This is a genomic window from Streptomyces sp. NPDC002623 (genome assembly GCF_053592635.1).
Genome location: NZ_JBSFWB010000030.1, coordinates 1 through 57671, shown reverse-complemented (window position 1 = coordinate 57671; position 57671 = coordinate 1). Strand labels below are relative to the sequence as shown.

The following is a 57671-nucleotide window of genomic DNA, read 5'->3' as shown; positions in this document are numbered from 1 at the left end:
CAGCACCGCGAGAGAGCCGCCGCCCAGTACCGCGAGCAGCAGCGCCGCCCCGGTCAGCTGAAGGGTCCCCGGCAGCGCATCCGCCAGGCTCGAGGTCACCGGCCGGCCGGTGGAGATCGAGTCGCCGAAGTCCCCGCGCACCGCCCGGCCCAGGTAGTCGGCGTACTGCGCGAGCACCGGCTTGTCGAAGCCGTACTGATGCCGGAGCGCGGCCAGTTGGGCCGGATCGACCTGCCCGGTGTCCGCTCCGGCGCCGGCCATCGCCGACACCGGGTCACCGGGCAGGAAGTCCAGCACGAGGAACGCCACCGTGTAGGCCGCCCACAGCACGCCGATCGCCTGCGCGACGCGTTTGACGACATAGAGACGCATGGCGGCCGTCAGCCGATCCAGGTGTCGTGCAGCTGGATCCGGCTGGAGGCGTCGAAGTCGAGACGGTGCACCTTCTTCGACACCCCGAGCTGGGTCTGCAGCTCCACCACGGGGACGACATAGGCGTTCCGCACGAGCAACTCCTGGGCCTGGACCACCAGTTGCTTCCGCTCGGCGGTGTCGGCCGTCGCCGCCTGCTCGCTCAGCGCGGTGTCCAGGGGGCCGGCGGACAGCTGGTAGAAGTTGGCCAGACGGGTGGAGAACGAGCTGCGCAGGATGTCCGGGTCGGCGCGGGTCACATTGCCCCACACCACATCGAAGTCACCGGACTGCAGCGTCGGCGCGAACTGGGTGACCGGCAGCTGCTTGAGCACCACACCGATGCCGACGGCCTTGAGCTGCTGCTGGATCAGCTCCAGCGAGGGCTGATTCGTGGCCGCGTTGGGGAACCACGAGACGGTCAGGCTGAGCTTCTTGCCGTCCTTCACCCGGATGCCGTCGCCGCCGGTCTTCCAACCCGCCGAGTCCAGCAGGGACTTGGCCTTCGCCGCGTCCAGGGTCAGCTCCGCGCCGAGGTCGGAGTAGTCGGGGGTGGTGTGCGCCAGGATGCTGGTCGCGGGCTCGGTACCGGTCGGGAACACGGTGTCCACGACCTGCTGCCGGTCGACGGCGTACGAGATCGCCTGCCGTACCCTGACGTCCTTCAGCGCCGGCCGGGAGTTGTTCAGCCCCAGGTTGAACACCACCCCGGGATTGGCCCGTTGCTGAAGGTCCACCTGGCCGCCGCTCTTCAGCGCCGACTCGTTGGACCTGCCGACGCCGCTGATCGCGTCCACCTGCCCGGACTGGAGGCTCCCGGTGCGCACACCCGCCTCCGGCACCACCTTGAACACCAGCTTGTCCAGGTACGCCTCGCCCTTCTTGGTCCACAGCGCGGAACCCCACGCGTACCCGGCGCGCCTGGCCAGGGCGATCGACTGGTTCTGCACGTAGTCCTTCAACACGAACGACCCGGAACCGACCACGCCCTGACTGCACTTGTCCTGCGGGCTCTTCCGCACGCTCGCCGACGACTCGATGCCCAGCGAATGCGTCGCCGTCGCCTGGAGGAACTGCGCGTTGGGCTGCTTGAACGTGACCCGGACCGTGAGCGGATCGACCACGGTCGTGCTGTCCACGCCGCTCAGATACCCCTGTGCCAGCGTGCCCAGGGCGCCGAGCTTCGGCACCGCGTCGAAGTTGTCCTTGACCACCTGGGCGGTCAGCGCCGACCCGTCGCTGAAGGTGACGCCCGATCTCAGATGGAAGGTGAAGGTCGTGGCGTCCGCGCTGATGTCCCAGCTCTTCGCGAGCCAGGGCACGATCTTGCCGGTCTTGGGGTCCTGGTCGGTCAGGGAGTCCACGATCTGGCGCAGCGAGTAGATCGTGTCGTTGCTGCCCACCTGCTGGGGGTCGACGCAGCCGGCGTCCGACCCGACGGCGAAGGTCAGCGTGCCGCCGGAGCGGGCCTGGCCGCCGCCGCTGCTCGAACTGCCGTCGCCGCCCGCCGAGCAGGCGCTCAGCAGCACGCCGCTCGTCACGAGCACCGCGAGGGCCGCCCACCGGGTGGGCCGGGAATCCGTACGCGCTATCACGGAATGGTTCTCCTACTCCGAAGCCGTCGCGCACGTGCCCGTTCAGAACGTCCGGGCAGGGCGACGCAGGGGAAGTCGACTGCGAGGGGAAAGAGGAAGGAAAGGGGAGGAAGGGAGGGAGGCGTGGGATCGCCGGAGCCGCCGACGGCGGACGTCGGCCGCGGAGGTGACGTCCGGTCAGCCGCTGCACACGGGCGTGCGGAGACGAGCCGTCGGGAGGCGCTGGGGAGGGGCTACAGGGAGGTGCTACACAGACAGCCGGCGAAGCGCTGGAGATCGATGTGGCGCCGGCGCGAGAGTCCGGAGAACGCCGCCGCGGCGGCGAGAGAGGCACTCAGACTGCAGTCGATCCGCACGGTGGTCCTCCCCTCTCAGGCCCCGGTGCCGGGGCCGCGCGCTTGCAGGGTCGTCGACCCCGCCGGGCTTTCACCTGGAGCACCCCACCGCGGAGGAGGGTTGCCGGTCAGCAAGCCAGGGCTTGACGCTGACACTCAATGCCACTCGCGATCGTACGGATCACTTCCTTGACCCGTCAATATCGCAATATCGTCGTCCAAATGCCGGACGTCGGCATCGGACGGCATGGACAGGCCGCTGACCTGCGGCGACGCCGGACACCGGGCGGCCACCCGGCGTGGACGCGGCCTGTGATCCATCGTGAACGGGAGTGCCGGTGCGGCGTCCCGATGAGTTTGCCGACGCCCACAGGTCTACCTACCGACCGGGACGACCAACTCATCAGGAGTAGCCATGGGCCTCATCGACATCGAGCTGTTCGCGACCCTCGACCTCGTCGGGCAGTCGCCCGGCGGCCCCGACGAGGACCCCGCGGGGTTCCCGTTCGGCGGCTGGCAGGCGCCCCTGCTGGACGAGGTCGCCGGGGCGCAGATCGGCGCCGCTTACGAAGGCACGGACGCCCTCCTGCTCGGCCGGCGGACGTACGACATCTTCGCCGCCTACTGGCCGCACCAGAAGGGCGGCGAGGACAACGAGATCGCCACGCTCTTCAACAGCGTCCCGAAGTACGTGGCCTCCCGCGGCAGGCCCGACCTCTCATGGGCCGGGTCCACGCAACTCGGCCCGGACCTGGCCGGCGCGGTGCGCGAGATCCGTGACCGGCACAAGCACATCAAGGTCGTCGGGAGCCTGAACCTGGTACAGACCCTCCTGCGCGAGAAGCTCTTCGACCGTCTCGACCTCTGGGTGCACCCGATCGTGCTCGGCGTCGGGAAGAAGGTGTTCGACGGTGGCGCGGTGCCCACGAACATCACGCTCCTCGAACCGCCGGCGGCAAGTCCGAAGGGCACCGTGTACCTGCGCTACGGGCTCTCCGAAGGCACGCCCCGCACAGGGGACATGAGCGCACCCGATCGCGGACTCGGGCAGGACGACTGAAGCCGCCCCGCGCCGGGCGGGTCCGGGGCCCGCACACCGCATGCGTCGTTCACAACTCCGTCCCATAACCTCGTCCATGGAGACGTCGGATGCCACGTGCATCCACTCCTGGGAGGCGATGGTGCTCGGAAAGGACATGCGGCTGCTCGTGGGCGCCGCGATCGTGGCCTGCGTGGTGCTCGTCGGCTCCAGGGCGCCGAGCGGCGCGCCCCGAGCCGGGGCGCCGCCCGTCGACGCCGTCCGGGACGTCGTGCCGAACCGGGTCATGACGTGGAACATCTGCAACCCCTGCGAGGAGAGCAACGCCGACCGGGCGGCGGACATCGCCACGTACGCGCCCCAGGTGATCGGCCTGCAAGAAGCGTGCGTGCGTGACGTCGAGCGGATCCGGGACTACCTGAAGGACCGCTACGGGCTGGTCTACCACGTCGAGTACGGGACGGTTCTGCAGAACTGGGGCCGCTGTGGGGGAGCGCCGTGGAGTCCGGGGGGCTACGGCCAGGCGCTCCTCTCGGCGGCGCCGATGACGGACCCGGTCACGGTCGAATACCCCGACGGCGGATCCGAGGACCGTGGGTACATGGCAGTCACCACCCGTGTGGACGGCCGCTCCGTCCGGGTCTTCAACACGCACCTCGCCGAACGGCGTCAGGAGTCGGTCCGAGCGGGCCAGGTCGGCGTACTCGCCGCGGCCGTCGCCCGGCACGACCGCGCGATCGTTCTCGGCGACTTCAACGCCGTGCCGGACGCTTCCGAGCTCACCGGGATGTGGGAGCTGGCCGCGGACACGGACCCGAAGTGTCATCCCCCGACCACCGGAACCTGCGAGCCGACCACCGACTGGCAGAGCAAGTTCGACTACGTCTTCCTGCGAGGCGTCGTCGCGCTCGAGCACGGTGTGCACCCGACCGAGCACTCGGACCACAACCTGCTGCACACCGACCTGGACCTCGCCCAGAGCGTGGGCAAGGGCGTCGAACCGCGAGCGGCGGAGTAATGACCGGTCGGTAACCTGCTGGGCATGACTACTGCTGCCCTCGAGCCGCGCGCCGGTCGACGTTGTAACCACCCCCTCAACTCCCTGCACGCGACGCACTACTTCGCGCCCGAACTGGGACGGGAGCTGGGTGCTCTCGGGATCACCCATCCCCAGGCCGTGAACTTCGCCGCGCGGGCGGCCGCGCTGGGGGCGGTCGGGGCCGGCGCGGTGACGGCGACTTTCTACAACTACCAGCACGACCTCGTGGCCCGGCACGTGCCCGCGGTGTGGTCGATCGCCACCCCCGCGGACGTGCTCGCGGCACGCGCGCGTGCCGTCGACGCGACGCTGCGGCGGCTGCTGGGCGAGGAGGTCCTGGCGTCCGCGGAGATGGCGGAGGCCGCACGGCTGGCGTTGCGCGCCGTCGAGGCCTGCGGGCGCAGCGCCCGGCCGCTGTACTCGGCGCACGCCGACCTTCCCGTCCCCGACGAGCCGCACCTCGCGTTCTGGCACGGGGCGACCCTGCTGCGCGAGCACCGGGGCGACGGGCACCTGGCCGTGCTGATGTCCGCGGGCCTCGACGGGCTGGAGGCGCTGGTGACCCACACCGCCACGGGCAGGGGCATGACGCCGAAGTGGGTGGTGACCACCCGTGGTTGGACCCTGGACGACTGGAACGCGGCGACGGCCCGCCTGCGGGACCGCGGGCTGCTGGACGGCGCCGGCGAGCTCACCGAGCGAGGCGTGGCGCTCCGCGAGGACATCGAGCAGGAGACCGACCGCCTGGACCGGGCTCCGTACGAGCACCTCGGCGCGGAGGGCGTGGCCCGCCTGACGGCTCTGGGGGCGACGTTCGCCAAGGCCGCGGTGGCGGCGGGAGCGTTTCCGGCGGATCTGCTCGGCAAGGCCTGAGGCGGCCGGGTGGGGCTGACGCGGCCGGCCGGGGTCGGCCGGGCTGGCCGGGGTCGGTCGGGCCGGCAGGCGTCGCCCCGTCTTGCGAAACGGACAGCTGTCCGCTAATTTTCCCCGTAGCGGACAGCTGTCCGTTTCAGTGTGTCGTCGTGAACCGATCACGGTCGGCCGGCGCCACGGCCCCTCCGCACGGAAGACCTCTGCTGCCATGAAACTGCTCATCCTCGGCGCGACCGGTCCCACCGGCCGCCACCTCGTCGACCTGGCCCTGCGATCCGGCGACACGGTCACGGCCCTGGTGCGCAACCCCGCGGCCCTGGACGATCTCGCCGGGCGGATCACGCCGATCACCGGCGACGCCACCGCACAACGCGACATGGCCGCCGCCATGGCCGGGCAGGACGCCGTCGTGTCCGCCCTCGGCGTGGGCACGTCCGTGCGTGCGGGCAGCCTCTTCACGCGCTCCGCGGCAGCCGTGATCGATGCGGCCGAGGGGGCCGGCGTCTCCCGCCTGGTGTGGCTGTCGTCGTTCGGCGTCGGCCACACCTTCGCCTGGTCGAGCACCACGCAGAAGGCGATCTACCGCACGTTGCTGCGGTCGATCTACGCGGACAAGGCGATCGCCGACGAGCACATCCGCTCCACCGAGCTGGACTGGACCGTGGTCCTCCCGACCAGGCTGACCCACGCCCCGGCCAGAGGCGCGTTCAGCGCGGGCGACCGGCTGCCGATGAAGGGCAACCCGACGATCAGCCGGGCGGACGTCGCCGCTTTCCTGCACGGGGCGGCACACGGCGGCGAGTGGATCCGCCGCAGCCCTGTGATCAGCGACTGACCGGCCGCCGCCGCCCCTTGCCGCCCACGACGGGCGGCAGCGCCGCATCGACGACCTGACGGCGGAGGGCTTCCGGGCCGGTGTTCGCCACCCGTTAAGGTGGCCCCAAATGGACATCTGTCCGCTATGGGGTCCAGGAGGAGAACCAGTGGAGTCGAGGAGTGAGGCCCCGCAGCGCTCGGACGCGCAGCGCAATCGCGAGCGCATCCTGGAGGCGGCCCTCGAAGAGCTGACCCGCTCCGCGGACGTCCCGCTGAGCGCGATCGCCAAGAAGGCGGGCGTCGGGCAGGGCACGCTCTACCGGCACTTCCCCGATCGCGAGGCGCTGGTCCTGGAGGTGCACCGCCAGGAGGTGCAACAACTCGTCGACGGCGCGGCCGAGTTGCTGAAGGTTCGCGAGCCCGACCGGGCTCTCCGCGAATGGATGGACCGCCTTGCCCGCTACGCCACGGCCAAGGCGGGCCTGGGGGAGGCGCTGCGCCAGGCCACGAGCGCGACGGGAGGTCCGCAGAAGCCGGGCTACTCGCTCGTGGTCGGCGCGATCGAACTCCTCCTCCGTGCCAACGACGAAGCCGGGACCATCCGCCCGGAAGTGACCGCCGACGACTTCGTCCTCGCGATCGCCGGCATCTGGCAGATCGACCGCCAGGGGGACTGGCAGTCCCGCACCGCACGACTCCTGGACATCGTCATGGACGGCCTGCGCACGGGAGCCCCCGGACCGGGGAAGGCGAGATAGCAGGACGCCTTCGAGATCCGGCCCGGTCGTCTCCGGAAGAGATGGCTGTCATCTCAGGTCATCGTCCTGGCCCGGCGATCCGGTCCGGGCTATTGATCCGGGCCCGGCTCATCGGCGAGCAGCCGTGCGATCCCTGCCGGGCTGAACACGTCCTGCGTGGCGAGGGCGATGCCGCCGTGCAGTACGGAGCCACCCTTGAGCTGGGTCGCGGTGATGGTCGGTTTGCGGGTGGCCGGCGGCAGTGCGCGCTGGTACACGGCGGCGCGCACCGCCGAGACCAGGTCGTCGCGGAGCTCGCTGAGCGGTCCGGCCGGCACCACGGTGCGCGGATCGAACATGTGGACCGGCATGGCCACCACCTCGCCGATCTCCGTGGCGGCCTGGCGCACGGCGTGCAGGGCGGTCGGGTCGCTGTCGGCGATGCGCCGGGCGAGTTCGCGGGTGCCGTGGAGCGGGTCGTCGGCGGCCGACTCGGACCGCCTCCGAGGCCGCCGCGGCACTGCGCGAACTCGACGACCTGGGCCTGACCCTGGCCGAGGACCTGTGCCCCGCCGACGATGTGCTCGGCCGCCGCCGGAGTTCTCCGCGTTCCGTGGCTTCAGGTGCCGGAAGTTGAATGTTGAATGGACAACACGGATCAGACGGTCCGGTCCCGACGGCTTATGTCCAGACCAGAGACTTGCCTCGGTGAAAGGTTGGGGCGCACATGGCGTCATCGTTACGAGCGCGGCCGACGCCGCAGTGGGAGTCCGGTTGTGGCCAAGGGCCCCGACCGGTCAGGGCCAATACCGGTATGGACGGCTTCCGGTTTCCTCTTTCCCCGGGTAGGGAAGGCTGTTGGGCAGTGAGTCCGGGCCGAAGAATCGAGCTATGCGATCCTCGAGAGGTGGTTGACGCTCCTGATCAAGTCAACCTAAGCTCTCGAAGCGAATTGGGGGAGCGAGACGGGGAAGCCGCACACCGCATGGGTTGGGGCTGTATCCCCGTGATTGTGCCCGCCGCAGTCGGCGTTCTCCCTGGATGGCAGGTTGACCGGACGCCGTAAGCCGTCCGGACTGCCTCGCCTTCATCGAGGAGAACTTGACCGATATGGGACAGCGCAGCCTCCGCCCGGCCAGGGTGCCGCTTGTGTGAGTCCATTTCGCAACCGAAAAGCGCAATCGAAACCGGGGGGAATACGCATGCGCTCGCACATACTCGGCTGTACCGAACTCGACTTAGGCAACGGGTTCTGTAAGAACATCCCGCTGTACCACGCGAGCGGCGGCAGCGGCGACAGCGGCGGCAGCGGCGGCAGACCGTACCGCGACCTTCACGCCGGACCGGCGCGACCCACCAGGCGCATCGAGCACGTTCCGTACCTCAATGAGACCGCCAGCACGGTCTACGACGTTGAGCGGCTCCAGATGGCCCGCGCCAGGAACCCGAAGAACGCCGCCGTCGTCCCGCATCACGACTCTGTGGAACTCGACCGCGAACTCGACCGGTATTTCCGCACCCATGTGATGTCGGCGCACGGGAAATCGGTGAGCGTTTCTCGCTGACCGCCTGACAAGCAGCTGGAAAACCGGGTTCGGGGGAACCGTGATCGAGTACGTGCTTACCGCTGACGTGATGTCCGCAGAGACATTCGACGACGACGCGGACATTCAACTTTTCGCCGAGGAGTGCGCGGCCGTTGCTGACGCACTGCCCCGGATACCGTGCGGCCGCGGTGGCACGGGACTGCCGACTGCATTTCCGTGGGCATCGACGCCCGGAGAAGCGCACGCCTCCCGGAGCCCTGCGAGACCTGGCCGCCCTGCCGGCTGAACGAGATCTCGTGGGACGGCTCGGCGCGCAAAGCGACGCGTCGTTCTGACAGCCGTCGCCCTCCCCTGCCCGTAAACGAATCCCCGGTTCGCGCCATGCACACTCGGGCATCTTCGCGCGCCTTCTTTGGGACGGAAAACCGATGACCGCATTGCCCACGTTCACCGAGACCTTTACCGTCACCGCCGACAACCCCCTGTTGAGCGGGCACGTCGTGTACGGCCGCAGCCTGCTGCCCGGTGTCGGCTACGTGGACCTGGTGCTCCAGGTGCTCACCCGGCACGGACACCCCATGACCGAGGTGGAGCTGCGCAACCTCACCATCCTCGCGCCGCTCGTCGCCGGGCCCGGTGAGGCCGTCCTGACCACCGTCGAGGGGCGCCCCGCAGCCGGCGGGGGATGGCGCATCGAGGTGCGCAGCCGCCGCGCCCAGGACACCACCGACGTCGTGCACGCCGTCGTCACCGCACACCACCGCGGCCCCGTCGCCTTCACGGAGCGGCTCCCGCTGCCCGTCCAGGGGACGACCCGGCGCACCACCATGGACGAGATCTACACCTGGTGCCGGGAGTACGACCTCCTCCACTCGGGCCTGATGAAGCTCGGCGGCGCGGTCCACCACCGTCCCGGCGACTGGATCGCCGAGCTGGAACTCGCCCCCGAACACCAGGCCACCACCGGCGCGTTCCTCTTCCACCCCGCCCTCTTCGAAGCCGGGCTCCTCGGCGGCGGTGTCGCCCTGGGCATGCTGCACGGGGACAACGACGGCCCCGGCCTCTACCTCCCGCTGATGTTCGACCGGTTCCGCGCGGCCGGGCCGCTCGGCGGGCGCTGCTACGTCCGCGTGCCCGCCGACTCCGTCCGCCGCGACGACGAACTCATCCGTCTGGTCGTGGAGTTCTACGACGAGGCAGGCCAGAAGGTCGCCGAGGTGGGGCAGTTCGTCGCCAAGCGCATCCGGGCGGCCGGCGCGCTCGACGTCCGTGGCGACGCTCCCACCGCGCCGGCGGCCGTGCCCACTCCCGTCGCCGCGCCGGTGCTGGGTTCCCTGCCCGTCTCCGCTGTGCTGCGGGAGCTGGTGGGTGCTCGGCTCGGTGTGTCTGCGGATGCGGTGGATGTGGGCCTGGGGTATTACGAGTTGGGGCTGGGGTCGGCCGATCTGTTGGCGTTGGTGGGGGAGTTGGAGGGGCGGCTGTCGGTGGAGTTGTCGCCGACGGTGATGTTCGAGCACGGGTCGATCGCGGAGCTCGCGGCATGGCTGGAGCCTCAGCTGCCCACCGGTGCCGGTGCCGGTACCGGTGCTGGTACCAGTGCTGATGCCGTCGCGGCACCGCCGGCCGCGCCCGCGTCCGCCGTTCCCGCCGCGCCGGTCACGCCCGCGTCCGCCGTTCCCGCCGCGCCGGTCACGCCCGCGCCCGCCGCGCCGAGCGTCCCCGCCACGCCGCCCGCTTCCGCCGCGCCGACCGTCCCCGCGCAGGCTCCAGCCGCCGGGGCTCCCGCCGCCGAGGCTCCGGCCGGAGAGGCCCCCGCTTCGCCCGCCCTGGGTATCCCCGACGCCGACGCCCTCTCTCTCGTGTGCACCGCCCTCGTCGAAGAGGTGGCGGCTCTTCTCGGCGCGCACCCCGCCGATGTGCACCCCGATGCGGAACTCAGCGAGTTCGGGCTGGACCTGGGCGGGCGCGCGCGGCTCTCCGAGCGGGTGAACGAGCGGTACGGGCTGGCGCTGAACCCGGGCGTCTTCGGCGAGCACCGCACGCTGCAGGCCATGGCGTCCCACCTCGTCGACGCCCACGGTGTCCGGAACACGCCCGCGGCCCAGGGCGACTCGCCGAGCACCTCCGCCCCGCAGACCCACCCGCTGCTCCAGCGGACCGTGCCCGGCGGTCCGGCGGACGAGGTGACGTACGAGACCCGCTTCGACGGCTCGGAACCGTATCTGCGTGACCATCAGGTCCGCGGCGGCCGGGTACTGCCGGGGGTCGCGCAGCTGGAGATGGCGCGTGTCGCGGTCGCCCGGGCACTGGGCCGGGAGGATGCCGCCGCCGTCCGGCTGACCGATGTCGTATGGCTCCGGGCCGCCCTGTACGGCCCCGACGGGCTGACGCTGCGCGTGCGCGTGGGCACCGGCGGCGAAGGCTGCACATACGAGGTCCTCGCCGTCGGCCCCGACGGTGCCACCACCCTGTGCGGCCAGGGCCGGGCGAGCCTCGCCGAGGAGGCCACCCGGCGCACCCGGCGGACGCTGCCCCTCACCGAGCTGCGGGCCGCCTGCACCGAGGAGACGTACTCCGGCGAGCACGTCTACGGCCTCTACGGCGGCCTCGGCCTGGAGTACGGCCCCTCGCAGCGGTCCCTGACCGAACTGCGCACCGGCACGGACGCGGAGGGCCGCCGTCAGGTCCTCGCCGAACTGCGCCTGCCGGAGGCGGCCGAACCGCTGCACGGCGGCCTGCTGCACCCGAGCATCCTCGACGGCGCTCTCCAGGCCACCATCGGCCTGTGGCTGGGCGACGGCGGCTCGGCCGCGCTCGCCCTGCCGTTCGCCCTCACCCGCGCCGAGGCCCTCGCCGCCACCCCTGCCACCGCGCACGCGTGGATCCGCCACCGGCCCGGCAGCAGCGCCGACCGGGACTCCGCCCGACTGGACGTCACCGTCGTCGACGAACAGGGCCGCGTGTGCGTGGAGCTGACCGGGCTCTCCAGCCGCCCGCTGCCCGCCGCCGAGCAGCCGGCCGAGCCCGAGGCCGTGCGTCCCGGCGACATCGCGATCATCGGCGTGAGCGGCCGCTATCCCGAGGCCGCCGACCTGGACGAGTTCTGGCAGAACCTGCGCGCGGGCCGCGACTGCGTCCGCGAGGTCCCGGCCGGCCGCTGGGACCACGGCCGGTACGCCGGGGCCGGGGCGGGCGGCTGGGGCGGCTTCCTGGACGACATCGACCGGTTCGACCCGCTGTTCTTCCAGATATCCCTGCTGGAGGCCGACTATCTCGACCCGCAGGAACGCCTGTTCCTGCAGTGCGCCCACCACACCCTGGAGGACGCCGGATACACCCCCGACCGGCTCTCGCGCGACGCCCGGGTCGGCGTGTTCGTCGGTGTGATGTACCAGGAGTACCAGCTCCTCGGCGCCCAGGCGCAGGAGCGCGGCAGACCCGACGCCCTGTGGGGCAGCGCCTCCACGGTCGCCAACCGCGTGTCGTACTTCTACGACTTCCACGGCCCGAGCATGGCCGTGGACACCATGTGCTCCTCCTCCCTGACCGCCGTCCACCTGGCCTGCGAGGCCATCCGCAGCGGTCAGTGCGACACCGCGCTCGCCGGCGGCGTCAACCTCACCCCGCACCCCAACAAGCACCTGGTGCTCGGACAGCGCAAGTTCCTCTCCAGCGACGGCCGGTGCCGCAGCTTCGGCGAGGGCGGCGACGGCTATGTGCCCGGCGAAGGCGTCGGCGCCGTCCTGCTCAAGCCGCTGGAGCGGGCCCTCGCCGACGGCGACCAGATCCACGCCGTGATCAAAGGCACCGCCGTCAACCACGGCGGACGCACCAGCGGTTACTCGGTGCCCACCCCGGTCGCGCAGGGCGAGGTCATCGCCCACGCGCTCACCGCCGCCGGCGTCGACCCGCGCAGCCTGAGCTGTCTCGAAGCGCACGGCACGGGCACCGCCCTGGGCGACCCGATCGAGGTCTCCGGCCTGCAGCAGGCCTTCCGTCGTGCGGGCGGCGCGCCGGAGCGGCTCGCCATCGGCTCCGTGAAGTCCAACATCGGGCACCTGGAGTCCGCGGCCGGCATCGCGGCCATCACCAAGGTGCTGCTCCAGATGCGCCACGGCGAGCTCGTCCCGAGCCTGCACTCCACGACCCTCAACCCCCACATCGACTTCGACCGCACCCCGCTGCACGTCCAGCGCACCCTGGAGCCCTGGCGGCGGCCCGTGCTGGAGGGCCGCACGCTGCCACGCGTCGCCGGAATCTCCAGCTTCGGCGGCGGCGGCTCCAACGCCCACGTCGTCATCGCCGAGCACCAGCCGCCCGCCCGGCCCGCAGCCGCCCCGGCCGACGGCCGCCCCGCGCTGCTCGTGCTCTCCGCCAAGAGCGAGGGCCAGCTCGCCGAACAGGCCCGCCGCCTGCACGCCCGGCTCAGCGAGGCGACCGACGCCGACCTCCCCGCGGTCGCCTGGACCCTGCAGACCGGACGCATCGCGCTGGAAGAACGCCTCGCCTTCGCCGCGAACAGCCTCGCCGACGCCCGCGAACGGCTCGCCGCCTTCGCCGCCGCCCCTGCCGCGAGCGGCCGCTGGCACCGCGGCGCCGTCCGCCCGGACCGCACCGCCGACGCCCCGGCGGTGCGCACCGCCCTGGACGCCTGGACACGGCAGGGAGCGCACGAGGACCTGCTCGCGCAGTGGGCCGACGGCGCCGAAGTGCGCTGGGAGGACGCCTGGCCGACCGGCAGCACCGTGCGCCGCATCAGTCTGCCCGGCTACCCCTTCGCCCGTGAACGCTGCTGGTACGACCTCGACACCGAGGGCGCGCCGCACCGGCCCGCACCGGCCGCCGGCTCCCCGGACGGCGACAGCCCCGACGTCGTGCTGCTGCGACCCGAGTGGACCGAGCGACCCGAGTGGACCGAGCGACCCGAGCGACCCGAGTGGACCGAGCGGGCCGAGCGGGCCGAGCGGGCCGGCGCACCGGCCGTGCCCGGCGAGCCGTTCACCGAACGGCACGTCGTCCTGCTCGGTCGGCTCACCGACGGCGACCGCGACACCCTGCGAGCCGCCCTGCCCGCCGGGACCGGGTGCACCTTCCTCGAACCGGCGGACGCACCGCTGGACCGCCAGTACGTCGACGCCGTGCACGAGGTGTTCACGCTGACCCGGCGGCTGCTGGAGCAGGGCGTGCGACGGCCCACGCTGCTCCAGGTGGCGGCCGTCGGCGACGGCGACCGGCTGGCCTGCTTCAGCGGCCTGGGCGCGCTGCTGCGCACGGCCCACCTGGAGAACCCCAAGCTGCACACCCAGTACCTGGAGTGCCTGGACGGCGCCTCGCCCGCCACCGTCGCCGCCCGCCTCGCGACCGAGGCCACCGCCGACCCCGAGCCCGAGGTACGCCACCACGCCGGCCGCCGTCAGGTCCGCCGCCTCACCGAGGTCACCGGCGCCCGGCCCGCCGCCGCGCCCTGGCGGGAGGGCGGCGTCTACCTCATCACCGGCGGCCTGGGCGGGCTCGGCCTGCACGTCGCGCGCGACATCGCCGCCTCGGTCGCGCACGCCACGGTGGTCCTCGCCGGGCGCTCGCCGCTGACCGACGAGCGGCGCGCGACGCTGAAGGACCTGCGCACCACCGGCCTGACCGTCCAGTACGAGACCGTCGACGTCGCCGACCGGGAAGCGCTCGGCGCCCTGCTGGCCCGGGTGAACGTGGACCACGGCCCGCTGACCGGCGTGCTGCACGCCGCCGGGGTCGTCGAGGACAACTTCGTCGTCCGCAAGGGCCCCGGGGAACTCGACCGGGTCCTCGCCCCCAAGGTCGCCGGACTGGTCCACCTCGACGAGCTGACCCAGGCGCAGCCGCTGGAGGTGTTCGTCTGTTTCTCGTCCCTCGCCGGCGCCTTCGGCAACCCCGGCCAGAGCGACTACGCGGCCGCCAACGCCTTCATGGACGCCTATGCCGGACACCGCGACCGGCTCGTGAGCGCCGGTCGGCGCAGTGGCCGTACCGTGTCCGTCAACTGGCCCCTGTGGGACGAGGGCGGCATGGGTGCCGAGGGCCCCGTCCGCGAGCAGTTGCGCGCCCTGGGCCTCGCCCCCCTCGACACGCGGCGTGGCCTCGCCGCCCTGCACCGGGCCCTGGCCGGGGCCGAGGGCGGTGTCACGGACGGCAGGCTGCTGGTGGTGGCGGGCGACCGCGAGGCGCTGCTGACCCGGCTGACGGAGCGCACCGAGGAGCCGGCGCCCCAGACCTCCGCACCACAGACCTCCGTACCGCAGACCGCCGCACCACAACCCGCCGCACCGCAGAACGTGACAGCGCCGACCGCGACGGATACGGCACCGCAGGCCCCCGTGCCCGCCACCGCGGCCCGCGGCGGATCCGTGCGGTCCGTCGAGGACCGGGCCGTGGCCCACCTCAGGCGCGTGCTGGCCTCCGCCCTGAAGCTCGGGCCCGAGCGCCTGGACCCCGACACACCGCTGGAGCGGTACGGCATGGACTCCGTGCTCGCCGTGGCCATGGTCGAGCCGCTGGAGGAGAGCTTCGGCCCGCTGCCGCGCACGCTGCTGTTCGAGGTGCGGACCGTGCGCGGGCTGGCGCGGTACCTCGCGGACGAGCATGCGCAGGCGCTGCGCGCCCTCGTCGGCGAAGCCGCGCCCGAGGCCCCCCGGCCGCGGACCGCCGTACCCGAGCCGGCCCGGCCGAACACCGCCGCGCCCGCCCCGGTCTCGCCCCCCGCGGACCAGGACATCGCCGTCATCGGCATCGGCGGACGCTACCCGCACGCCGACGACCTGGACGCCTTCTGGGCAGCGCTGCGCGAGGGCCGGGACTGCGTCACCGAGGTCCCCGCCGACCGCTGGGAGACCGCCGGCGGCGCCCGATACGGCGCGTTCCTCGACGGCATCGACCGGTTCGACCCGCTGCACTTCGGCATCTCGCCCCGCGAGGCCGCCGCGATGGACCCGCAGCAGCGGCTGTTCCTGGAGACCGTGTGGCACCTGCTGGAACAGGGCGGCGTCACCCAGGAGGTGATCGAGCACCGTTACGGCCGGCGCGTCGGCGTGTACGTCGGAGCCGCCTACCAGATGTATCGGGCGGACGCCTCCGAACCGGTGCTCGCGGCGCTCACCTCGTCCGCCTCCTACAACCTCATCGCCAACCGCGTCTCGCACTTCTTCGGCCTGGAGGGTCCGAGCCTGGCCGTGGACAGCATGTGCACCTCGTCCGCCATGGCCGTCCACCTCGCCTGTGCCGACCTGCTGCGCGGCGAGTGCGAGCTGGCCGTCGCGGGCGGGGTCAACCTGACCGTGCACGAGGACAAGTACGTCGCGCTCTCCGAGATGCAGCTGCTCGGCACCCACCCGGGCGCGCGCAGCTTCCGCGACGGCGACGGCTACCTGCCCGCCGAGGCGGTCGGCGCCGTCCTGCTCAAGCCGCTGGCGGCCGCCCTGCGCGACGGCGACACCGTGCACGCCGTCATCAAGAGCACCGCCTCGCTGCACAGCGGCCGCTCAGGCGGCTTCATGGCGCCCAGCCACCGCACCCACGTCGCCGCCGTACGGCACGCCCTGGAGCGGGCCGACGCCGAACCCGGCTCCATCGGCTACGTCGAATCCGCCGCCAACGGCACCGCGTTCTCCGACGAGGTCGAACTGCGCGCCCTGCGCGAGGTGTTCGCCGGTGTCACCGCCCCGGTGCCGGTCGGCGCCGTGAAGTCGAACCTCGGGCACCCCGAGGCGGCCTCCGGCATCGCCCAGCTCACCAAGGTCGTCCTCCAGCTGCAGCACGGCCAGATCGCACCGCTCGTCGACGTCGGCACCGCCAACCCCCGCCTGGACCTGGACGGTTCGCCGCTCGAACTGTGCGACCGGCTGACCGACTGGGAGCCGCGCGGCGGCACGGACCCCGACGGCCCGCCCCTGCCCCGCCGTGCCCTCATCAACTGCGTGGCGGCGGGCGGCAGTCACGTCAGCATGGTCGTGGAGGCACCGCCGACCGCCGCCGCCGTCCCCACCGTCGCCCCGGACACCGCGCCGCAGGTCGTCGTGGTCTCCGCCCGGACCGAGGAACGCCTGCACACGGCGGTACTGCGCCTGCTCGGCCACCTGGCGGACCTGCCCGACGAGGACGCCGCCGACGCCACCGTGAGCCTCGCGGACATCGCGTACACCACGCAGCTGGGCCGCGAGGCGCTGCCCGAGCGGCTCGCCGTGGTCGCCGCCGACCGCACCGAACTGGCCCAGGCGCTCGCCGCACATGTGGCCGGCACGCCCACGACCGTCCCCGTCCACCGGGGCAACGCCGACGACGAGCCGGGACCCTGGAGCTCCGTCCTGTCCGGCGCCCGGGGCGAGGCCTTCCTCACCGCGCTCGCCGAGGACCGCGCGCTGGAGGAACTGGCCGCCCTGTGGGTGTGCGGGACCCGGGTGCCGTGGAGCGCGCTGCACACCGGGCGGCCCCGACTGGTGCCCCTGCCGGCCACCGCGTTCGAGGCGGGCGCCTACTGGGTCGGACGCGACCCGCGGGCGGCCGTACCGGAGCCGAGGGCACAGGAACCCGTACCGCCCGCCGACGCGGGCACGGGCACCGACGCCGAGCAGGTCATGGCGCAGGCCTGGGCCGACGTCCTCCAGGTCGACGCGGCCACGCTGACCGCACGGACCGACTTCTTCTCGCTCGGCGGCAACTCGCTGCTCGCCACCCGGCTGATCAACCTGCTCAAGGAGCGGGCGGGCGTCGAACTGCCGACCGAAACGGTCTTCAACGCACCACGCCTTTCCGACATGGCCCGAGAACTGCGCGCACGCCTGCCCATGGCCGGGGACGCGAGCCTGCGCGAGCTGGATCTGATCCTCGAAAGCATCGCCCTGGTCGAGCACATGAGCGACGAGGAGCTGGACGCGCTGGACATCGAGAGCTGAGGCAGGGGACGACGATGGGCACCACCAGTCAGGACACCGGCCTTGAACTCATCCGGAAGGTCCGCTCCCTGCCGGAGAAGCGGCAGCGCGCCCTGATCGCGCTGCTGCGCAAACAGGGCGTCGACCTCTCCGCGCTCGAAACCATCCCCCGGCTGTCCCGGACCGACGGCACACCCGTGCCGCTGTCCTTCACCCAGCAGCGGCTGTGGTTCCTCGCCCAACTGGACGGCGCCGACGCCGCCTACAACATCCCGATGGCGATGCGGCTGCGCGGCCGCCTCGACCGCCCCGCGCTGCTGCGCGCCCTGACGGCGGTCGTCCAGCGGCACGAGGTGCTGCGCACCCGGTTCGTCGACCACGGCGGCGTACCGCGCCAGGTCATCGGCGACGGCAGCGACTTCACGGTCGCCGAGGAGGAGCTGACCGACCCGGCGCGGCTCGCCGCGATCTGCCGCGACGAGGCCGCCGCCCCGTTCGACCTGGAGCGCGGGCCGCTGGTCCGGGTCCGGCTGCTGCGGCAGTCGGAGCAGGAGCACCACCTGCTCGTCACCACCCACCACAGCGTGTCCGACGGCTGGTCGGTCGGCGTCTTCTTCCGCGACCTGGTCGCCCTGTACGAGGCGTTCGGCGCGGGCCGCCCCGACCCGCTGGAGCCGCTGCCCGTGCAGTACGCGGACTACGCGCACTGGCAGCGTGAGCGGCTCGCCGGTGACCTGCACGACCGGCAGACGGACTACTGGAAGCATCAGCTGGCCGGGGTCGACCCGCGGCTGACGCTGCCCGTCGACCGGGAGCGCCCGCGCCTGAAGACCTACACGGGGGCCGGCGAGAACTTCACCTGCCCGGCGGACCTGCTGAGCGCCCTGCGCGACGTCGCCAAGGTCCACGAAGCCACGCTCTACATGACCCTGCTGGCCGCCTACACCGTCGTCCTCAACCGCTACACCCGCCAGACGGACATCGCCGTCGGCACGGTGGTCGCCAACCGCGGGCGACGCGAGGTCGAGGATCTCATCGGCTTCTTCGCCAACACCCTGGTGATGCGCGCGGATCTCGCGGACGACCCGGACTTCCGCGATCTGCTGGCCCAGGTGAAGAAGACCGCGTTGGAGGCCTACGACCACAGCGAAGTCCCCTTCGAGGCCGTCGTGGAGGCCCTGGACACCGAGCGCAGCCTCGCCCGCTCGCCCGTCTTCCAGACGATGTTCGTCCTTCAGGAGGCACAGACCCGACGGGACGTCACCCTCGGCGATCTCGAGGTCTCCCCGGTCGACTTCGATCTCAGCTTCACCAAGTTCGACCTGACGGTCGACCTGCGGGAGTCCCCCGACGGCCTGGTCGGCACCGTCGAGTACAACCCCGACCTGTACGACCGTGAGACCATCCGGCGCTTCATCGGTCACTACACCCGGCTGCTCGCCGCCGTCGCCGACGATCCGGCGCTGCCCGTGTCCCGACTCGCGATGATCGACGCCGAGGAGCGTCGCCAGGTGGTCGAGGCGTTCAACGACACCGAGCGGCCCTTCAGCGACGACCGGTGCCTGCACGAACTGTTCGAGGAGCGGGTGGCCCGGCACCCCGAGCGCACCGCCCTGGTCACCTCCGACCGCTCATGGACGTACGCCGAACTCGACGCCTGGGCCGACCGGATCGCCCGTGGACTGCGCCGACGCGGTGTCGGGCCGGACACGCCGGTCGGGCTGCACGCCGAGCGTTCCGCCGAAATGGTCGCCGGCATTCTGGGCGCCCTGAAGGCCGGGGGCGCCTACATGCCGATCGAGCCGTCCTACCCGGCGGCCCGCCGCACCGACCTCGTGGACCACTCCGGGGTCGCCGTGGTCCTCACCCAGCCGCACCTGGACGCCGAACCACTGCACGGCGTCGAGCACCTGCTCGTCCTGCACCCGGACGGCACCCTGCGCGACCTGGAGGGCCGGGACGTCCTCGAGGCCCGGGACGCGGACGTCCCCACGGCTGAACCCGGCGCGCACGCAGGTCACTTGGCGTATGTGATCCACACCTCCGGCTCCACGGGCCGCCCCAAGGGCGTGATGATCGAGCACCGGGCCGCGGTGAACCGCATCGAGTGGATGCAGAACGAGTACCGACTCACCGGTGACGACGTCGTCCTGCAGAAGACCCCCTACAGCTTCGACGTGTCCGTCTGGGAGTTCTTCTGGCCGCTGCTCGTCGGCGCCCGTCTCGCGATCGCCGCGCCCGGCGGTCACCGCGACCCGGCCTACCTGCTCTCCGCCGTCCGTGCGTTCGGCGTGACCACCCTGCACTTCGTGCCGTCGATGCTGCGCAGCATCGTCGAGGAGCCGGGCTGGGCGCGGTGCACGACCGTGCGGCAGGTGTTCTGCAGCGGCGAGGCGCTGCCCCCGGACCTGTGCGCACGTCACTACGAGCAGCACACCGCGCCGCTGCACAACCTGTACGGGCCCACCGAGGCAGCCGTCGACGTCAGCCACTGGACCGTCCCCGCCGACGGCACGCCCCGCGTCGTCCCCATCGGCCGGCCGATCCAGAACATCCGATTGCATGTGCTCGACGAGGCTCTCGCGCCGCAGGGCGTCGGCTGTGTCGGCGAGCTGTACATCGCCGGCGCGGGGCTGGCCCGCGGCTATCTGCACCAGCCCGAGCTGACCCGCGACCGGTTCGTGCCCGACCCGTTCGACGCTTCCCCCGGCGCCCGCATGTACCGCACCGGCGACCTGGTGCGCCGACTGCCCGACGGCGACCTGGAGTTCCTCGGCCGCGCCGACGACCAGGTCAAGATGCGCGGCTTCCGCATCGAGCCGGGCGAGATCGAGCACCGGCTCTCGGAGCACCCCTCCGTCCGCTCCTCGGCCGTCCTGGTCCGTGCGGACCAGCCCGGCAGCCCCCGCCTGGTCGCCTACGTGGTGCCCGAACCCGGACACGCTCTCGCCGACCACCGCGCCGACCTGATCCGGCACCTCGAGGGCGCCCTGCCCGAGTACATGGTGCCGAGCGCGTACGTCGAACTCGCCGCCCTGCCGGTGACCGCGCACGGCAAGCTCGACCGCCGTGCCCTGCCCGCCCCCGGCATCGACGCCTTCGCCCAGCGCGCCTACGTCGCACCCGGCACCGACACCGAACGGCACCTGGCCGACGTCTGCGCCGAACTCCTCGGCTTCGACGCCGAGCGGATCAGCGTCGAGGACAACTTCTTCGCCCTCGGCGGCCATTCCCTGATGATCACGGTGCTGGTGGCGCGGCTGAAGGACAGCGGTCTGCACATCAGCGTCCAGGACGTCTTCACCGCGCCCACGCTGGCCGAACTGGCGGCGCGCATCGACGCGAGCGGGGCCGCGCCCGCGCACACCGTCCCCGCCAACCGGATCCCGGAGGGCTGCGAGCGCCTCACCCCCGACCTGCTGGCGCTGATCGACCTGACACAGGAGCAGATCGACACCGTCGTGGCCGCCGTGCCCGGCGGGGCGGCCGGCATCCAGGACGTCTACCCCCTGCTGCCCACGCAGGAGGGCATCTTCTTCCACCACCTGATGGACCCGGACAACGACCCGTATCTCGTCTCCACCCTCTACCGGGCCGACGACGAGCAGGCGTGTGCCCGGTTCATCGACGCGCTGCAGCGCATCGTCGACCGCCACGACGTGATGCGCACCGCCGTTCTCACCGCCGGCCTGCCCGAACCCGTCCAGGTCGTGCACCGGGCCGCACGGCTCCCCGTGCAGCGGACCAGGCTCGCCGCCGGCCGAGACCCCGAGGCGCAGGCGAGAGAACTGCTCGCGCGCCAGGAACGGATGCGCCTCGACAGCGCGCCGCTGCTGCGCCTGGTCGTCGCCGAGGAGCCGCACTCGCAGGCCCGCTACCTGCTCCTGACCGCCCACCATCTCATCGAGGACGCCACCTCCCTGCGACTGATCCTGCAGGAGCTGGCCGTGCACATGGCGGGCCGCGTCGACCTGCTGTCCACCCCGGCGCCCTACCGCGACTTCGTCTCCCACACCTTGGCCAGGCACACCGCGGACGACACGGCGGCCTACTTCCGGGCAGCCCTCGAGGACGTCACGGAACCCACGGCCCCGTTCGGCCTCACCGACGTGCACGGCAACGGCCGGCGGGTCGGCCGGCTGCGCCGAGCGCTGCCCGAGCCCCTCGCCCGCGACCTGCGTGCCCAGGCCCGGCGGCTGCGACTGAGCCCGGCCTGTCTCTTCCACGCGGCGTGGGCCTGCTTCGTCGCCGCCACCAGCGGGCGCGACGACGTGGTGTTCGGCGCCGTGATGTCCGGGCGCCTGCAGGGCGTGCCCGGAGTGGAGCGCATGCTCGGCAACTTCATCAACACGCTCCCGCTGCGCACCCGGCTCGCCGGCCGGACCGTGAGCGAGCTGATCGCGGACGTCGACACCGGGCTGCGGGAGTTGATCGCACGGGAGCAGAGCCCCCTGAGCCTGGTCCAGCGGTGCAGCGGCCTGGAGGGCGACGCCCCGCTGTTCAGCGCTGTGGTCAACTTCCGCCACTTCGAGGCGGACCACGACCAGGCGCTGCCGCGCATCGACGACCACGGGGTGCGCTTCCTCGCGGCCGTGGACGCCATCAACTACCCCGTGACGGTGTCGCTCGACGACTTCGGCACCGAGCTGTCGCTGGACGTCCAGGTCGAGGAGACGGTCACCTGCGAGGCGGTGGCCGACTGTCTCGAAACCGCGTTGGCGGGCCTTGTCGACGCCCTCGCCACGGACGACGGGACCGGTACCGCCGCGCTGGACGTCGATGTCCTGCCGGCGGGCGACCGGCAGCGCCTGGCCGAGTGGAACGACACCGCCGTCCCCCTCCCGCACGAGACGCTGCCTGCCGCGTTCGAGGCGCAGGTCGCACGTACTCCGGACCGCACCGCGCTGGTCTTCGAGGGCCGCACCCTGTCGTACGCGGAACTGAACGCCCGTGCCAACCGGCTCGCGCACTGGCTGATCGAGCGGGGGGCCGGGCCCGGGCAGCGGGTCGCGATCCGGATGCCGCGCTCGTTCGACCTGGTGGTCGCCGTGCACGCCGTGGTGAAGACCGGAGCGGCGTACCTCCCCATGGACACCGACCTCCCGGACGAGCGCGTGGAGCAGGTGCTGGCCGACAGCGTGCCGCTGCTCGTCCTGGAGGAGCTGCCGGACACCACCGGCGGCCGGGACGACAACCCCCGGACCCAGGCGGCCGGGGACGACGCCGCGTACGTGCTCTACACCTCGGGTTCCACGGGCAGGCCGAAGGGCGTGGTGATCCCTCATCGCGCGGGCCTGAACTGGACCGCGTGGAAGCAGAGTCACTACGGCATGAGCGGCGAGGACCGGATGCTGCTGAAGACGTCGGTGGGGTTCGACGTCTCGGTGCCCGAGCTGTTCTGGCCGCTCCAGGTCGGCGCGGCCGTGGTGATCGCCCGTCCTGACGGACAGAAGGATCCGGAGTACCTCGCACGGTTGATCCGTGACGAGCGGGTCACCGACCTCCACTTCGTCCCGTCCATGCTCGCCGAGTTCCTGTCGGAACCGACCGCGGGACTGTGCACCGGCCTGCGCCGCGTCGAGACCGCGGGCGAGGCGCTCCCGGTCGAGCTCGCCGAACGGTTCGCACGCATGCTGCCGGACACCGAACTGCACAACCTGTACGGGCCCACCGAGGGCGGTCCCCTCACCGCCTGCCGCTACCGGGCCGAGCCCGGAGCGACAGCCGTGCCCATCGGCCCACCGGTGTCGAACACCCGGGTGTACGTGCTCGACCAGGAGCTGCGACAGGTACCGCTCGGAGTGCCGGGCGAGCTGTACGCCTCCGGCGACGGCATGGCCCGTGGCTATCTGAACCGGCCGGAGCTGACCGTCGAGCGGTTCGTGGCCAATCCGTTCGAACCCGGAGCACGCATGTACCGCACCGGTGACCTGGTGCGATGGCGTGCGCAGGGCACCCTGGACTACCTCGGCCGGGTCGACGACCAGATCAAGGTGCGCGGCTTCCGCGTAGAACCCGGCGAAGTCGCGAACGTGCTGCTCAAGCATCCCTCGGTGCATCGTGCGGTGGTCGTCCCGCAGGGGAGCGGCGCCGCCCGCACGCTCGCCGCCTATGTGAGCCCGACGCCTCAGTGGCTGCACACCGCTGTCCAGGAGGAGAACGCCGCCCACCTCGAACAGTGGCGGCGGCACTCCGACGACCGGTATGCGTCCGGCACCGGCTCCGCCGGCCAGGAACCCGTCGAGGCCGCGGCCCGGCAGCTGGAGCGCATACGCCCGAAGCGGGTGCTGGAGATCGGCTGCGGCGGCGGAGAGCTGCTCCTGCGCTACGCCGAGAACTGCGCTTCGGTGCACGCGCTCGACCCGTCGGCCACCGCTCTCGATGTGGCGCGCCGCGGCGTGGCACACCGCGGATGGTCGCACGTCACCCTGACCCAGGGGGACGCACTGTCCGTGGCGGAGCTGTCCGGCGAGAAGTTCGACACGATCGTGCTCAACTCGGTGGTGCGGCACGCTCCGAACGAGGAGTACCTGGAAGAGGTGCTCCAGCTCCTGGTCGCGCTCCTGGAGGACGGCGGCAGCGTCCTCGTCTGCGGCGTCCGGAACCTGGATCTGTTCACCGCCCAGCTCTGCGCGGCCGACCGGGAGCGTACGGAGCCCGGCCGCACCGTCGACCCGCCGGCCACCCAGGTGTGGCGCAGCCGGCGCCAGGAGCGGGAACTGCTCGTCAGTCCGACGTACTTCGCGCGGCTGCCGGAGCGTCTCCCCGAGCTGGGGGCGGTCGACCTCATCGTCGGGCGGGGCGAGGGAGACAGTGAGGCACTCGCCTACCGCTACGACGTGATCCTGCGCAAGGACGTCGCGCCGGCCGCCGCCCTGCCGTGGCTGGAGGCCGCCTCCCCGGCGGAGCTGCGCGCCCTGCTGGACGGCGAGGTCCCCGACCGGTTCGGGGTGAGCGGCTTGACGAACCCCCGCGTCACCGACGCCGTGCGCCTCGGCGCGGAGTTCGGGCGCAGGCCGCACTCCCCGGCGGCTGAGCCGCGCGCGCCCCGGTCGCGGACCGCGGACGAGGTCCGGGAGCTCGAAGCCGTGCTCCGGCACGCCGAGGAGCTCGGCTTCCAGCCGGCGGCCACCTGGTCGCAAGGCCGGCTCGACGGCCTCGACCTGGTGTTCGGCCGGGGTGAACTGCCCCGTGTACGGGCGCGTGAGCCCTATCGGGCGACCGCCGCGACCAACCATCCGCAACTGGGCGGCAGGGGGCCGTCGCTGTCCCGCGCCCTGAAGGAGCACCTCTCGGCGCTGCTGCCGCACTACATGGTGCCCGGCGTGTTCGTGGTCCTCGACGAACTGCCGGTCACGCCGAACGGCAAGGTCGACAAGCGGGCCCTGCCGGCCCCGGACGAGGTCGACGTGACCAAGGAGCGGTACGTCGCCCCGCGGACCGAGGCACAGCGCGCGCTGTGCCGGATCGTCGCCGACGTCCTCGGTCTCACCCAGGTGGGACTCCAGGACAACTTCTTCGATCTCGGTGGACACTCCTTGCTCGCGACCCGGCTCACGCTGCGGATCAAGAAGGAGACCGGCACCGAGCTGCCGCTCCAGCTGATCTTCAGCGGGGCGACCGTCGAAGAGATGTCCGCCGTCCTGGAGCAGCCGGCGGAGCAGGAGAGCGGACCGTCGGCACCGGCCGACCGGGCAGGGGCCGACGAGGCCGACGAGGCCGGGGAGGCGGACGACGCCGGGGAGCGGGGTCCGGCACCGATCACGCTCCAACAGCGCGACCTGTGGTTCCTCGACCGGCCCGCACACCTGGGAACGGCGCACGACAACGTCCAACTGGCGTTCCGGATCAACGGCTTCCTGGATCGCGAGGCCTACGCGCGCGCCGTGGGGGCGCTGGTGGAACGGCATGCGGTCCTGCGCACCGGCTATGCCCGGCACGACGGCACCGTGACCCAGAGCGTCCATCCCGCCGACGACTTCGCGCTGCGGTCGGCGGCCGTCGACGAGGAGGCGGTCACGGACTGGCTGCGCGCCGAACGGCTGCGCCCCTTCGCGCCGGAGGACCGGTACCCGTTCCGCGCCCACCTGCTCACCGTGTCCGACGATCAGCACATCGGGGTGCTGACCCGGCCCTGGGGCGTCTTCGACGGCTGGTCCGTGAACATCGTGCTGGCGGAGCTGCTCGCGCTGTACCGCGCGCTCAGCCTGGGGAAGACGCCGAAGCTGCCCGAACTGCCGCTGTCGTACGCCGGGTTCGCCCGCTGGCAGGCGCACACGACCGACGCCGTGGAGCTCTCCCGCCAGGAGAGCTACTGGCGGCGGCAGCTGGCCGGGCTGCCGACCCGTCCGCCGCTGCGTACCGACTACGAGAGATGCCCGGTCAAGACGTACCAGGGCTCGTCGGTGGATCTCCACATCTCCGCCGAACTGCTGGAGCGTCTGCGCCGGTCGAGCCAGGAGCAGGGGGTCACGCTCTACATGACCCTGCTGTCGGCCTTCGCCGTTCTGCTGGGCGGTCACATGGACGGCAGCGAACTGACCGTCGGCACCGCGGTGTCGAACCGGCCGCGGAGCGAACTGGAGGGCGTGGTCGGCTACTTCGTCAATCTGGTGGCGCTCCGCCTCGACGTGCCCGCGGACCGCTCCTTCCCCGACGTCCTGGCGCAGACCAGGCGCGTCACCACCGAGGCGCACGAACACAAGGACCTGCCGTTCCTCGACCTCGTCCGGGCCCTGGCGCCCACTCCCGAGCCGGGCGCCTCCCCGCTGTTCCAGGTGATGTTCAACCTGCTCCCCGCCGCCGCCCCCACCGGGGCCGACGGGGACGGAACGGACCTTCAGGTGCTGCCGATCCGTCCCGCGACGACGACCGCGAAGTACGACCTCAACCTCGTCGCGGAGGAAACGGCATCAGGGCTGCGGGGCTACCTGGAGTTCAGCGCCGACCTCTACTCCCGCCGGACCGCCGAGCGCATGGCCCGCGCCTACGAGCGGTTGCTGGCGGAGATCGTGGCGTCCCCGCAGTCGGACGTGGCCCACCTGCGCGCCGCCACGGAGGCGACGCCGGACTCACCTAGGACGCCTCGATGACCAATCACCCGCATCACCCGACGCGTCGGGCCCGCAGGCCGCGGCCCGACACGGAAGCAGCAGAAGGAGAGACAGCATCATGACCGCGAGCACTTCGACGGTTTCGGCGCCTCCCACCATGGCGGGGCACCCGCTGTTCGGGTCGCTGATGGACCTCCAGCGGGACACGCTGGGCACCTACCGCAGGGCGCTGCACGACCACGGTGACGTGGTCCGGTTCACGGTGGGCCCGCCGGGAATGCGGGCGGAGTTCTACGGTGTGTTCTCGGCGGACGGCGCCCAGCAGGTGTTGGCGTCCTCGGCACAGACGTTCACCAAGGAGAACCGGTTCCTCGGGGAGCTGCGGCAGTCGTTCGGCAACGGGCTGCTCACCAGCATGGGGGACGAGTACCTGCGCCAGCGCCGCATGCTCCAGTCGTTGTTCACGCCTCGTCAGGTGAGCAACTACGGCTCGGAGATCACCCAGGAGACCGGCAGCCTCGTCGAGCGGTGGCGGACCGCACCGGACGCGACCGTCGACGTGGCGGAGGAGATGACGGGGCACACGCTGCGGACGATCTCCCGCATCCTCTTCGGCCGGAAGAACGACGTGGACGCGATGGTTCCCACGGTTCAGCGCAACTTCCCGCTGATCAACGCCTATGCGGTCAAGCGGGCCTTCGCCCCGGTGAACCTGCCCCGGAAGGTGCCGACGCCGGGCAATCTGCGCGCCGCCAAGGCACACCGTGAGCTGTACGAGGTGTGCGACGAGATCATCTCGACCCGCCGGGCCGAGGAGTCGACCGCCCCGACCGGCCGCAACGACATGCTCAGCCTTCTGGCGCGGGCGCACGACGACGACGGCAACCCGATCAGTGCGCAGGAGACCCGGAACCAGGTCCTCGTCTTCCTCGTCACCGGGCACGAGTCCACCGCCACCACCCTGGGCCTCACCCTGCATCTCCTCGCCTGTCACCCCGAGGTGCAGGCCCGCGCCCACCATGAGGTCGACAGCGTCCTGAGCGGTCGTGAGCCCGTCGCCGAGGACCTGGAGAAGCTGCCCTACCTGACGCAGGTGCTCAAGGAGTCGCTCCGCCTCTACCCGGCCGCGCCGGCGCAGGGCCGCATCGCCACCGAGGACGTGCAGGTCGGCTCGTACACCATTCCGGCCGGCGCCGATGTGGTGATCAGTTCCGGCGTCGTCCAGCGCCGCCCCGACATCTGGGCGGACCCCGACGCGTTCGACCCGGACAGGTTCCTGCCGGAGCGCGAGGCCGCGCGCCCGCGCTACGCGTGGTTCCCGTTCGGCGGTGGGCCGAGGGCGTGCATCGGCCAGCACCTGGCGATGATGAACGCCACCCTCACGCTGAGCGTGCTGCTCCAGAACTACTCGTTCACCGCTGTCGACACCGACATTCCGCTGAACACCGGAATCACCCTGCGACCCACCGGCCAGGTCCGCTGCAGGCTGACGCCGCGAACCTGATCGCACAGTTTCTCTTTCCGGCGAGTTTGTCGATGCGTACAGGAGGCATGAGGGTGCAAAAGGAATTCGCGGTGGTGACCGGCGGTACCAAAGGCATCGGGCTCGGACTGAGTGGGCGCCTGGTGTCTTTGGGATACCGGGTCGTGGCGCTCTACCGGGGCGACAAGGAGTCCGCCGCCGCGGCCGAGCGCGAGTTCGGCGACTCCTTCCGGGCCCTGCAGGCCGACCTGGCGGACCCCGGCGCGGTGGTCACCGTGGCGGACGAGCTGCTCGCGGCGTACGGGGCGCCGAGGGTGCTGGTCAACAACGCCGGGCGCAACATCGACCGTCCCTTCCTCGACATGTCGTTCGAGGACTGGGACCAGGTGATCGCGGCCAACCTGTCCGCTCCGTTCTATCTCACGCGGGCGCTCGCGCCGAAGATGCTCGAGGCCGGCGGTGGATCGGTGGTGAACGTCGCGGCCACCACGGGGATCCGCCCGCGGCTCGACGGGCTGAACTACTGCGCCAGCAAGGCAGGGCTCCTGCACTTCACGAAATGCCTTGCGATGGAGCTCGCTCCGACCATCCGCGTCAACTCGCTCATTCCCGGAATGATTGACACCGAGGAGATGCGTACGCGATTCCGGACGGACGAACCGCACTACCGGGACAAGTTGCTCGACGAGATCCCGCAGCGACGCATCGGGGATGTCGACATGATGGCCGACGCGTTGGAATTCCTGATCGGAGAGAAGTCTTCATACGTCACCGGTCAGAAATTGATCGTGGACGGCGGGCAGTTCATGTGGTGATTCTCGCGGCGTGCGCGAGCAGGCATCCACTCCCATTTTCCGAGAAGAGGCTCTGTACGTGAACACTCGAATGGATCGATACGAGGAATTTCTCTCCGAGAAGTACCGGAAGGGCTTCACGAAGTCCGACGAATACTCGCTGGACGAGCTGTCCGACAGCCTGCGCGCCCGTATCGCCGCAGGTCACTTCAAGCGTGTGGTCTTCACCGGCATGGGCTGCTCGGCGATCGTCTCCGATGTCGTCCGCGCCTTCTTCATCTCGACGGGCACCGAGGTCGAGTTCCACGTCTTCAACGACTACGACCACGCCTACCTGCTGCCGTCCTCCGTCATCGACGACGACCGGACCCTGATCATCCTGAGCTCCTACAGCGGCCACTCCCTGGAGCCCGCGCGAGCCTTCCACGCACTCGCGCACGCCCACGACCGGATGGTCCTGCTCACCTCGGGCGGCCGCCTGGCCGAGATGGGCCGGGAGTCCGGTGTGTCCGTCCTGCGCTGGGAGCTGAGCGAGCCCGACCGCGAGTACCCCCTGTTCCACGTGGGGCAGTACTTCGCCATCCTGCTGGACGTCTTCTTCCGACTGGGCCTGGTCCCGCAGGACTTCGGCGACGAGGTGCGGGCGCTGCCGGGCCACCTGGCCCACGACTTCACCGACGCCCACCGGGAGTCGGCGCGCACGGCGGCCCTGCGGAGCCGGGACGCCAACATCATCATGATCGCCTCGCCGGTGTGGCACGAGAGCCTGCTCAAGCTGGCCAAGATGCACCTCAACGAGATCGCCATGGTGCCGGCCACCCGCAACTTTTTCCACGAGTTCTGCCACAGCGAGGTGGCGACCCTCTCGGACCCGACGCGCAAGCACAGCGTGCTGGTCTTCGCCGACGCGGACGACGACGAGTACACGCAGGCGAAGCGGAAGAACCTGACGGGCCTGCTCACGAGCGACCGTCCGGAGAACGGGAACATCGAGGTGATCGAGGTGCCCATGGCCGAACCCACCTTCATGCGGAAGTACTTCACCGCCCTGGAGTTCGTCCAGCACCTCACGCTGGCTCTCGGCCGCGCCCACGAGACGCGGTCGCGCAACCTCATCTCCGAGGCCGCCGGAAACCCCTGGTACCACGGCGACACCATCCTCGCGGAAGCGGCCGCCCGCTAGTCCGTCACGAGCCGGAGCACCGTCTCCTCCCCAAGTGAGCGCAGGAAAATAAGGAGTGTTGGGTCAGTGAACAACCCGGTTCCGGCGGTCGCCGAGACGGACGTCGCCATCATCGGCATGGCCGGGCGGTTCCCCGGCGCCGACGACCTGGACTCCTTCTGGCGTCTGCTGAGCGAGGGCCGCGAGGGCATCACCCGCTTCAGCCGCGAGGAACTGGCGGCGGCGGGGGTGCCCGCCCGGCTGCTGGACGACCCGGAGTACGTCCCCGCCCACGGGATCATCCCGGACGTCGACCTGTTCGACACCGGGTACTTCGAGTTCACCCCGGCCGAGGCAGCGATCACCGACCCGCAGCACCGCATCCTGCTGACGGCCGGCCACGCCGCCCTGGAGCACGCCGGCTACGACCCCGCCCGCCACGACGGGCTGATCAGCGTCTACGCCGGCGCGGCCATCAACACCTACCTCCAGCAGCAGGTCCTGCCCCACGTCGACCAGACCACCACCTCCCGCCACTTCGCGGTGATGGTCGGCAACGACAAGGACTTCCTGGCCACCCGGCTGTCGTACAAACTCGACCTCAAGGGCCCCGCCTACGCCGTCCAGACCGCCTGCTCCACCTCCCTCGTCGCCGTCCACCTGGCCTGCCAGGGACTGATCAACGGCGAGTGCGACATGGCGCTGGCCGGCGGCGTCACCGTGAAACTGCCGCAGGCCAAGGGGTACCTGTACGAGGAAGGCGCGATCCTGTCCCGGGACGGGCATGTGCGCACCTTCGACGCGGACGCCGGCGGCACCGTCCTCGGCAACGGCGTCGGTGTCCTGGTCCTCAAGCTCCTGCGGGACGCCATCGCGGACCGGGACACCGTCCACGCCGTCATCAAGGGCACGGCCACCAACAACGACGGCTCCGGCAAGGTGAGCTTCGCCGCGCCCGGAGCCGCCGGCCAGACCGCCGTCATCCGCGAGGCGCACGCCGTCTCCGGCGTCGACCCCCGTTCCATCGGATACGTCGAGGCGCACGGCACCGCCACCCGCCTCGGCGACCCGGTCGAGGTCTCGGCGCTCACCCGGGCGTTCAGGGAGTCCACCGCCGACACCGGGTTCTGCGCCATCGGCTCGGTGAAGTCCAACATCGGCCATCTGGACGCGGCCGCCGGTGTCGCGGGCGTGATCAAGACGGTGCTGATGCTGAAGCACCGGACGCTGGTGCCGACTCTCCACCACACCACCCCCAACCCGGCCATCGACTTCGGGGCCGGCCCCTTCGAGGTGAGCACCGACACCGCCCCCTGGACAGGGCAGGGCCCGCTGCGCGCCGGCGTCAGCTCCTTCGGCATCGGCGGCACCAACGCGCACGCGATCCTCCAGGAGGCCCCGCCCGCCCCCGTCACCGGCGACGCACACCACGCGCAGCAGCTGCTGGTGGTGTCCGCCCGTACCGCGACCGCGCTGGCCACGGCCGCCCAGAACCTGGCCGCCCACCTCGACGGCGACGACCCGGCCGCGCTCGCCGACATCGCCTACACGCTGGCCGTGGGCCGCCGCGCCCACGAGTACCGGCTCGCCGTCACCGGCTCCGACCGCGCCGCCCTCGCCCGGGCGCTGCGCAAGGCCCCGGTCCCCGAGCGGCCCGCGACCGGCGAGGTCTCCTTCGTCTTCGCCGAGGACGTCCCCGAAGCGGCGGGCCTGGCCGACCGGTGGGCCGCCGCCGAACCCGCCTTCGCCCGGCACCACGAGGCCGCGCTCGCCGCGGGCGCCGGCCGACTCGGCGAGCGGGGGCGGGCGTTCGCCGTGCAGTACGCGCTCGGCAGGCTGTGGCTCGACCGGGGCCTCACCCCGGTCGCGGTGCACGGCGACGGGCTCGCGGCCCGGGCCGCCGCCTGCGTGACCGGGGCGCTTCGGCTTCAGGACGCGCTGACCGGCGACGGCCCGGTACCGCCCGCCGCCCGCACACGGATCCCCGTGCGCGGCGCCCACGACGAGGTCCGCGGTGTCGCCCTCGGCGTGACCGACGGCCCCTGGGACGGCATGGCCCGCGCCTGGCAGGCCGGCGCCGCCGTCGACTGGGCGGCCTGGTTCGAGGGCGAGGAGCGCGGCCGCGTCCCGCTGCCGACGTACCCCTTCGAGGGCCGCCGCTGCTGGCTGACCGGCCCGGACGCCGGTGCACCCGCCGACCGGGTCACCGGCCCCGGACCGCACCCCATGCTGGACGAGAACGTCTCCACCCTGGACACCCTCGCCTACCGCAGCTCCCGCACCGGCGCCGAGTTCTACCTCGCCGACCACCGCGTCGACGCCGAGCCCGTCCTGCCCGCCGCCGGACAGCTGGAACTGGCCCGCGCGGCCGGCGAGCTCTCCCTCGGCGGCCCGGTCCGGCTGCGCGGAGTCTCCTTCGAGCAACTGCTCTCCTACGCCACCGGGCCGCGCACCGCGCTGGTCCAGCTGTGGCGCGAGCGCGACACGGTCGGCTTCGAACTCACCGCCGACGAGCGGGTGGTCGCGGCCGGCGAGATCCACGCCGGAGCCGTCGAGCGCCCGGCCCCGGTAGACCCGGCCGCCGTCGCCGCCCGCTGCGCCGAGTCGGTCACCCACACCGACTGCTACGACATCCTGCGCGCTCACGGTCTGGACTACGGCTCCCGCATGCGCGCCCTCACCGAGGCCCGGCTCGGCGACGGGGAGGCCCTCGGCACCCTCGAACTGCCCGACGGGGCCTCGCTCGACGGCGTCACGCTCCACCCCGCCCTCCTGGACGGCGCCCTGCACACCCTGGTCGTGCTGCTGGCCCGCGCCTACGGCGACAGGGCCGACGGCTTCCTGCCGCTGGCCCTGGGCGAACTCACCGTGCACGCCCCCGTCACCGGGCCCTGCCAGGTCCACGTCACGGTCGGCCGGCTGGGGGAGCGGACCGCGCACGCCGACCTCACCGTCGTGGACGCGCACGGCCAGGTCCTGGCCGGCCTGCACGACCTCGCCGTGCGCGTCCTCGGCGCGCCCCGCGAGTCGGCCCTGCTGGTCCGCCGCTGGACCGCCGCGCCCGCCCAGCCCACCGGCGCACCCCTCGGCGACACGGCCGCCGTCGTCACCGCCGACCCGGCCCGCGGCGCACAGCTCGCCGCTCACCTCACCGCCCTGGGCATCGGCACGGTCGCCCGCGACCTCGACCCGGCCACCGCGCCCGACGTCGTCCTCGTCGACGAAGCGACCCCCGAACAGGCGCTGCACGTCGTCCGCACACTCCTCGCCGCCCGCCCCACCGCCCCCGTGCGCGTCCTGCTGCTGCACCGCCACGACACCGACGGCCCACGCCCCGAACGCGCCGCACTCGCCGCCTTCGCCCGGACCGTCCGCGCGGAGAACCCCCTCCTCGAAGTGCAGGCCGTCGGCCTCGCCGCGGACCTGGCCGAGGCCGACGCGCTCGCCGTCGAACTGGCCGGCCACGGCCGCGACCCGGAGGTCGCCCACACCGCACAGGGCCGCCGGATCCCGCAGGCCGGGCCGGCCCCGGCCGTCGACCCGGCAGCGGTCCGCGACGGCGGCGTGTACGTCGTGACGGGCGGCGCGGGCGGACTGGGCCGCGCCGTCGCCGACCGGCTGCTCTCCCGGGCCGACGCCCGCGTGGTCCTGCTGGGCCGCCGCGAACGGCCCGCCGACCTGGACGAACGCCTGGTCCACCGCAGCGTCGACGTGTCCGACCCGGACGCCCTGACCCGGCGACTCGCCGAGGTGCGTGCCGAGTTCGGTCCGCTCAACGGTGTCGTCCACGCCGCCGGTGTGCTGCGCGACGGGTTCGCCCTGACCAAGTCCGCCGAGGACTTCGCCGCCGTCCTGGCCCCCAAGGTCGCCGGTGTCGAGGCCCTGGCCGCCGCCACCGCCGACGATCCGCTGGACTTCTTCGTCGCCTTCTCCTCCATCGCCGCCCACATCGCCAACCCCGGCCAGACCGACTACGCGTACGCCAACGCCTACCTGGAGGCCTACGCCGAACGGCACGGACGGATCACCGCGATCGCCTGGCCGATGTGGGCCGACGGCGGGATGCGCCAGAGCACCGAGGCCGCCGCGGACATCGCCGCCCGCACCGGATTCGGCGTACTGCCCACACAGACCGGCCTCGCCCTGTTCGAGCAGGCCCTCGGCACCCCCGGCGCGCTCGTCGCCGCCTACGGAGACCTCCGCACCATCACCACCGCGCTCACCGCACCTGTCGCCCGGGCGGCCCGGACCGCCACGGCCACCGCGCCCGCCACGGCCACCGTGCCCGCCACGGGCGGCGGCCCGCGCGAGGAGGCACTCCGGCTGCTGCGCGAGCTGATCGCCGCCGAGACCGGCCTGGAGCCGGCCGAACTGGCCGAGGACGCCCCGTTCGACCGGCTCGGCATCGACTCGCTGATGATCGCCAAGCTCAACCGCGGGCTGGACCGGCACTTCGACGCCCTGTCCAAGACCCTGTTCTTCGAATACGCCACCCTCGGCGAACTCGCCGGCTACTTCGCCGAGCACCACGCGGCCGAGCTGACCGGCGGCACACCGCCGGCCGCACCGGTCACGCCCACGCCCACGGCCGAAGCCACCGCCCCGCGCCCGCCGCGCGCCCCGCGCCGTACCGCACGAACCGGCGTCGTCGAACCCGCCGTACCCGCCGTACCCGCCGGGGATGACACCGACGCCATCGCCGTCATCGGCCTGGCCGGCCGCTACCCGGCCGCCGACGACCTCGACGAGCTCTGGAGCACCCTGGCCGAGGGCCGCGACGCAGTCACCGAGATCCCCGCCGAGCGCTGGGACAGCCACCGCTGGTACGACCCGGACCCGGCGGCGCCCGGCCTCGCCCACACCCGGTGGGGCGGATTCCTGCGCGACGTCGACCGCTTCGACCCGCTCTTCTTCGGCATCTCCCCGCGCCAGGCCGAACTGATGGACCCCCAGGAGCGCCTGTTCCTGCAGAATGCCTGGCACGTCCTGGAGGACGCCGGCTACCGCCGCTCCGACCTGGCCGGCCGGCCCGTCGGCGTGTACGTCGGCGTGATGTACGGCGAGTACCAGTTCCACGGCGCCCTGGACGCCCTGCGCGGCGGACGGCCGCTCACCGGCTCGTCCTTCGCCACCATCGCCAACCGGGTCAGCCACGCCCTGGACCTGTCCGGTCCGAGCATGGCCCTGGACACCATGTGCTCCTCCTCGCTCACCGCGATCCACCTGGCCTGCGAGAGCCTGCGCCGGGGCGAGAGCGAACTGGCCGTCGCCGGCGGCGTCAACGTCTCCGTCCACCCGTACAAGTTCGCCTTCCTCAGCCAGGGCCGCTTCCTGTCCTCCGACGGCCGCTGCCGGGCCTTCGGCGCGGACGGCGACGGCTATGTGCCCGGGGAGGGCGTCGGCGCCGTCCTGCTCAAGCCCTACCGCAAGGCACTGGCCGACGGCGACCGCATCCACGGCCTGATCCTGGGCAGCGCCGTCAACCACGGCGCCCGGACCAACGGCTACAGCGTGCCCAACCCGCGCGCCCAGCAGGCGGCGATCACCACCGCGATGGAACGGGCCGGCGTCACCCCGCACGACATCGGCTACGTCGAGGCCCACGGCACCGGCACCGCCCTGGGCGACCCGATCGAGCTGACCGGCCTCACCCACGCCTACCGGTCCGCCGAGGCCGCACCCGGCACCTGGCCGATCGGCTCGGTCAAGTCCAACATCGGGCACCTGGAGTCCGCGGCCGGCATCGCCGGACTCACCAAGGTGCTGCTGCAGTTCCGGCACCGCACGCTCGTCCCCTCGCTGCACTCGGCCGAGCTGAACCCCAACATCGACTTCGAGCGCTCCCCGTTCCGCGTCCAGCGCGAACTGTCCGCCTGGCCCGACGGGGACCGGCCGCGCCGTGCCGGACTCAGCTCCTTCGGCGCGGGCGGCGCCAACGCCCACCTCGTCCTGGAGGAGTCCCCGAACCCCGATCCGGTCACCGACGTCCCGGCGGGCGAGCAGCGCACCGACGAACCCGTGCTGTTCCTGCTCTCCGCCCGCGACGAGGAACGGCTGCGCGCCTACGCCGAGTCGGCCGCCCGCTTCGTCCGCAGCGAGCACGTGCCGCTCGCCGACCTGTGCTTCACCACCCAGGTGGGCCGCGAGCCCCTCGACGCCCGGCTCGCGGTGACGGCCACCGACGGCGCCGAACTCGTCGCCGCCCTGCGCCGGTTCGCCGGCGGCGGCCCGGCCCCCGCCCCCACCGACCCGGGCCCGCTGGGCGACCTGGCCCGCCGCTGGCTGGACGGCTCCGACGTCGACTGGGCGGCCTGGCACGCCGGCCGGCCGGGCCCCGCCCCGCGCCGGACGCGCGCCCCGCAGTACCCGTTCGCCCCCGAGCGCCACTGGATCCCGCTCGACCCCGACCTCGGCACGGCCGCTCCGCATCCGCTGGTCGACGCCAACGAGTCCACGGTCGCCGAGGTCCGCTTCCGCAAGACGCTGCGCGCGCACGACCCGCTGCTGCGCGACCATGTGATCGAGGGCCGGCCGCTGCTCGCGGGCGCGGCGACGCTGGAGTTCGTCCGCGCCGCAGCCGCGCTCGCCGAGCCCGGCACCCGGCACGCCCTGCGCGAGGTGGTGTGGGGCCGGGCCGTCGAACTCGCCGACGGCGAACTGGAGTTGTACGTCTCTTTCCGCACGGACGGCACCGGGCTGGCCTTCGAGGTGTACAGCCGGACCGGTGCCGACCGCACCACCCACGCCCGCGGCGGTGCCGTCCCGGCCCCCGCCGCCCCTGCGGCCGCCGAGGACCTCGCCGCGCTGCGCGCCCGGCTGTCCGTCGTACGCGACGGACCCACCGCGTACGCCGAGTACGCGGCCGCCGGGTTCGCGTACGGCCCCTCCTTCCGGGTCGTCGACGAGATCCGGGTCGGCCCCGGCGAGGCACTGGTCCGGCTTGCCCCGGCCGGTACCGCCCCGGGCGCCCAGCTGCCCCCGGCGCTCCTCGACGGCGCCCTGCGGGCCTGCCACTGGACCGGCCGGACCACCGCGCCGCGCCCCGGTGAGCTGGCCGTCCCCTTCAGCCTCGGCGCCCTGGACTCCTTCGCCCCGCTGCCCGAGGTCTGCCACGCGCACGCCCGACTGGTCGGCGAGTCGGCGGGCGTGCGCCGCTTCGACCTGACCGTGTACGACGACCAGGGCCGCGTGCTCGCCTCCGTACGGGACTTCGCGGGCCGCCTGCCCGGCACCCGGACGGCCCTGGCGGGCCCCGCAGCCGACACCCGGGCGACGCTCGCGCGCCCCGCAGCCGACGCCCAGGCAGCGCTCGCCGGCCATACGCCCGCCGCACCGGCCGTGCCGGCCGCACCGGCCGCACCGGCCGTGCCCGCTGCACCGGCCGTGCCCGCTGCACCGGCCGTGCCTGCCGTGCCTGCCGCATCGGCCGTGCCTGCCGCACCGGCCGTGCCCGCTGCACCGGCCGTGCCTGCCGCACCGGCCGTGCCCGCTGCACCGGCCGCGCCTGCCGTGCCTGCCGTGCCTGCCGTGCCTGCCGCATCAGCCGTGCCCGCCGCACCGGCCGCACCGGCCGTGCCCGCCGCACCGGCCGCGCCTGCCGCCCCTGCCGCGTCCGCCGCCCCTGCCGCATCCGCCGCGCCTGCCGCATCGGCCTCACCGGCCTCGTCCGCCGCACCCACCGCGCAGGTCGAGCCTGAGCCCGCCTCCGGCGAACCCCGCCTCTACGAGCCGTACTGGCGCCCCGTCGCCGACCCGGAACCGGCGGACGCCGCCGGGACCCTCGTTCTGCTCGGCCGGCACCCGGAACTGGAGTCCGCGCTGGCCGCGACGGGCGGGTGGCGGCGCGTCGTCGCCCTCGGCGAGGACACCGGCCGCTTCGCCTCCCTCGCCGACGAGGACGGGCTCGACCTCGCCGTGGTCCTCGGCGACGCGGCCGACGGCTCGCCCGCCGACCTGCTCGACCGCGCCTGCGCCCCCGTCCTGGACGTGCTCGACGCGGCCCGCACCGGCGTGCTGCCCGGCCGGGTGCGCTGCCTGGTGCTGCACACGCAGGACGCCGGCGAGGACCGGCCCGAGTGGGTCGCCCTGGCCGGGTTCGCCCGCTCCACGGGGCCGGTCGCGCCGCGCCTGGAACTGCTCACCCTCGGCGTCGACAGGGCGGCCCCGGCCGCCGAGGTCGCCCGGGCCGTGGCGGTGGAACTGCGCGCCGCACCCCGCGCCGCAGGCATGGAGGTCCGCCGTACGGCCTCCGGCGAGCGGCAGATACGTTCCCTGCGCCCGCTCACCGGCCCGGCTGCCCCGGCCGACGTGCCCCTGCGGGACGGGGGCGTGTACGTCGTGACCGGCGGCGCCGGGGCCGTCGGCCGGGTCCTCGCCGAGCATCTGGCCCGCACCCACGCGGCCAAGCTGGTGCTGATCGGCCGCTCCGAGCCCGATGAGGGGACCCGCGCCTGGCACCGCACGCTGACCGGCCTCGGCGCCGAGGTGCTCGCGCTGCGCGCCGACGTGGCCCGGGCCGACGAGCTCGGCGCGGCGCTGGCCGCCGCCCGGGACCGGTTCGGCGCCCCGCACGGCGTGTTCCACCTGGCGGGCGTCGCCGACGAGGGCCGCGCCGACGGCGACCGGGAGCGCTTCGCCCGGCTGCTCGGCGCCAAGACACACGGCCTGGTCCACCTGGACCGCCTGACCCGCGAGGATCCCCTCGACCTCTTCGTGGTCTTCTCCTCCGTCTCCTCCCTCATCGGTGACTTCGGAGCGGCCGGCTACGCCACCGCCAACCGCTTCGCCGACCTCTACACGGTGCTCCGCGACCGCCGGGTGCGCCGGGGCGAGGGGCACGGTCGCAGCCTGTCCCTGGCCTGGCCGCTCTGGGCGGTCGGCGGGGTCGACGGGCTGGTCCGCGAGGAGGAACTGGCCGCATACACCCGCCGCAGCGGGATGCGGGCGCTGACCGCGCGAGCGGGCCTCGACCTCCTCGCCCGCTCCTTCGCCCCCGGCGTCCCGTGGCTCGTGCCCGCCTGGGGCGACCCGGCGGCCGTCGACGCCGCCCTGACGGGCCCGCCGGCCCCGTCCCGGCCCGCCCCGTCCCCGCCCGTGGCGCCGGCGCCCGCCGCCGCCGCCCGCGCCGGGTGGCTCCGGGACCGGCTGGTGGAGCACCTGCGCGAGGTCCTCGCGGGCGTGCTCAAGCTGCCCGCCGGGCGCCTCGACAGCCGCGTCCCGCTGGACGGCTACGGCCTGGACTCGGTGCTGGTCATGGAGTCCAACTCGCTGCTGGGCAAGGACTTCCCGGGCCTGCGCGGCACCGTGTTCTTCGAGTTCCGGACGGTCGACGAGCTGGCCGACCACATCCTCGCCGAGCAGGCCGACGCCGTCACCCGTCTGTTCCCCGAGGAGACCGAGCCGTCGCGGCAGGAGACACAGCCCTCGCGGCGGGACGCCACCGCTCCCGCGTCGGCGCCCGCCCGGAGCCCGCACACCCCGCCCGTCCGCCCGGACGCCGACGAACCGATCGCCATCATCGGCATCAGCGGCCGCTACCCCCGGGCGGACACCCTGGAGGAGTTCTGGCGCAACCTCGCCGAGGGCCGCGACTGCGTCACCGAGGTCCCCGCGGACCGCTGGGACGCCGACGCCCTGTTCGACGCGGACCCGGCCGCACCGGGCCGCAGCTACAGCCGCTGGGGCGGCTTCCTGTCGGACGTCGACTCCTTCGACTCCCTGTTCTTCCAGATCGCGCCCAAGCAGGCCCGCACGATGGACCCGCAGGAGCGGCTCTTCCTGCAGACGGCCTGGTCCGCGCTGGAGGACGCCGGCTACCCGCCGTCCCGGATCCCGGCGCCCCGCCACGGCGGCCAGGGGCACGACGTCGGCGTGTTCGTCGGCGTCATGTGGGACGACTACGCGATCCTCGCCGCCGCCGAGTCGGCCCGCGGCAACCACCAGGTCGTGCTGGCCAACCGTTCCGCCATCGCCAACCAGGTCTCCTACTTCGGCGACTTCCGCGGCCCGAGCGTGGTGACCGACACCGCCTGCTCCGCCTCCCTCGTCGCCGTGCACCAGGCCTGCGAGAGCATCCGCCGCGGCGAGTGCTCGTACGCCGTCGCCGGCGGCGTCAACGTCGCCGTGCACCCCGACAAGTACGTGCACCTCAGCCGCAAGACGATGCTGTCCGCCGACGGTCGCTGCCGGGCCTTCGGCGCGGGCGGCACCGGGTACGTGCCCGGCGAGGGCGTCGGCGCGGTGCTGCTCAAGCGGCTGTCGGACGCGGTCCGCGACGGCGACACCGTGCACGCCGTGATCCGCGCGAGCGCCGTCAACCACGGAGGCCGGACCAGCGGCTACACCGTGCCCAACCCACAGGCCCAGCAGGCGGTGGTGGAACAGGCGCTGGCCGCCGCGGGCATCGACGCCCGCACCATCGGCCTCGTCGAGGCGCACGGCACCGGCACCGCCCTGGGCGACCCGATCGAGCACACCGCGCTCGCCCAGGCCTTCGCCCGGCACACCGGCGACACGGGATTCTGCGCGCTCGGCTCGGTGAAGTCCGCGATCGGCCACCTGGAGGGCGCGGCCGGCATCGCCGGGCTCACCAAGGCCGTCCTGCAGCTGCGCCACGGCACACTGCTGCCCACGCTGCACGCCGAGGAACTCAACCCGGTCATCGACTTCGAGAGCTCGCCGTTCACCGTGCAGCGCGAGACGGCGCCGTGGCCGCGCGCGTACGACACCGACGGCCGTCCGCAGCCGCGCCGCGCCGCCGTCAGCTCGTTCGGGGCGGGCGGCACCAACGCGCACGTGATCGTGGAGGAGTACCTGACCCCCGAGCCGGCCCCGGCCGGGCCCGAGCAGACGGAGCTGATCGTCCTGTCCGCCCGCGACGAGGACCGGCTGCGCGCCCGCGCCGCAGACCTGGGCCGCGCCCTCGCCGAGCCGGGCGCCCCGAGGCTGGCCGACGTCGCCCACACCCTGCGTGTGGGCCGCGAACCCCTCGCCGTACGGCTGGCGTTCGTCGCCGCCGACCTCGCGGACGCGGCCGGCAGGCTCGCCGCCGTCGGCCGGGGCGAGGACGGCCAGTGGCTGCACCGGGGCCGGGTGGAGCAGCACCCGCCGCTGGCCGGCCTGCTGACCGACGGCAGCGGGGGCGAGGACTTCCTCGCCGCCCAGATCGCGGCCGGTGCCGACGACCTCCTCGGCCGGCTGTGGGTCTCGGGCGTCACCGTCGACTGGGACCTGCTGCACCGTCTGCGCCCCGCCGAGCGCCGCCGGGTGCCGCTGCCGACGTACCCCTTCGAGCGGGTACGGCACTGGCTCGACACCACGCCCGCCCCCGTCTTCGCGCAGGGCCCGCGCCGGTGGGAGCGCCTGCTCGCCGCCGACGAGCCGGTGCTGCGCGACCATGTGGTCGACGGGCGGCCCGTCCTGCCCGGTGTCGGCCATCTGGACCTGGTCGCCGAGGCGAGCGGGGGACTGGCCGGGCGGGCCTGCGTGGACGTCCGCTGGGTCGTCCCGCTGGCCCTGAGCGGGGCCGAGGAGACGGTGGCGGTGGCCTTCGACGGCGACCGGTACGAGATCCGCGGCGCCGACGACGCCGTACGCTCCTGCGGCCGCCTCGCCGCCGCCCCGGCCGCGCCCGCACCCCTCGACGTCACCGCGCTGCGCGCCCGCCTAGACGATGGCCCGGGCGAAGGCTCCTTCTACCGGGCGCTGGCCGGGCAGGGGCTGCCGTACGGGCCGTTCTTCCGCCGCGTCCGGCAGGTGTGGACCGGCCGGGACGAGGTGCTCGGCCGGATCGGCGAGCCGGCCGGCGACGACCCGGCGCACGCCCTGCACCCGGGCGTCCTGGACGCCGCCCTGCACACCGTCGCCGCCCTGCTGGTCCGCCGCCGGGGCGAACACGCCCGGCCGATGCTGCCGTTCGCGGCCGACCGCGTCGAGGTGTTCGGCCCCGTCCCCACGACCGGCTGGTCGTACGTCCGGGAGACCGGGACCGACCGCTGCGAGGTGCTGCTCTGCGACGACACCGGAGCGGTACGGGTCCGGTTCGAGGGCCTGACCTACCGCGAGGCCAAGCCGTCCGCGGTGGTCGTGCACCGGCCGGTGTGGACCGCCCGGCCCGCCGAGGAGCGCGCCGCGGCCGCCCGCAGCGTGCTGCTGGTCGGCGAGCGACTGGACGCCGAGCCCGCCGCCGGCATCGCCCGCGCCCACCACCGCGCCGACGTACGACGGCTCCCGGTCGGCCCCGGCGGCCTCACGGACGCCGAACTCGACCGCGCCCTGGCCGGATCCGGCGCACCGGACCTCGTCTACTTCCTCGCCACGGCCCCCGGGCGCGAGCCCGCCGGCCGCGCCGAGCTGCGCGCCCTGACCGACCGGGGCCCGGTCGCCCTGTACCGCCTGGTGCGGGCGCTGGCCCGGCACGGCCTGCTGGAACGCGAGACCCGTCTGAAGGTCGTCACCACGGACGTCCACCCGCTGGAGGCGGGCGACGACTCCACCCCGTGGGCCGCCGGGACCGCCGGCCTGGCCGCCGTCGCGGCCAAGGAGTTCCCCGCACTGCGCGTGGCGCTCGTCGACGTACGTGCGGCGGAGGCCGCCCGGGCGGCCGACGCGATCGTGGCCGAGCCGTTCCCGGCCCGGCCGGTTCCGGTGTCGCTGCGCGCGGGCGTCCGCCGGGTGCGCACCCTGGAGCGGGTCGAACTGCCCGCCGCCGCACCCCGGTTCCGGCCGGGCGGCGTCTACCTGATCGTCGGCGGGCTCGGCGCCGTCGGCAGGGACACCTGCCGGCACCTGGCCCGTGCCTACGGCGCGAAGCTGGTCGTGGTCGGCCGCTCCCCGCTCGACGAGACCCGGCGGCAGACCGTCGCGGAGCTGGAGAAGGCGGGCGCCGAGGTCCGCTACCTCGCCCTCGACGCCACCGACCCGGACGCGCTCAAGGGGGCCGTCGATCTCGCCGTACAGGAGTTCGGCGCCCTGCACGGGGTGATCAACGCCGCGATGGTGCTGGTCGACCAGGTGCTGAGGGAACTGCCGGAGGACGGGCTGCGGACCGCCCTGGAGTCCAGGGCCGACTCCACCTGGAGCCTGCTGCACGCGGTGCGCGAGGTGCCGCTGGACTTCGCGCTCCTCTATTCGTCCGGCGTGGTCTTCGAGGGCAACCACGGCCAGGCCGGCTACGCCGCCGGCTGCACCTTCGCCGACGCCTGGGCCCTGCACGCCGCCCGCACCCTGCCCTTCCCGGTGCGGGTCCTCAACCTCGGCTACTGGCACGCGGGCGGCGACCCGGAGCGGGAGCGGGTGCTGCGTCGCTTCGGCGCCGCCGGCATCCGGCCGCTGAGCGCCGAGCAGGGCATGGCCGTCGTCGAGCGGACCCTGGCGGCCGGGCTGCCCCAGGTGTTCGTCCTGGACGCCGACCGGCCCATCCTGGACAACCTTGGCATCGACCCCGACCGCACCCTGAGCGTGCTGCCGGGCGGCGCGCCGGACCCGCTGCCCGAGGTCCGCTTCCCGGGCGCGCCCGGTGCCGACCGTGAACTGGCCGCGCACCAGCGTGCGGTCGCCGAGGGGGAGGAGCTGGCGCTGCGCCTGCTGGCGTCGGTGCTCGACCGGGCGGGTCTGTTCGGCGCGGGCGAGGCCTCCCGGGAGGAACTCGCCGCCCGCCTGGGCGTGGTGCCCGAGCACGCCGCGCTGTTCCAGGCGCAGCTGGACATGCTGGCCGAGGCGGACTGGCTGACCGTCACGGACGGCGGCCGCCTGCGCGCGACGGGCCGCAGAACCGCGCCCGAGGCGGAACTCGTCCTCGAACTGGCACGGTTGACGGAGCGCCATCCGGCCCTCGCGCCGGTCGTCACGCTCCTCGGTGACTGCCTGACCGCGCTGCCCGACGTGCTCACCGGCCGCCGCCCCGCCATGGAGATCCTCTTCCCCGACGGCTCCGCCGAGCGGGTGGCCGCCGTCTACCGGGGCGACCCGGTCACCGACCGCTGCAACGGGGAGGTGGCGCGGCTCGTGGCCGAGCAGGTCGGAGCCCGCCGGGCCGCCGACCCCACCGCACCGGTGCGGATCCTGGAGATCGGCGCCGGCACGGGCGGCACCACGGCGGCCGTGCTCGCCGCCCTCGTCCCCTACGGCGACGGCATCGAGTACGTCTTCACCGACGTCTCCGCGGCCTTCGTCCGCAAGGCCAGGAACCGCTTCGGCGCGCAGTACCCCTTCACCCGCTTCGAGGTGCTGGACATCGAGGCCGACGCGGCCGGGCAGGGCCTGCCCCTCGGCGCCCACGACGTGGTGCTCGCCACCAACGTCCTGCACGCCACCCGGCGGCTGTCCGACACGCTGACCGGGGCCAAGCGGCTGTTGCGGCGGGGCGGCGCGCTGCTGCTGGTGGAGGGCACCCGGGCGCGGCGCCAGCTGGCGCTGGTCTTCGGCCTGACGGCCGGCTGGTGGCTGTTCTCGGACCCCGAGCAGCGCATGCCTCGCTCCCCGCTGGCGAGCGAGCGCCAGTGGCGGGACGCGCTGGCCGCGTGCGGCTTCACGGACATCAGCGCGGCCGCCCCGACGACGGAGGCCGGACCGGCCTTCCAGAGCGTCGTCGCCGCCGTCAGCGACGGCGTGGTGCCCGGCGGCGGGCGGGCTGCGGCGGCCGAGCGCGAGCCGAGGCGGACCCCGGCTCCGGCCCCTGCGCCGGCTGCCGCCGTGGCCCCGGTCGCCCCCGTCCCCCCGGCCTCCCAGGACGACACCCTGCGCCAGGTGACGGACGTCTTCGCCCGCGTCCTGGAGACGACCCCCGACCGGCTCGACCCCGACCTCACCTTCGAGAACTACGGCGTGGACTCGCTGGTCGTCCTGGAGCTGACCCGCGCCCTGGAAGCGGTCTACGGACCCCAGCCGGCGACCCTGCTGTTCGAGCGGATCACCATCCGGCAGCTGGCCGGGCACCTCGGCGCCGGGACCCCCAGCCCCGCAACCCCCGACATTCCCGATGCCCCCGTCACCACCCCCCAGCCCACCACCCTCCAGCCCACCACCCCCGCAGCGCCCGAACCCGCCCCGGCCGGTGACGCCGAGCGCCTGGTCGCGGGCCTGTCCGACGCGGCCGTCGACGAGCTGCTGGCCGAACTGCTCTCCCAGCGCGGGGAGTCCGAAGGAGGCGGACGATGACTGCCGAGCCGTTCAGCTGTGTCGTGATCGGCGAGGAGACCCTCCTCGTCGAGTGCACCAGGCTGCTCGTGGCCCGCGGACACACGGTGGCCGCCGTGGTGTCCCCCTCCGCCGAGCTGCTCGACTGGGCCGAGGGGGAGGGGCTGCCCGCCGTACCGTTCGGCGCGGACCTCGCCGAGCGGCTGGCCCCGCTGCGCTTCGACTACCTGTTCAGCATCGCCAACCTCCGGATGCTCCCGGAGGAGGTGCTCGCCCTGCCCGCCCGGCTGCCCGTCAACTTCCACGACGGTCCGCTGCCCGGACACGCGGGTCTGTTCGCCACCAGCTGGGCCATCCTCGACGGCGACAAGCAGCACGGCGTCGCCTGGCACGTGATGCACCTGGAGGCCGACACCGGCGACCTGCTCAAGCGGCGCACGGTGCCCGTCGACCCGGCGGCCACGGTGCACGACCTCGACGTCGCCTGCTTCGAGGCAGGCGTCGAGTCCTTCGCCGAACTCGTCGACGAACTGGCCGCCGGCACGGCCACCCGCACGCCCCAGGACCTGGGCCTGCGTACCTACCACGGCCGGTACGACGGCCTGCCCCGGGGCGGTGTGTTCGACTGGCGCCAGCCCGCCGCCGAACTGGACGCGCTGGTGCGGGCCACCGCGTTCGGACGCCGCCGCAACGACTTCGGCACGGCGCTGCTGGCCCGCGGCGACGACCTGCTGGCCGTCCGCGCCGTGGAGGTCACCGACCGGCCCTCCGACGCCGCGCCCGGCACCGTCGTCGACGTCGGCCCCGACGCCCTCACCGTGGCCACCGGCGACCGTGACGTCCGCCTCACCCACCTCGCCGCCCTGTCCGGGGAACGGCTCGACCCCCGCGCCCTGGCCCGGGAACTCGGCGGCCGCTTCCCGCACCTGCCCGACGCGGCCGTCGCCGAACTCGCGGAGGCCGCCCGCGCCGCCCACCGCCAGGAGCGCCGCTGGCTGCCCGCCCTGCGGTCGCTGCGGCCGGTGCTCCCGCCGAGGTTCGGCCCGCTGCACCCGGTGGCCCGCCCGGCGGGCCCGGTCCCGCTGCCCGAGGCCCTGCGCGAGCGGAGAACGCAGCCCGAGCGGCCGGCCCTGGCCGCCGCCCTGGCCTTCCTGGCCCGGCTCACCCGGGGCGACGAGCGGCACGTCGCCGTGTCCGTCCCGCGGGCGGCCTCCCCGGCCGCCTCCCGCATCCTGGCGTCCGACGTGCCCCTGCACACCCCGGAGGGGCTGCTCGACCTGACCCTGTCCGACCTCACCGAACTGATCGGCACCGCGCTCGACGAACTCCGGGACCGCACGCCGTACCGGCGTGACGTGCCGCTGCGCCACCCGGACCTGACCGGTGCCGCCCGCACCGGGCTGCCCGTCGCCGTCGTACTGCCCGGCGGCGCGGCCGAAACGGAGGACCGGCCGCTGACCGTCCGCATCGACGCCGACGGAGCCGTCGGCTTCCACGCGGGCGCCGGACTGACCGCGGACCACGAGCGCTGGCTCGCCGGGCACTTCGCCGCCTTCCTCGACGCCCTCGCCACCGACCCCCACCGCCCACTCGGCACCGCCGACCCGCTCGCACCCGAGGAGCGGGAACTGCTCGACCGGTGGAACGACACCGCCGAGGAGTATCCGCGCGAGGAGACCGTGACCCGGCTGGTCACCGACATCGCCTGCGCCGCGCCGGACGCCACCGCCGTCCGCTTCCAGGACCGCGCCCTCACCTACGGCGAACTCGACGAGGCGGCCGACCGGCTGGCCCGGCACCTCGCCGGCCTCGGCGCGGGCCCCGGCACGGTCGTCGGCGTCTTCCTGGAGCGCTCGCCCGAACTGCTGGTCAGCCTGCTCGCCGTCCTGCGCACCGGCGCCGCCTACGTGCCGATCGACCCGATCTACCCGCCCGCCCGGATCGGCCACATGCTCCAGGACTCCGGCGCCCGACTGGTCGTGACCGACGAGACGCTGGGCACCGCCCTGGCGGAGTTCCCGGTCACGCCGGTGCCGGTCTCCACCGCGCTCACCGCCGGGCCCCCGGCCGCCCCCCTGGACCGCTCCGACCCCGACGCTCCCGCCTACGTGATCTACACCTCCGGCTCCACCGGCCTGCCCAAGGGCGTCCAGGTCGGCCATTGGGCGCTGGTCAACTTCCTGTGGACGATGGCCCGCAGGCCCGGCTTCGGCTCCCGGGACTCGCTGCTCGCGCTGACCACCGTGTGCTTCGACATCGCAGGCCTGGAGCTGTACCTGCCGCTGGTGCGGGGCGGCACCGTGGAGGTCCTCTCCGCCGCCGAGGCCGCCGACGGCGTCGCCCTGCGCGAGCGCGTGGAACGCTCCGCGCCCACCGTCCTGCAGGCCACCCCGACCACCTGGCAGATGCTGCTCGCCGCCGGCTGGCGCGGCGATCCGGCGCTGCGGGCGCTGTGCGGCGGCGAACCGCTGCCCCCCGAGTTGGCCGGGCAACTCGCGCCCCGGGTCGGCGCGTTGTACAACATGTACGGCCCGACCGAGACCACCGTCTGGTCCACCGTGGACCGGGTGCTGCCCGGCGAGGCGGCCACCATCGGCCGGCCCATCGGCAACACCCGCTGCCACGTCCTCGACGAGCGCGGCGTCCCGGTCCCGCCCGGCATCCCCGGCGAGCTGTACCTGTCCGGCGACGGCGTCGCCGACGGCTACCTCGCCCGGCCCGAGCTGACCGCCGAACGCTTCGTCACCGCCCCGGGCGGCGGCGCCGGACGCGCCTACCGCACCGGCGACCTGGTACGCCACCTGCCCGACGGCCGCCTGGAGTACCTGGAGCGGATCGACGGCCAGATCAAGCTCAACGGCTACCGGATCGAACTCGGCGAGGTGGAGTCCGCCCTGCGCCGACTGCCCGGCGTCACCGCCGCCGTCGCCGTCGTCCGCGAGGACCGGCCCGGCGAACGCCGCCTGGCCGGCTACCTGGTCGGCCCGGCCGGCCCGCCGGACACCGCCGGGCTGCGCGCCGCCCTGGGCGAGCGCCTGCCCGCCTACATGGTTCCCTCCGCCCTCGTCGTCCTGCCCCGGCTGCCGCTCACCCCGAACGGCAAGGTCGACCGGGGGGCCCTGCCCGAGCCGGACGTCGTCCGCGTCGCCGGCGGCGCGACGGCCGTCCGCACCGACCTGGAGCGGCGCATCGCCGAGGTCTGGTGCCGGGCGCTCGGCCTGGAGCAGGTCGGCGCCGAGGACAACTTCTTCGACGTCGGCGGCGATTCGCTGCGCCTGACGTCCGTGGTGGCGAACCTGCGCGAGCGGCTCGGCCTCCAGGTCACCCGCCTCGACATGTTCGGCCATCCGACCGTACGGGCCATGGCCGCCCATGTCGCCGACGCCGGCCGCCCCGCCGAGCCCGCCGTGTCCCGGCCCCGGCGCTCCCGGGACACGGCGGCGCTCGCCCGCCGCCGCGACCGCAGGGGGCGGTCCTCATGACCGGCCGGCACGATGTCGCCGCACCCACCGCACAGCCCGATCCGTCCGTCTCGCCAGGGGGTTCCGTGTCCAGTTGCCAGGTCTGCGCGCTCAAAGCCGGCCATCCGGGAGTGGTGCTCGACGACCAGGGGGTGTGCAACCTGTGCAACCTGGACTTCGCCGAGGACCTGCTCGTCAACTACCGCTACACCAGCGAGGTGTTCACCGAGTTCCAGCAGGCGCCGTCCGGGAGCGGCGAGTACGACTGTCTCTTCATGTACAGCGGCGGCAAGGACAGCACGTACATGCTGGACAAGTTCGTCAACGAGTACGGCAAGCGGGTGCTGGCCTTCACCTTCGACGTGCCCTTCGAGAGCGTGCACGCCGCCCAGAACATCGCGCTGGCCCGGGAGAAGATCCCGGCGACGTTCGTCCTCGACGCCGACGACGACAACATCAAGCTGATGATGCGCGAGGTGTTCAACCGTCCCGCGCCGAAGAAGCCCGGCAAGTACCTCGACGAGAAGCTGCCCTGCGTCTCCTGCCGCACCTTCTTCGTGCTGCGCGCGATCCTCATGGCCTACCGGCAGAAGATCCCCTACATCGCGCTGTGCGCCGACCCGCAGCAGATCCTCACCATGGAGTCCAACGTCCGCGAGGTCGTGCGCGGCTTCTACAAGACGTTCGGCGAGCGGCTCGCCGACACGCTCTTCGGCGGGCAGCTGGAGGAGCTCCTCTTCGACGACGACGAGAACCTGCCGAAGATCGTCTTTCCGTTCATCGCCATGCGGCACGAGTACGACCCCGACCGCATCGTCGAGGAACTGCGCGCCAAGGGCCTGTACCAGTCCTCGCCGCTGGAGACCCACTGCACGCTCTTCCCGCTGCTGAACTACTACTCGTTCGCGAACTTCGACTGCATGTTCTACAAGCTCAACGCGGCCAGCCATGTGCGGTCCGTCAAGCGCAACGCCTCCTACGACCGCAACACCTTCAGCATCAAGTTCCCGCGCTCCCTCGACCTCGCGGACGTCGAGCACCGGCTCGGCAGGGTCGTCAGGGAGATCGCGGCGGGGGAGGGCGACCGCGACGAGCAGGAGCGCAGCCTCGTCGACGTCTTCCAGCGCATGGACGCCTCCGAGGACGCCGCCCGCTTCGTCGCCCGCAGCTTCCTCGACATGCGATCCGTCGCCGCCGACCTCGGCATACGGCTGAGCTGACACCCGAGCAGGAGAACCAGCACCATGACGCTTTCCGACTCCGACGTCGCCATCATCGGCATGACCTGCCGCTTCCCGGGCGCCGACTCCGTCGACCTCTTCTGGGACGTCCTCGGCGAAGGCCGCGAGACGCTGACCCGGTACACCGACGAGGAACTCCTCGCCGCCGGCGTGCCCGCCGCCCGGCTGGCCGACCCGCGCTATGTGAAGGCCGCCCAGACCGTCCCCGGCACCGACCTGTTCGACTCCGAGCTGTTCCGGTTCACCCAGGACGAGGCCGAGATCCTCGACCCGCAGCACCGGGTCTTCCTGGAGTGCGCCCTGGAGGCCCTGGAGCGGGCCGGCTACGACCCCGAGCGCACCGACGCCCACATCGGCGTCTACGCCGGCGCCGGCATGAACACCTACCTGCTGCACAACCTGGGCGAGCGCTACCGGGCCGCGTCCTCCGTGGACCACTACCGGCTGATGCTCGCCAACGACAAGGACTTCCTCGCCACCCGGGTGTCGTACAAGCTCAACCTGACCGGCCCCAGCGTCAGCGTCAACACCGCCTGCTCCACCTCGCTGGTCGCCGTGCACACCGCCTGCCTCGCCCTGCTCGGCGGCGAGTGCGACATGGCCCTGGTCGGCGCGGTCCACCTCAACCCGCCCGGCCAGGGCTACCAGTACCAGGAAGGCATGATCTTCTCGCCCGACGGCCACTGCCGCGCCTTCGACGCCGAGGCCCGCGGCACCGTGATCGGCAGCGGCGCCGGAGCGGTCGTCCTCAAGCGGCTGAAGGAGGCCCTCGCCGACGGCGACTGGATCCACGCCGTCATCAAGGGCTCCGCCGTCAACAACGACGGCTCCGCCAAGACCGGTTACACCGCACCCAGCATCTCCGGGCAGGCCGCCGTCATCGCCGACGCCCAGGACGTCGCCGACGTCGACCCGGAGACCATCGGCTATGTCGAGGCGCACGGCACCGGCACTCCGCTCGGCGACCCCATCGAGGTCGCCGCGCTCACCCGGGCCTTCCGCCAGGGCACGGACCGCACCGGGTACTGCGCGCTCGGCTCGGTGAAGACCAACATCGGACACCTGGACACGGCCGCCGGCATGGCGGGCCTGATCAAGACCGCGCTGATGCTGGAGCACCGCACCCTGGTGCCAAGCCTGCACTTCACCGAGCCCAACCCGGACATCGACTTCGCCGCCGGCCCGTTCTTCGTCAACACCGAGAAGACCGAGTGGAAGAGCGGGACGGGCCCGCTGCGCGCCGGCGTCAGCTCCTTCGGCATCGGCGGTACGAACGCCCATGTGATCCTCCAGGAGGGCCCGGCCCGCGCCCAGGCCCCGCACGAGAGCCGGCCGGAGCTGCTGGTCCTCTCCGCCCGCTCCGCGGACGCCCTCGAACAGGCCGCCGCCGCCCTGGCCCGCCATTTGCGCGCCCACCCCGGCCTCGCCCCGGCCGCCGTCGCCCAGACCCTCGGCCTCGGCCGCCGCGCCCACGCCCACCGGCTGGCCCTGGTCGTCGGCAGCACCCGCTCCGCGGCCATGGCCCTCGCCCTCGGCGACGAGGAGCGCCTTCGCCGTGGCGTGACCGGACGCGAGCCGAGCGCCCCCGTCCTCGTCCTGACCGGCACCGGCGCCGACCCGGCCGACGCGGCCGAGCTGTACGCGTCGGCGCCCGCCTACCGGGATGCCGCCGACGCCTGCGCCGCCGCCCTCGGACGCCCCGGCGAGGCCGAGGCACTCCTCGCCGAGGACGGCGCGGTCGCCGCCTGCTGCCACGAGTACGCCCTCGCCACCGCCCTCACCGCCTGGGGCGTCGCACCGGCCGGCCTCGCCGCCACCGGCGTCGGCCTCGCCACGGCCGCCGCCCTCGCCGAGGCCCTCCCGCTCGCCGACGCCCTCGCCCTGGCCCTTGGCGCCGGCACCGCACCCCACCGCGTCGCCCCGCCCCGGCTGCCCGTCGTATCGCCGCGCACCGGCCGCTGGATGACCGAGGACGAGGGCCGCGACCCCGCCGTCTGGACCGGCCCGGCCGACCCGACGGCCTCCCTGGACGCGCTGCTCGACGGCGCCGGCCGGCACGCGGTCCGCCTCAGCCCGCCGGCCGGCGGACCCGGCGGCCTCACCCACCTGCTCACCCTCGCCGCCGACCAGTGGGTGCTCGGCGCCGAACTCGACTTCGCGGCCGTGCACACCGGCCGGGACATCCGCCGGGTGCCCCTGCCCACCCACCGCTTCGAACGACGGCGGCACTGGGTCGAGCCGGGCGACCACGGAGCCCGGACCGAGGCGGCACCGGCCGAGGACCGGTTGCTCGCCCGCTTCGACCCGGCCGACCCGCAGCACAACGTCGAACTGATCCGGGACCACCTCACCGAGGCGATCGGCAGGATTCTCGGCGGTCGGCACCTCGCCGCCCTCGACACCAACCTCTTCGACCTCGGCCTGGACTCCCTGGTGCTCATCGAGGTCGTCGCCGGGCTCGGCCAGGAACTGGGCTTCGACGTCCCGGCCGCCTCCTTCGTCGAGTTCCCCACCATCCGGTCCTTCGTGGACAACCTCGCCGAGCTGATGGGCCTCGCCCCCGGCCCGGCCCCGGGCGGCGCCGGCACCGCCCCGGCGCCGCGCATCTCCCGGCGGGCCCGGCGCGCGGCCGACCGCCACACCGGCCAGGCCTGACCCCTCCCGGCGGCGACGCCCCGGCCCACGGCGGCCGACCGAAGACCTGTGAGAGAGAGCAACTGTGGACGACAAGCGAAAGCTGCTGCTGAGCCTGCTGGCCCGGGCCTCCGCCCCGGCCCCGGCGAGCGACGGCGTGGCGATCGTAGGCGTCGCCGGCCGCTACCCGCTGGCCGAGACGCCCGCCGAGCTGTGGGACAACCTGGCCGCGGGCCGGCACTGCATCCGCGAGGTGCCCGCCGACCGCTGGGACGCCGATGCCCACCACGACCCGGCGGGCGCGCGCGGCAGCTACAGCAAGTGGGCCGGATTCATCGACGACGTCGACAAGTTCGACCCGCTCTTCTTCCAGATATCGCCGGCCGACGCCGAGGCGATGGACCCGCAGGAGCGGCTGTTCCTGCAGACCGCCGCAGCCGTCCTGGACGACGCCGGCCACCCGGCCGCCGAACTGGCCGCCCGGGGCCCGGTCGGCGTCTTCGCCGGCGTCATGAACAACAACTACGAGTGGATGGGCGGCGAGGCCACCGCGCTCGGCGTCCGCACCGACGCGCACTCCAACCACTGGTCGATCGCCAACCGGGTCTCGTACACCTTCGACTTCACCGGCCCGAGCCTCGCCGTCGACACCGCCTGCTCGGCCTCGCTCACCGCGATCCACCTGGCCTGCGAGAGCATCAGGTCGGGGGAGTGCCACACCGCGATCGCCGGCGGCGTCAACCTGATCCTGCACCCCATGCACCTGCGCATGCTGGCGGACCGCGGGATGATCTCGCGCGGCGACCGGCTCAGGAGCTTCGGGGCGGACGCCGACGGGTTCGTCGACGGCGAGGGCGTGGGCGCCGTACTGCTGCGGCCCCTGAAGGACGCGATCGCCGACGGCGACCGCGTCCTCGGCGTGATCCGCGGCTCCGCCATCAACGCGGGCGGCAAGACGGGCGGTTACACCGTGCCGAGCGCGGCCGCGCAGGCCGAGGTGATCCGCGCCGCCCTGCACCGCGCCCAGGCCGACCCGGCCACCGTCGGCTATGTGGAGGCCCACGGCACGGGCACCCCGCTCGGCGACCCCATCGAGATCGCCGGGCTCGTGGAGGCCTTCGGCGGGCGCATCGACGCGGCGGAGCGGGCCGAGCGGCCGACGGTCGCCGTCGGCTCGGTGAAGTCCAACATCGGCCACCTGGAGTCGGCGGCCGGTGTCGCGGGCCTGACCAAGGTGCTGTTCCAGCTGCGCCACCGCACGCTGGCGCCCTCGCTGAACTCCGCCCGGCGCAACCCCGGCATCGACTTCACCACCACGCCCTTCGACGTGCAGCAGACCCTCCGGCCCTGGGCGCCCGCGGGGGACGACGGCGACCTGCCGCTGCGCGCGGTCGTCAGCTCCTTCGGCGGGGGCGGCGCCAACGCCTGCCTGGTCGTGGAGGAGTACCGCACACCTCCGGCCGAGCCCGTCGCCCCGGACACCGACCAGCTCCTCGTCCTGTCCGCCAAGACCGAGGACCGGCTGCGCGCGTACGCCGCCGACCTCGCCGCGTTCCTGCGCGGCGCCACGGCTGCGGACCCGGCGGGCACCGGCCGGGACGCCCTCGGCGACGCCCAGCGGCTGTGTCTGCGCCTGGCCGCCGAAACCGTCGGCGTGGCCCCCGAGTACCTCGACCTCGGCACCGACCTCGCCGACTGCGGCTTCGGCATCCCCGAACGCGCTCGCTTCGAGGCGTCGCTGACGGCGGAACTGGACGACACCCTGCCCGCGGCCGTCACCCTGGCGCGGACGCTGGGCGCGATGGCGCAGGCGATCGCCGGCACCGCAGGCGCCGACGGGCCGACCGGCAACGCCTCGGACGCCCCGGACGCGTCGGGCGCGGCCGGCACACAGGCCGGCGCCGCTGTTCAGGGAGCAACCCGCCCGGCCGAAGGCCCCCTCCGCCTCGCCGACATCGCCCACACGCTCCAGTCCGGCCGTACCCCCCACGAGTTCCGGCTGGCCCTGGCCGTCGGCTCGGCGGCCGAGGCGGCCGCGCTGCTGGAGGCCCACGCCGAGGGCACGGCCGACGCCCGGATCGGCACCGGCCGGGCCACCCGGGCACGGGTCGTCCTCGCCGGCGCCGAGGCCGACGCCCTCGAGACCGCCCTGGCCCGGCGGGACCTGGTGGCGGTGGCCGAGCACTGGCTGGCCGGCGCCGACGTCGACTGGTCCCGTGTCACCCCCGCCGCGGCCCGCCGCACCGAGCTGCCGCCGTACCCCTTCGCCCGCAGGCGCTACTGGATCCCCGAGCCCCCGGCCCGTATCACCCCCGCACCGCCGGCCGGGTCCGACGACGCCCGCGCAGAGCAACTCCCGGACTTCTACCGGCCCTTGTGGGTGCGCGAGGACGAACCCGCTCCCGCTCCCGAACCCGCTCCCGAACCCGCTCCCGAACCCGCTCCCGAACCCGCTCCCGGACCCGCCCCGCGCGCGGGCCGCGTCGTCGCCCTGGTGACCGAGGCCTCCGCCTGGCTCGCCGAGGCGATCTCGGCCCGCATCCCCCAGAGCCGTCTGGACCCGGTCCGCATCGACGAACTTCCCCCGTCCGTCTGGCTGGAGCGGACCGACGGCGCCGACCTGGTGCTCCACCTCGGCGGCGTCGGCACCGGCATCGCCGAGGGCCTGGGCGCCGGCCGGGCCGCCGAGCAGCTGCGCACCGGCTCGCTCGCCCTGTTCCGCCTGGTCCGCTCCATCAGCGCCGCGCGCCTCGTCGTCGTCACCAGCGACGTCCACCCGGTCGCGGGCAGCACTGCCGCCAACCCCTTCGCCGCGGGCCTGCACGGCCTGCTCCAGGTGGTCGCCAAGGAGCGCCCCGAACTCCGGGTCGGCGCCCTCGACTTCGCCTCGGCCGAGCTCACGGGAGAGGACGCGACCACCGCCCTCGCCGACGCGATCCTGGCCATGCCCGCCGACGCCACCGGCCGCACCGTCGCCCTGCGCGGCGGCACCCGCTACGTCCGCCGCCTCGGCCGCGTCACCCTGCCCGCGCCCGGCCCCGTCTTCCGGGACGGCGGCGTCTATCTGCTCATCGGCGGCACCGGCGGCATCGCCCAGGAACTCAGCCGCCACCTCGCCGAGCGCCACCGGGCCCGGCTGGTGTGGTTCAGCCGCGGCGACCTCGGCCCCGAACAGCGCGCCGCCGCCGAGGAGATCCGCGCCCTCGGCGGCGAGGTCGCCCACGTCCGCGGCGACGCCTGCGCCACCGCCGACCTCGCCGCCGCCGTCGCCGAGGCGCACCACCGCTTCGGCGCCCTGCACGGGGTCGTGCACGCCGCGATGGTGTTCGACAACCATGCCCTCGCCGATCTCGACGAGGAGACCTTCACCGCCGCGACCCGCGTCAAGACCGAGGGTGCCGCCGCTCTCGCCGACGCCGTGGACGGCCAGGACCTCGACTTCCTGGTCTACTTCTCCTCCGCCGGCTCCTTCGGCAGCTTCGCCGGCAACGGCGCCTACATCTGTGCCTCCGCCACCGAGGACGCCTACGCGCTGTTCCTGCGCGACCGGCTGCCGTATCCGGTGACCGTCGTCAACCAGGGCTACTGGGGCATGGTCGGCTCCGGCTCCCAGCCCGGACTCGCCGACATCTTCGCCGGGCTCGGCATCCAGGCCTTCAGCCCCGCCGCGGGCATCGCCGCCGTCCACCGCATCCTCGGCAGCGGGCTGCCGCAGGTCATGCCGATCCGCGCCGGACGCCGGGCCCTGGAGGCCATGGGCCACGACCCGGCCCTGGACGCCGAGGCCCTCGGCGGTGGCCACCCGGCCGCCCTGGCCGCCGCGGCCGGACACCTCGGCACCGGTACCGCCGCCGCCCCGGCCGCCCGCCGCGTTCTCATCGGCTACGAGGAGCTGGAGGCCGTCTCCGCACCCATGCTGCTCGGCGTCTACCAGCGCATGGGAGCCTTCCGGCGCTCCGGCGAACGGCACAGCGCCGAGGAACTGCGCGCCCGCCTAGGCATCCTCGACCGCTTCCGGCGGCTGCACGAGGCACTGCTCAACATCCTGGCCGACACCGGGTTCCTGACCCGCGACGGCGACCTGGTCGGCACCACCCCGGCGGTCGACGGCGTCGACGCGGACGAGCACTCGGGCCGCTGGGAGGCGGAGTTCGACCGGATCGCCGCGGCCTGCCCGGACATCGAACCCACGGTCACCCTCAACCGCCTGTTCCTCCAGGCGTACCCGCGCATTCTGCGCGGCGAGGTGGGCGCCACCGAGATCATGTTCCCCGGCTCCTCGATGAAGCTGGTGCAGAACTTCTACCAGGGCAACCCGCTCACCGACTCCTTCAACCTCCTGGTCCGCGACACGGTCCGCCGCTTCCTTGACCTGCGCCTGCCGCAGCTGCCGCAGGGCCGCACCATCGAGGTCGTGGAACTGGGCGCCGGCACCGGCGCCACCAGCGAACGGGTGCTGCCCACGCTGGCCGCGCACCCGGGACGCGTCGGGTACACCTTCACCGACATCTCGCCGCGCTTCCTGGAACACGGCCGGGAACGCTTCGCCGAACGCCACGACTTCGCCCGCTTCCAGGTGCTCAACCTCGAACGCGGCCTGGCGGAGCAGGGGTTCGAGCCGGCCTGCGCCGACCTCGTCGTCGCCACCAACGTCGTGCACGCCACCAGCGACCTGCGGGCCACCCTGCGCAAGGCCAAGGCGCTGCTGCGCCCCGGCGGCTGGCTGGTCCTCAACGAACTGACCTCCGTACGGCCGCTGCTGACCATCGGCGGCGGTGTCCTGGAGGGCTGGTGGGCCTTCGAGGACGGCCACCTGCGCATGCCCGACTCCCCGCTCGCCTCCCCGCAGGGCTGGACCCGGCTCCTGCACGAGGAGGGATACGCCCCGGTCCACGCGCTGGGCGCCGGCGACCCGGCGCTGGGCCAGACCGTCCTGGTGGCGGAGAGCGACGGAGTCCTGACGATCGCGCCCGCGCCCACGGCAGGCCCGGCCGCCGCCGCCGCGTCCGCCCCCGTCTCCTCGGGCGCGGTCACTTCCACCGGCGCCCTCACCGAGCGTCTGCGCGACCTCGTCGAACGGGTGCTCAAGCTGGACGAGCGCATCGACCCCGGCCGCCCGCTGGCCGACTACGGCTTCGACTCGCTCAGCGGTATGAAGATCGTCGCCGCCGTGGACGAGGAGTTCGGCGTCGCCGTACCGCTCGGCGACTTCTTCGAGCAGCCGACCCTGCGCGAGCTGGCCGCCCACCTGGCCGCCGACCGGCTCGCCGGGGTGGCGGCCGGGCCGGCCCTGCCAGAAGCGCCCGGGACACCCGCCCCGGCGCCCACCGCACTCGCCCCGGCCGCCGCTCCGGCCGCCGCCCCGGCCGCCGCTCCGGCCGCCGCCCCGGCCGCCGCTCCGGCCGCCGCCCCGGCC

General features: G+C 73.6%; 20 protein-coding genes and 1 riboswitch (1 of these 21 running past the window's edge). Of the genes, 16 read left to right on the top strand and 4 right to left on the bottom strand.

Annotation, left to right across the window (positions count from 1 at the left end; translation table 11 throughout):
- The 3 genes from ACWD4O_RS37560 to ACWD4O_RS37550 form a co-directional block, all read right to left on the bottom strand.
- Positions 1–372, bottom strand: the 5' portion of a protein-coding gene (locus ACWD4O_RS37560; protein WP_451287076.1) for an ABC transporter permease. Its footprint begins 594 nt before the window's first position; 372 of the gene's 966 nt are visible here — the first part of the coding sequence; the start codon lies at positions 370–372; its stop codon lies off the left edge, out of view.
- An 8-nt stretch (positions 373–380) separates the two neighbouring features.
- Positions 381–2006, bottom strand: a complete 1626-nt coding sequence (locus tag ACWD4O_RS37555) for an ABC transporter substrate-binding protein (protein ID WP_451287074.1) — start codon at positions 2004–2006, stop codon at positions 381–383.
- A 233-nt stretch (positions 2007–2239) separates the two neighbouring features.
- Entirely contained in the window at positions 2240–2362 is a 123-nt protein-coding gene (locus ACWD4O_RS37550) for a putative leader peptide (protein WP_451287072.1), read from the bottom strand.
- 33 nt (positions 2363–2395) lie between these two features.
- Positions 2396–2505, bottom strand: a riboswitch (SAM riboswitch).
- A 251-nt stretch (positions 2506–2756) separates the two neighbouring features.
- On the opposite strand from ACWD4O_RS37550, the gene ACWD4O_RS37545 reads away from it, so the two are divergent.
- From ACWD4O_RS37545 to ACWD4O_RS37525, 5 genes are all read left to right on the top strand, one after another.
- Positions 2757–3401: a dihydrofolate reductase family protein gene (locus ACWD4O_RS37545; RefSeq protein WP_451287070.1), complete on the top strand. Its 645-nt coding sequence runs from the start codon at positions 2757–2759 to the stop codon at positions 3399–3401.
- A gap of 76 nt (positions 3402–3477) precedes the next feature.
- The gene (locus ACWD4O_RS37540) at positions 3478–4398 is read left to right on the top strand and encodes an endonuclease/exonuclease/phosphatase family protein (RefSeq protein ID WP_451287068.1); all 921 of its coding nucleotides are present in this window, start codon (positions 3478–3480) and stop codon (positions 4396–4398) included.
- A gap of 24 nt (positions 4399–4422) precedes the next feature.
- Complete coding sequence (locus tag ACWD4O_RS37535) at positions 4423–5292, top strand: SCO6745 family protein (protein WP_451287066.1); 870 nt, start codon at positions 4423–4425, stop codon at positions 5290–5292.
- Positions 5293–5500: 208 nt separating this feature from the next.
- Complete coding sequence (locus ACWD4O_RS37530) at positions 5501–6127, top strand: NAD(P)-dependent oxidoreductase (RefSeq protein WP_451287064.1); 627 nt, start codon at positions 5501–5503, stop codon at positions 6125–6127.
- A 148-nt stretch (positions 6128–6275) separates the two neighbouring features.
- On the top strand, positions 6276–6866 hold the full coding sequence (locus ACWD4O_RS37525; protein ID WP_451287062.1) for a TetR/AcrR family transcriptional regulator: 591 nt from the start codon (positions 6276–6278) through the stop codon (positions 6864–6866).
- An 89-nt stretch (positions 6867–6955) separates the two neighbouring features.
- Here the strand turns inward: ACWD4O_RS37525 and ACWD4O_RS37520 are convergent, their stop codons facing one another.
- Positions 6956–7366 (bottom strand): ROK family protein, encoded by a 411-nt coding sequence (locus ACWD4O_RS37520; protein WP_451287061.1) that lies wholly within the window; start codon positions 7364–7366, stop codon positions 6956–6958.
- Between the two features lie 630 nt (positions 7367–7996).
- Between ACWD4O_RS37520 and ACWD4O_RS37515 the strand changes: the two genes are divergently transcribed.
- The 11 genes from ACWD4O_RS37515 to ACWD4O_RS37465 form a co-directional block, all read left to right on the top strand.
- A complete protein-coding gene (locus ACWD4O_RS37515) occupies positions 7997–8410 on the top strand; it encodes a hypothetical protein (protein WP_451287059.1) in 414 nt (137 codons plus the stop codon).
- Positions 8411–8820: 410 nt separating this feature from the next.
- On the top strand, positions 8821–17313 hold the full coding sequence (locus tag ACWD4O_RS37510; RefSeq protein ID WP_451287057.1) for an SDR family NAD(P)-dependent oxidoreductase: 8493 nt from the start codon (positions 8821–8823) through the stop codon (positions 17311–17313).
- A gap of 14 nt (positions 17314–17327) precedes the next feature.
- Positions 17328–26384: an amino acid adenylation domain-containing protein gene (locus tag ACWD4O_RS37505; protein WP_451287055.1), complete on the top strand. Its 9057-nt coding sequence runs from the start codon at positions 17328–17330 to the stop codon at positions 26382–26384.
- A gap of 79 nt (positions 26385–26463) precedes the next feature.
- Entirely contained in the window at positions 26464–27849 is a 1386-nt protein-coding gene (locus ACWD4O_RS37500) for a cytochrome P450 (protein ID WP_451287053.1), read from the top strand.
- A 53-nt stretch (positions 27850–27902) separates the two neighbouring features.
- Positions 27903–28643, top strand: a complete 741-nt coding sequence (locus ACWD4O_RS37495) for an SDR family NAD(P)-dependent oxidoreductase (protein WP_451287051.1) — start codon at positions 27903–27905, stop codon at positions 28641–28643.
- A 58-nt stretch (positions 28644–28701) separates the two neighbouring features.
- On the top strand, positions 28702–29805 hold the full coding sequence (locus ACWD4O_RS37490; RefSeq protein ID WP_451287049.1) for an SIS domain-containing protein: 1104 nt from the start codon (positions 28702–28704) through the stop codon (positions 29803–29805).
- Positions 29806–29871: 66 nt separating this feature from the next.
- Positions 29872–44940, top strand: a complete 15069-nt coding sequence (locus ACWD4O_RS37485; RefSeq protein ID WP_451287047.1) for an SDR family NAD(P)-dependent oxidoreductase — start codon at positions 29872–29874, stop codon at positions 44938–44940.
- Entirely contained in the window at positions 44937–48401 is a 3465-nt protein-coding gene (locus tag ACWD4O_RS37480) for an amino acid adenylation domain-containing protein (protein WP_451287045.1), read from the top strand. Before ACWD4O_RS37485 ends, ACWD4O_RS37480 begins: the two co-directional genes overlap by 4 nt.
- Positions 48402–48466: 65 nt before the next feature.
- Positions 48467–49600 carry an OzmP gene (locus ACWD4O_RS37475; RefSeq protein ID WP_451287043.1) on the top strand — a complete coding sequence of 378 codons (1134 nt, stop codon included), beginning with the start codon at positions 48467–48469 and terminating at the stop codon, positions 49598–49600.
- A 24-nt stretch (positions 49601–49624) separates the two neighbouring features.
- Positions 49625–52276 carry a type I polyketide synthase gene (locus ACWD4O_RS37470; protein WP_451287041.1) on the top strand — a complete coding sequence of 884 codons (2652 nt, stop codon included), beginning with the start codon at positions 49625–49627 and terminating at the stop codon, positions 52274–52276.
- A gap of 64 nt (positions 52277–52340) precedes the next feature.
- The coding region (locus ACWD4O_RS37465) for an SDR family oxidoreductase (protein WP_451287039.1) at positions 52341–57671 on the top strand (5331 nt) is incomplete at its 3' end.

What these genes read in the sequence shown, in the direction of transcription:
- ACWD4O_RS37545 (WP_451287070.1), top strand. Translation starts at nt 2,757, where the DNA reads ATGGGCCTCATCGACATCGAGCTGTTCGCGACCCTCGACCTCGTCGGG.
- ACWD4O_RS37540 (WP_451287068.1), top strand. Translation starts at nt 3,478, where the DNA reads ATGGAGACGTCGGATGCCACGTGCATCCACTCCTGGGAGGCGATGGTG.
- ACWD4O_RS37535 (WP_451287066.1), top strand. Translation starts at nt 4,423, where the DNA reads ATGACTACTGCTGCCCTCGAGCCGCGCGCCGGTCGACGTTGTAACCAC.
- ACWD4O_RS37530 (WP_451287064.1), top strand. Translation starts at nt 5,501, where the DNA reads ATGAAACTGCTCATCCTCGGCGCGACCGGTCCCACCGGCCGCCACCTC.
- ACWD4O_RS37510 (WP_451287057.1), top strand. Translation starts at nt 8,821, where the DNA reads ATGACCGCATTGCCCACGTTCACCGAGACCTTTACCGTCACCGCCGAC.
- ACWD4O_RS37505 (WP_451287055.1), top strand. Translation starts at nt 17,328, where the DNA reads ATGGGCACCACCAGTCAGGACACCGGCCTTGAACTCATCCGGAAGGTC.
- ACWD4O_RS37500 (WP_451287053.1), top strand. Translation starts at nt 26,464, where the DNA reads ATGACCGCGAGCACTTCGACGGTTTCGGCGCCTCCCACCATGGCGGGG.
- ACWD4O_RS37480 (WP_451287045.1), top strand. Translation starts at nt 44,937, where the DNA reads ATGACTGCCGAGCCGTTCAGCTGTGTCGTGATCGGCGAGGAGACCCTC.
- ACWD4O_RS37470 (WP_451287041.1), top strand. Translation starts at nt 49,625, where the DNA reads ATGACGCTTTCCGACTCCGACGTCGCCATCATCGGCATGACCTGCCGC.